The 55,477-nt window shown below is 74.6% G+C and carries 53 protein-coding genes, 1 tRNA gene and 1 riboswitch (2 of these 55 running past the window's edge); of the genes, 26 read left to right on the top strand and 28 right to left on the bottom strand.

Features of this window, described 5'->3' with window-relative positions; translation table 11 throughout:
• The 3 genes from ACFWU6_RS05135 to ligD all read right to left on the bottom strand — a co-directional run.
• A protein-coding gene (locus tag ACFWU6_RS05135) for a WhiB family transcriptional regulator (RefSeq protein ID WP_383978716.1) crosses the window boundary here: on the bottom strand, positions 1-220 show its 5' portion. Its footprint begins 47 nt before the window's first position; only the first 220 of its 267 coding nucleotides appear in the window; the start codon lies at positions 218-220; its stop codon lies off the left edge, out of view.
• Positions 221-404: 184 nt separating this feature from the next.
• Complete coding sequence (locus tag ACFWU6_RS05140) at positions 405-1,289, bottom strand: aminoglycoside phosphotransferase family protein (RefSeq protein WP_383978719.1); 885 nt, start codon at positions 1,287-1,289, stop codon at positions 405-407.
• 86 nt (positions 1,290-1,375) lie between these two features.
• Positions 1,376-2,395, bottom strand: a complete 1,020-nt coding sequence (gene ligD, locus ACFWU6_RS05145; RefSeq protein WP_383798830.1) for a non-homologous end-joining DNA ligase — start codon at positions 2,393-2,395, stop codon at positions 1,376-1,378.
• A 75-nt stretch (positions 2,396-2,470) separates the two neighbouring features.
• Between ligD and ACFWU6_RS05150 the strand changes: the two genes are divergently transcribed.
• Positions 2,471-3,562 carry an ATP-dependent DNA ligase gene (locus ACFWU6_RS05150; RefSeq protein WP_383978592.1) on the top strand — a complete coding sequence of 364 codons (1,092 nt, stop codon included), beginning with the start codon at positions 2,471-2,473 and terminating at the stop codon, positions 3,560-3,562.
• Between the two features lie 105 nt (positions 3,563-3,667).
• Here the strand turns inward: ACFWU6_RS05150 and ACFWU6_RS05155 are convergent, their stop codons facing one another.
• The 4 genes from ACFWU6_RS05155 to ACFWU6_RS05170 all read right to left on the bottom strand — a co-directional run bounded on the left by ACFWU6_RS05155 (position 3,668) and on the right by ACFWU6_RS05170 (position 7,993).
• Positions 3,668-5,122, bottom strand: coding sequence for an NAD(P)/FAD-dependent oxidoreductase (locus ACFWU6_RS05155; RefSeq protein ID WP_383798836.1), 1,455 nt, complete (start codon positions 5,120-5,122; stop codon positions 3,668-3,670).
• A 168-nt stretch (positions 5,123-5,290) separates the two neighbouring features.
• Complete coding sequence (locus ACFWU6_RS05160; protein ID WP_383798838.1) at positions 5,291-5,476, bottom strand: hypothetical protein; 186 nt, start codon at positions 5,474-5,476, stop codon at positions 5,291-5,293.
• A gap of 50 nt (positions 5,477-5,526) precedes the next feature.
• Positions 5,527-6,882 (bottom strand): 6-phospho-beta-glucosidase, encoded by a 1,356-nt coding sequence (locus ACFWU6_RS05165; RefSeq protein ID WP_383978595.1) that lies wholly within the window; start codon positions 6,880-6,882, stop codon positions 5,527-5,529.
• Positions 6,883-7,006: 124 nt separating this feature from the next.
• A complete protein-coding gene (locus ACFWU6_RS05170; RefSeq protein WP_383798844.1) occupies positions 7,007-7,993 on the bottom strand; it encodes a helix-turn-helix domain-containing protein in 987 nt (328 codons plus the stop codon).
• 218 nt (positions 7,994-8,211) lie between these two features.
• Here ACFWU6_RS05170 and ACFWU6_RS05175 point away from each other — a divergent pair, with 218 nt between their 5' ends.
• The 3 genes from ACFWU6_RS05175 to ACFWU6_RS05185 all read left to right on the top strand — a co-directional run bounded on the left by ACFWU6_RS05175 (position 8,212) and on the right by ACFWU6_RS05185 (position 10,683).
• Positions 8,212-8,877 carry a helix-turn-helix domain-containing protein gene (locus ACFWU6_RS05175; RefSeq protein ID WP_383798847.1) on the top strand — a complete coding sequence of 222 codons (666 nt, stop codon included), beginning with the start codon at positions 8,212-8,214 and terminating at the stop codon, positions 8,875-8,877.
• Between the two features lie 64 nt (positions 8,878-8,941).
• Positions 8,942-9,499: a toxin-antitoxin system, toxin component gene (locus tag ACFWU6_RS05180; RefSeq protein ID WP_383798850.1), complete on the top strand. Its 558-nt coding sequence runs from the start codon at positions 8,942-8,944 to the stop codon at positions 9,497-9,499.
• Positions 9,496-10,683 (top strand): MAB_1171c family putative transporter, encoded by a 1,188-nt coding sequence (locus tag ACFWU6_RS05185; RefSeq protein ID WP_383798853.1) that lies wholly within the window; start codon positions 9,496-9,498, stop codon positions 10,681-10,683. The genes ACFWU6_RS05180 and ACFWU6_RS05185 overlap by 4 nt, the downstream gene beginning before the upstream one ends.
• Positions 10,684-10,747: 64 nt before the next feature.
• Here ACFWU6_RS05185 and ACFWU6_RS05190 read toward each other — a convergent pair whose 3' ends face one another.
• Complete coding sequence (locus ACFWU6_RS05190) at positions 10,748-11,524, bottom strand: hypothetical protein (protein WP_383798856.1); 777 nt, start codon at positions 11,522-11,524, stop codon at positions 10,748-10,750.
• 166 nt (positions 11,525-11,690) lie between these two features.
• The gene (locus tag ACFWU6_RS05195; RefSeq protein WP_383978598.1) at positions 11,691-12,284 is read right to left on the bottom strand and encodes a hypothetical protein; all 594 of its coding nucleotides are present in this window, start codon (positions 12,282-12,284) and stop codon (positions 11,691-11,693) included.
• A 139-nt stretch (positions 12,285-12,423) separates the two neighbouring features.
• Between ACFWU6_RS05195 and ACFWU6_RS05200 the strand changes: the two genes are divergently transcribed.
• A complete protein-coding gene (locus ACFWU6_RS05200; RefSeq protein WP_383978601.1) occupies positions 12,424-13,728 on the top strand; it encodes a hypothetical protein in 1,305 nt (434 codons plus the stop codon).
• Here the strand turns inward: ACFWU6_RS05200 and ACFWU6_RS05205 are convergent.
• The 5 genes from ACFWU6_RS05205 to ACFWU6_RS05225 form a co-directional block, all read right to left on the bottom strand.
• The gene (locus tag ACFWU6_RS05205; protein ID WP_383978604.1) at positions 13,695-14,645 is read right to left on the bottom strand and encodes a helix-turn-helix transcriptional regulator; all 951 of its coding nucleotides are present in this window, start codon (positions 14,643-14,645) and stop codon (positions 13,695-13,697) included. The two genes, ACFWU6_RS05200 and ACFWU6_RS05205, sit on opposite strands and share 34 nt — an antisense overlap.
• A gap of 210 nt (positions 14,646-14,855) precedes the next feature.
• Positions 14,856-16,571: a methionine--tRNA ligase gene (gene metG / locus ACFWU6_RS05210; RefSeq protein WP_383978607.1), complete on the bottom strand. Its 1,716-nt coding sequence runs from the start codon at positions 16,569-16,571 to the stop codon at positions 14,856-14,858.
• 309 nt (positions 16,572-16,880) lie between these two features.
• Positions 16,881-17,507 (bottom strand): hypothetical protein, encoded by a 627-nt coding sequence (locus tag ACFWU6_RS05215; protein WP_383978610.1) that lies wholly within the window; start codon positions 17,505-17,507, stop codon positions 16,881-16,883.
• 179 nt (positions 17,508-17,686) lie between these two features.
• A tRNA-Leu gene (locus ACFWU6_RS05220) sits at positions 17,687-17,774 on the bottom strand.
• Positions 17,775-18,015: 241 nt separating this feature from the next.
• On the bottom strand, positions 18,016-18,957 hold the full coding sequence (locus tag ACFWU6_RS05225) for a beta-ketoacyl-ACP synthase III (protein ID WP_383812684.1): 942 nt from the start codon (positions 18,955-18,957) through the stop codon (positions 18,016-18,018).
• 224 nt (positions 18,958-19,181) lie between these two features.
• Between ACFWU6_RS05225 and fdhD the strand changes: the two genes are divergently transcribed.
• A complete protein-coding gene (gene fdhD, locus ACFWU6_RS05230) occupies positions 19,182-20,012 on the top strand; it encodes a formate dehydrogenase accessory sulfurtransferase FdhD (RefSeq protein WP_383812682.1) in 831 nt (276 codons plus the stop codon).
• 30 nt (positions 20,013-20,042) lie between these two features.
• Here the strand turns inward: fdhD and ACFWU6_RS05235 are convergent, their stop codons facing one another.
• A complete protein-coding gene (locus ACFWU6_RS05235; RefSeq protein ID WP_383978613.1) occupies positions 20,043-20,474 on the bottom strand; it encodes a (2Fe-2S) ferredoxin domain-containing protein in 432 nt (143 codons plus the stop codon).
• Positions 20,475-20,782: 308 nt separating this feature from the next.
• On the opposite strand from ACFWU6_RS05235, the gene ACFWU6_RS05240 reads away from it, so the two are divergent.
• The 4 genes from ACFWU6_RS05240 (at position 20,783) to ACFWU6_RS05255 (ending at position 24,326) form a co-directional block, all read left to right on the top strand.
• Complete coding sequence (locus ACFWU6_RS05240; RefSeq protein WP_383978616.1) at positions 20,783-22,606, top strand: AMP-dependent synthetase/ligase; 1,824 nt, start codon at positions 20,783-20,785, stop codon at positions 22,604-22,606.
• A gap of 165 nt (positions 22,607-22,771) precedes the next feature.
• Positions 22,772-22,846: a hypothetical protein gene (locus ACFWU6_RS05245; RefSeq protein WP_383978722.1), complete on the top strand. Its 75-nt coding sequence runs from the start codon at positions 22,772-22,774 to the stop codon at positions 22,844-22,846.
• A 185-nt stretch (positions 22,847-23,031) separates the two neighbouring features.
• Entirely contained in the window at positions 23,032-23,880 is an 849-nt protein-coding gene (locus ACFWU6_RS05250) for an aldo/keto reductase (protein WP_383812674.1), read from the top strand.
• 20 nt (positions 23,881-23,900) lie between these two features.
• On the top strand, positions 23,901-24,326 hold the full coding sequence (locus tag ACFWU6_RS05255) for an RICIN domain-containing protein (RefSeq protein ID WP_383978619.1): 426 nt from the start codon (positions 23,901-23,903) through the stop codon (positions 24,324-24,326).
• An 86-nt stretch (positions 24,327-24,412) separates the two neighbouring features.
• On the opposite strand, the gene ACFWU6_RS05260 is transcribed toward ACFWU6_RS05255, so the two are convergent.
• Positions 24,413-25,150: a class I SAM-dependent methyltransferase gene (locus ACFWU6_RS05260; protein ID WP_383812686.1), complete on the bottom strand. Its 738-nt coding sequence runs from the start codon at positions 25,148-25,150 to the stop codon at positions 24,413-24,415.
• Positions 25,151-25,179: 29 nt separating this feature from the next.
• Complete coding sequence (locus tag ACFWU6_RS05265; RefSeq protein WP_383978622.1) at positions 25,180-25,485, bottom strand: 4a-hydroxytetrahydrobiopterin dehydratase; 306 nt, start codon at positions 25,483-25,485, stop codon at positions 25,180-25,182.
• 123 nt (positions 25,486-25,608) lie between these two features.
• On the opposite strand from ACFWU6_RS05265, the gene ACFWU6_RS05270 reads away from it, so the two are divergent.
• The 5 genes from ACFWU6_RS05270 to ACFWU6_RS05290 all read left to right on the top strand — a co-directional run bounded on the left by ACFWU6_RS05270 (position 25,609) and on the right by ACFWU6_RS05290 (position 30,573).
• Entirely contained in the window at positions 25,609-26,394 is a 786-nt protein-coding gene (locus tag ACFWU6_RS05270; protein WP_383978625.1) for a helix-turn-helix domain-containing protein, read from the top strand.
• A 176-nt stretch (positions 26,395-26,570) separates the two neighbouring features.
• The gene (locus tag ACFWU6_RS05275; protein ID WP_383978628.1) at positions 26,571-27,446 is read left to right on the top strand and encodes a hypothetical protein; all 876 of its coding nucleotides are present in this window, start codon (positions 26,571-26,573) and stop codon (positions 27,444-27,446) included.
• 306 nt (positions 27,447-27,752) lie between these two features.
• A complete protein-coding gene (locus tag ACFWU6_RS05280) occupies positions 27,753-28,283 on the top strand; it encodes a hypothetical protein (protein ID WP_383978631.1) in 531 nt (176 codons plus the stop codon).
• On the top strand, positions 28,280-28,900 hold the full coding sequence (locus ACFWU6_RS05285; RefSeq protein WP_383978633.1) for a hypothetical protein: 621 nt from the start codon (positions 28,280-28,282) through the stop codon (positions 28,898-28,900). The genes ACFWU6_RS05280 and ACFWU6_RS05285 overlap by 4 nt, the downstream gene beginning before the upstream one ends.
• A 239-nt stretch (positions 28,901-29,139) precedes the next feature.
• Positions 29,140-30,573 (top strand): NAD(P)/FAD-dependent oxidoreductase, encoded by a 1,434-nt coding sequence (locus ACFWU6_RS05290; RefSeq protein ID WP_383812523.1) that lies wholly within the window; start codon positions 29,140-29,142, stop codon positions 30,571-30,573.
• A gap of 111 nt (positions 30,574-30,684) precedes the next feature.
• Here ACFWU6_RS05290 and ACFWU6_RS05295 read toward each other — a convergent pair whose 3' ends face one another.
• On the bottom strand, positions 30,685-31,530 hold the full coding sequence (locus ACFWU6_RS05295) for a bifunctional 5,10-methylenetetrahydrofolate dehydrogenase/5,10-methenyltetrahydrofolate cyclohydrolase (RefSeq protein ID WP_383978725.1): 846 nt from the start codon (positions 31,528-31,530) through the stop codon (positions 30,685-30,687).
• A gap of 73 nt (positions 31,531-31,603) precedes the next feature.
• Positions 31,604-31,697, bottom strand: a riboswitch (ZMP/ZTP riboswitch).
• Positions 31,698-31,753: 56 nt separating this feature from the next.
• Between ACFWU6_RS05295 and ACFWU6_RS05300 the strand changes: the two genes are divergently transcribed.
• The gene (locus tag ACFWU6_RS05300; protein WP_383812525.1) at positions 31,754-32,515 is read left to right on the top strand and encodes a methyltransferase domain-containing protein; all 762 of its coding nucleotides are present in this window, start codon (positions 31,754-31,756) and stop codon (positions 32,513-32,515) included.
• Positions 32,516-32,730: 215 nt separating this feature from the next.
• Positions 32,731-34,314, top strand: a complete 1,584-nt coding sequence (locus ACFWU6_RS05305; protein ID WP_383812527.1) for an RNA polymerase sigma factor — start codon at positions 32,731-32,733, stop codon at positions 34,312-34,314.
• 179 nt (positions 34,315-34,493) lie between these two features.
• Here ACFWU6_RS05305 and ACFWU6_RS05310 read toward each other — a convergent pair whose 3' ends face one another.
• Complete coding sequence (locus ACFWU6_RS05310; RefSeq protein WP_383812529.1) at positions 34,494-36,563, bottom strand: phage holin family protein; 2,070 nt, start codon at positions 36,561-36,563, stop codon at positions 34,494-34,496.
• 116 nt (positions 36,564-36,679) lie between these two features.
• Positions 36,680-37,084, bottom strand: coding sequence for a hypothetical protein (locus ACFWU6_RS05315; RefSeq protein WP_383812531.1), 405 nt, complete (start codon positions 37,082-37,084; stop codon positions 36,680-36,682).
• Positions 37,085-37,265: 181 nt separating this feature from the next.
• On the opposite strand from ACFWU6_RS05315, the gene ACFWU6_RS05320 reads away from it, so the two are divergent.
• The 3 genes from ACFWU6_RS05320 to ACFWU6_RS05330 all read left to right on the top strand — a co-directional run bounded on the left by ACFWU6_RS05320 (position 37,266) and on the right by ACFWU6_RS05330 (position 39,302).
• Complete coding sequence (locus ACFWU6_RS05320; protein WP_383812533.1) at positions 37,266-38,042, top strand: MBL fold metallo-hydrolase; 777 nt, start codon at positions 37,266-37,268, stop codon at positions 38,040-38,042.
• Entirely contained in the window at positions 38,039-38,680 is a 642-nt protein-coding gene (locus tag ACFWU6_RS05325; protein WP_383812535.1) for a DedA family protein, read from the top strand. Before ACFWU6_RS05320 ends, ACFWU6_RS05325 begins: the two co-directional genes overlap by 4 nt.
• Before the next feature lie 163 nt (positions 38,681-38,843).
• Positions 38,844-39,302 (top strand): MarR family winged helix-turn-helix transcriptional regulator, encoded by a 459-nt coding sequence (locus ACFWU6_RS05330; RefSeq protein ID WP_383812541.1) that lies wholly within the window; start codon positions 38,844-38,846, stop codon positions 39,300-39,302.
• A 107-nt stretch (positions 39,303-39,409) separates the two neighbouring features.
• Here ACFWU6_RS05330 and ACFWU6_RS05335 read toward each other — a convergent pair whose 3' ends face one another.
• The 3 genes from ACFWU6_RS05335 to ACFWU6_RS05345 all read right to left on the bottom strand — a co-directional run bounded on the left by ACFWU6_RS05335 (position 39,410) and on the right by ACFWU6_RS05345 (position 42,539).
• The gene (locus tag ACFWU6_RS05335; RefSeq protein ID WP_383978636.1) at positions 39,410-40,519 is read right to left on the bottom strand and encodes an MBL fold metallo-hydrolase; all 1,110 of its coding nucleotides are present in this window, start codon (positions 40,517-40,519) and stop codon (positions 39,410-39,412) included.
• Positions 40,520-40,621: 102 nt separating this feature from the next.
• On the bottom strand, positions 40,622-41,839 hold the full coding sequence (locus ACFWU6_RS05340) for an aminotransferase class I/II-fold pyridoxal phosphate-dependent enzyme (protein ID WP_383811954.1): 1,218 nt from the start codon (positions 41,837-41,839) through the stop codon (positions 40,622-40,624).
• Between the two features lie 130 nt (positions 41,840-41,969).
• The gene (locus tag ACFWU6_RS05345; RefSeq protein ID WP_383811951.1) at positions 41,970-42,539 is read right to left on the bottom strand and encodes a TIGR03086 family metal-binding protein; all 570 of its coding nucleotides are present in this window, start codon (positions 42,537-42,539) and stop codon (positions 41,970-41,972) included.
• A 188-nt stretch (positions 42,540-42,727) separates the two neighbouring features.
• Between ACFWU6_RS05345 and ACFWU6_RS05350 the strand changes: the two genes are divergently transcribed.
• Positions 42,728-43,558 (top strand): methyltransferase domain-containing protein, encoded by an 831-nt coding sequence (locus tag ACFWU6_RS05350; RefSeq protein ID WP_383811948.1) that lies wholly within the window; start codon positions 42,728-42,730, stop codon positions 43,556-43,558.
• A 188-nt stretch (positions 43,559-43,746) separates the two neighbouring features.
• Positions 43,747-44,493, top strand: a complete 747-nt coding sequence (locus ACFWU6_RS05355; protein ID WP_383978639.1) for a hypothetical protein — start codon at positions 43,747-43,749, stop codon at positions 44,491-44,493.
• Between the two features lie 40 nt (positions 44,494-44,533).
• On the opposite strand, the gene ACFWU6_RS05360 is transcribed toward ACFWU6_RS05355, so the two are convergent.
• The 4 genes from ACFWU6_RS05360 to ACFWU6_RS05375 form a co-directional block, all read right to left on the bottom strand.
• Positions 44,534-46,522, bottom strand: a complete 1,989-nt coding sequence (locus ACFWU6_RS05360; RefSeq protein ID WP_383978642.1) for a prolyl oligopeptidase family serine peptidase — start codon at positions 46,520-46,522, stop codon at positions 44,534-44,536.
• A gap of 13 nt (positions 46,523-46,535) precedes the next feature.
• Positions 46,536-47,921, bottom strand: a complete 1,386-nt coding sequence (locus ACFWU6_RS05365) for a M20/M25/M40 family metallo-hydrolase (RefSeq protein ID WP_383978645.1) — start codon at positions 47,919-47,921, stop codon at positions 46,536-46,538.
• Between the two features lies 1 nt (position 47,922).
• A complete protein-coding gene (locus ACFWU6_RS05370) occupies positions 47,923-48,756 on the bottom strand; it encodes a M55 family metallopeptidase (protein WP_383811937.1) in 834 nt (277 codons plus the stop codon).
• A 268-nt stretch (positions 48,757-49,024) separates the two neighbouring features.
• Complete coding sequence (locus ACFWU6_RS05375) at positions 49,025-49,468, bottom strand: SRPBCC family protein (RefSeq protein ID WP_383811934.1); 444 nt, start codon at positions 49,466-49,468, stop codon at positions 49,025-49,027.
• 161 nt (positions 49,469-49,629) lie between these two features.
• On the opposite strand from ACFWU6_RS05375, the gene ACFWU6_RS05380 reads away from it, so the two are divergent.
• Both ACFWU6_RS05380 and ACFWU6_RS05385 read left to right on the top strand, forming a co-directional pair.
• On the top strand, positions 49,630-50,691 hold the full coding sequence (locus tag ACFWU6_RS05380) for an Rv2578c family radical SAM protein (RefSeq protein WP_383978647.1): 1,062 nt from the start codon (positions 49,630-49,632) through the stop codon (positions 50,689-50,691).
• 112 nt (positions 50,692-50,803) lie between these two features.
• Entirely contained in the window at positions 50,804-52,384 is a 1,581-nt protein-coding gene (locus ACFWU6_RS05385) for an alpha/beta hydrolase (RefSeq protein WP_383811929.1), read from the top strand.
• A 172-nt stretch (positions 52,385-52,556) separates the two neighbouring features.
• Here ACFWU6_RS05385 and ACFWU6_RS05390 read toward each other — a convergent pair whose 3' ends face one another.
• Positions 52,557-53,108, bottom strand: a complete 552-nt coding sequence (locus tag ACFWU6_RS05390; RefSeq protein WP_383811926.1) for an adenylosuccinate lyase — start codon at positions 53,106-53,108, stop codon at positions 52,557-52,559.
• A 392-nt stretch (positions 53,109-53,500) separates the two neighbouring features.
• Here ACFWU6_RS05390 and ACFWU6_RS05395 point away from each other — a divergent pair, with 392 nt between their 5' ends.
• Together ACFWU6_RS05395 and ACFWU6_RS05400 are read left to right on the top strand one after the other, a co-directional pair.
• Positions 53,501-55,297, top strand: coding sequence for a 3-hydroxyacyl-CoA dehydrogenase family protein (locus ACFWU6_RS05395; RefSeq protein ID WP_383811923.1), 1,797 nt, complete (start codon positions 53,501-53,503; stop codon positions 55,295-55,297).
• Positions 55,298-55,463: 166 nt separating this feature from the next.
• Positions 55,464-55,477, top strand: the start of a protein-coding gene (locus ACFWU6_RS05400; protein WP_383811921.1) for a TetR family transcriptional regulator. The gene runs 796 nt beyond the window's last position; 14 of the gene's 810 nt are visible here — the first part of the coding sequence; it begins with the start codon at positions 55,464-55,466; its stop codon lies beyond the right edge, outside the window.

A 55,477-nucleotide genomic window follows, 5' to 3' on the forward strand; every position in this document is an offset into this window, starting at 1 on the left:
CGCCCCAGACGCCGAAGCGCTCGTCGTTGGCCAGCGCGTACTCCAGGCACGCCACCCGCCCCTCGCACGCCCCGCACAGCCGCTTCGCGTCGCGCAGCGACGAGCCGGGCTCGGGGAAGAAGAACCCCGGGCCCGTCTGCGCGCACAGGGCGAGCTCGTACCAGGCGGGAGCGGAGGTGGCGGGCGCGGAGGCGGTGGTGGACTGGGCAGTGGTGTTCATCGACATGCCGGAGATACTCACCGGTTCGGATGGACGTCCGATCAACGCCTGATCAACACCGCGCCCCGCCCCCACCGCGCGGGACCCCGCACAGGTCCGCTCCGAGCATGGCACGCCCCACCGACAGGCGGCCGGTCGGGCGTGCTTCGGACGCCTGGCCTCAGGGCTGGCCTCAGGGCTGGCCTCAGGACTCTGCGAGTACCGCCCGGATCACGTGCCGGGCGTTGCGGGCCATCGCCGGATTCGTCACGCGGTAGTACGGCAGGGCGATCAGGGCCTGCGAGAGGGTGCGCCCCCGGCCGCGGGTCCAGGTCGCGTCGTCCGCGCCGAGCGCCTCCCGGAAGACCTCCCTCGCGCCGGACGGCAGAAGGTTCCACGCCGGGAACAGGTCGCAGGCCGGATCGCCCACCCCCGCGCAGCCGAAGTCGATCACCGCGGCCAGTCTGCCGCCGGACACCAGCAGATTGCCCGGCGTCAGATCGGCGTGCAGCCACACCGGCGGCCCGGACCAGGCCGGGGCCCGCAACGCGTCCTCCCACACGGCGGTCGCGGCGTCGCAGTCGACGCCCTCCTGCGGGATCGCGCGCAGCTGCTCGATGGCCGACCGGGTCTCCGCGTCGAGCGAGGCGAGCGGCCCGCCGCGGTAGGCCCGCGGCGCCGCCGGCAAGGTGACGCCCCGCATCGCCGTGACGAACGCGGCCAGGTCCCCGGCCAGCAACACGGGCTCGGTCAGCGCGCCTTCCTCCGGGTTCTCCCCCGACAGCCATCCGTACACCGACCACGGCCACGGATACCCCTCGGCGGGCTCTCCGGCTCCGAGCACCGCGGGGACGGCCGCGGGCAGCAGGGGGGCGAGGCGCGGGAGCCAGTCCCGCTCCATCGCCACGTCTCCGGCGCCTCCCTCCAGCAGCGGCAGGCGTACGACCATCGCATCGCCCAGCCGGTACATGGCGTTGACCGTTCCGCCGGACGGGAACCGCTCCACCGCCAGCCCCGCCCACTGGGGGAACTGCCCCGCGATCAGGCGCAGTACGAGCGCGTCGTCGACCGGGTGCTGGTTGCGGTGCATCAGTACGGTGCTCATGGGCTGCCATCCGACCGCCGGACGCCGGCCGGCGTCAAACCGTTTTCACGTCCCTCAACAGGTGCCGGGAGTCAGGAGTCGTGCTTCGCGCGGCTCGGCTGGACGCGCTTCGGCTCGCCCGGCATCTTCGGGTAGTCCGGCGGATAGGGCATGTCCCCCAGGCCCTGGTCGTGTTCGTAGCGGTCCGCCAGTTCCAGGACGGCGTCCAGGGCGAAGGCGTGGTCGTCCATGTCGGCGTGCAGGTCGCCCAGTTCGGCGAAGCGGGCCGGCATGGTCACGATGTCGAAGTCACGGGGCTCCGCGTCATCCACCTCGTCCCAGCGCAGGGGCGCCGACACCGGTGCGTGCGGGCGGGGGCGGACGGAGTAGGCGGAGGCGATCGTGCGGTCGCGCGCCGTCTGGTTGTAGTCGACGAAGATCCGCTCGCCCCGCTCCTCCTTCCACCAGGCCGTCGTGACCTTGCCGGGCATCCGGCGCTCCAGCTCCCGGCCGAGGGCGATCGCGCACCGCCGGACATCGGTGAAGGTCCAGCGCGGCGCGATCGGTACGAAGACGTGCAGACCGCGGCCGCCCGAGGTCTTGGGCCAGCCGCGCAGACCCAGCTCCTCCAGCAGGGCGCGCAGCTCGTGTGCGGCGGCCACCGCGTGGTGGTAGTCGGTGCCCGGCTGCGGGTCCAGGTCGATGCGCAGTTCGTCGGGCCGGTCGGTGTCCCCGCGCCGCACCGGCCACGGGTGGAAGGTGAGGCAGCCCAGGTTCGCGGCCCACAGCACGGCGGCCGGCTCGGTCGGGCAGATCTCGTCCGCCGTGCGACCACTGGGGAAGGCGATGTGGGCGGTCGGAATCCAGTCGGGGAGGTTCTTCGGTGCCCGTTTCTGGAAGAAGGACTCCCCCTCCACCCCGTCCGGGAACCGCTCCAGTGTCGTCGGCCGGTCGCGCAGGGCGCGCGTGATGCCGCTCGCGACCGCCAGGTAGTACTCGGCCACGTCCCGCTTCGTGAGGCCGCGCTCCGGGAAGTACACCTTGTCCGGACTGGACAGGCGTACCGTCCGTCCTCCCGCATCCAGCTCGATCGCGTTTCCGGCAGCACCCATGTGCGCCACGGTAGGCGGGCCCGGGCGGCGGCGCATACCGGGCGGGTCCGGACGTACCACCGCACAATCGGAGGCATGGATCTGCCGGTGATGCCGCCCGTGAAGCCGATGCTCGCCAAGTCCGTGGCCGCCATCCCGCCCGGCATGCAGTACGAGGCCAAGTGGGACGGCTTCCGCGCGATCGTCCACCGCGACGGCGACGAGGTCGAGATCGGCAGCCGTACGGGCAAGAGCCTGACCCGGTACTTCCCCGAGCTCGTGACGGCCCTGAAGGAGAACCTGCCGGCCCGGTGCGTCGTGGACGGGGAGATCGTGGTCGTTCAGGGCGGGCGGCTCGACTTCGACCGGCTGTCCGAGCGCATCCATCCCGCCGCCTCCCGCGTGAAGCTGCTCGCGGGGACGACGCCCGCCTCCTTCGTCGCCTTCGATCTGCTCGCGCTCGACGACGAGGCGCTCCTCGACACCCCGCTCGCCGAGCGCCGTACCACCCTCGTCCGGTCCCTCTCCACCGCGCGGCCCCCCGTTCATCTCGCGCCTGCGACCACCGATCCCACGCTCGCGCGGGAGTGGTTCGAGCGATTCGAAGGCGCCGGGCTCGACGGGGTGATCGCCAAGCCCCTCGATCTCCCCTACCGGCCCGACGCCAGACTCATGTTCAAGATCAAGCACGAGCGTACGGCCGATGTCGTCGTCGCGGGTTTCCGTTTCCACAAGAGCGGTCCGATTGTCGGATCGCTGCTTCTGGGCCTCCACGACGACCGCGGGGCGCTCCAGCACGTTGGGGTCTGCGCCGCCTTCCCGATGAAGCGGCGCGCCGAACTGGTCGATGAGCTCGAACCGCTGCGGATGCCCTCCCCGCAGGACCACCCGTGGGCCGCCTGGGCCGAGGAGTCCGCCCACGAGAGTGCGCGGCTGCCCGGTGCACCGAGCCGTTGGACGGGCAAGAAGGACCTGTCCTGGGTACCGCTGCGCCCGGAGCGGGTGGTCGAGGTGAGGTACGACCACATGGAGGGGGACCGCTTCCGGCACACCGCCCAGTTCCGGCGCTGGCGCCCCGACCGGTCGGCGGAGAGCTGCACTTACGCCCAGCTGGAGGAGGTCGTCGGCTACGACCTCGCCGAGGTGCTCGGTCCGGTCCCGCCCGCGCCCCCGGACCGGAGCGGATAGCGGTCGGCGGCGGGCCGCCGACCGGTCCGCCCTCCCCGCCTCCTACCGGGCCGGCCCGACATCGGCCCGCGGCGGGCCCGGAGCAAGCCCGGATCAGCCCCGGGGTCAAGCCGAGGTCAGCTTCTCCCACTGCTCGCGGTCCGGCCCCACCGCGCCCGGCTCGTAGCCCGGCCGCGCCGCCAGCCAGCGCGTCACCCTGGCCCGCACCTCCGGATTCGCGTACGCCGTTTCGGGCGGGTCGGCCAGGTGGCGGACCCGGGCCCGCGCCCGCATCACCTCCGGGTCCTCCAGCGCGCAGTCGAACAGCGCGGCGACCTCCCGCGCCGTCCCGGTGCGCCCCGCCCGGGTCGCGAACCGCTCCCCGATCGCCGCGTCGGCGACCACCTGGAAGTCGAACCACGGCTTCAGGGTGCGCACGGCCCAGGCGTGGTGCTCGGCGGCATAGCGCCGTGACCCGGGATCCCGGTGCGCCGTACGGGCCACCCTCCGCGCGGCCCACAGGGCGAGCGAAGTGCCCTGCCCGAGGGTCGGGTTCGTATGCGTGATGGCGTCCCCGACCGGCACCAGCCCCGTGACCACGGGGCCCCGCTCGTCGACGAGCGCGCTCCACCGGTTGTCCAGGCTCGCCGTGGCCAGCACCTCGGAGAGCGGCTCGGCGCCCAGTTCCAGCCAGGCGGCGCCCGGTGGGAAGCAGCGGGCGGCGGCCTCGAAGACCGCGGGGTCGCGCAGCGCCGAGCGGGTGGTGTCCGTGGTGTGCACGAACAGCGTCACGGCGAACACCCGGTTGTCCGCGGGGAAGACCGCGCACCCGGCGAAGGCGCCGCCGGTCACCGCCCAGGGCCGGCGCGGCCCCTCGTCCATGCCCTCGGGCAGCCGGTACCAGCGGCAGAAGTACGCGAGTCCCGTGCGGTGCCGTTCCACGACGGGCGGCCGACAGCCCGCCGCGGCGAGCCAGCGCTCGACGCCGCCGCGCCGGCCTCCGGCGTCCACCACGACATCACCCGCGTATCCTCCGGCCTCCGTGGTCACCCCCGTCACCCGGACGCAGGAGCCGTCGGCGGCCCCGGCGCCCGTGTCCGGCCCGACCGCCGTTCTCCGCTCGGCGATCGCGGTGGTCGGCCCGGCGGTGGACAGCCCCGTGACGGGCTCTCCGTACCGCATGACGACCCCCGGCTCGGCCCGCAGGGCCGTTCCGAGCGCGCTCTCCAGGACGATGCGCCGGGCCTGGAGCATGACGATGTCCTCGTCCCCGGGGCTCTCGGGCGGACGGGCCTCGAACCAGTCGAGCTCGTGCCGCTCGCGGGCTCCGAGCCGGAGCATCTCCTCGTACACGTCCGGCAGCTCGCACCGCAGCAGGTTGCGAGCCGCCCCGAGCAGCGCGTGCGGCTGGTTCGCCTGCGGTACGGCCGGCCGCCGCCAGCCGAAGAAGTCGCGGTCCAGCGCGGTGCCCGGCGCCCGGGTGTCGCGCTCGAACAGCTCGGCGGTGTGCCCCCGACGCGCCGCCAGAAGGGCGGTGGCCAATCCCCCGATGCCTCCGCCGATGACCAGCAGGTGTGCCATTGCGCCCCCTTGAGCCGAAGAGCCGTACGACGATCAGACCGCCCAGAGCCTGCACGAACGGGCCCGCACCGAAACTCGCACCCGTGTCTGATCAGCGGACATCAGTACGTCTCCACGACCGCGGACACCCACCGCGGACACCGACCACGGACGCCGACCGTGGACGCCCTAGCGCCGTACCAGTGCCCTCGGCGCGAAGTTCCCGTCGCCCAGGTCCTCCGCCAGCAGCCGCTTCGCGATCGCGTCCGCCGCCGCACGCAGTTCCGCACTCCGCGGGCGCCCCCGGTCCTTCTCCAGCCGGTCGCCGAGCCAGCCGACCCACGCCGCCGAGATGACGTCCGCCTCCCGCCGCATGCGACAAGCCGCCGTACGGGTGATCCTCCGGAGCGGCCCGCGGGCGCGGGTCAGCGCAGGTAGGCCAGGCCCGGGTGAGCCGCCGCGTACCCGTCCAGGAGCCGTCGGGCCACCCCGACCGAGTCCACCAGCGGATGCAGCGCGAAGGCCTTCACCGCTGCGGCCCGCGAGCCGCCCGCGGCGGCGGACAGGACCTCGCGCTCGACGGCCTTGACCGCGGTCACCAGGCCGACCGCGTGCAGCGGCAGCGGGGCGACGCCGACCGGGTGGGCGCCGTTCGCGTCGACCAGGCAGGGCACCTCGATGACGGCCTCGGCGTCCAGGACGGAGAGGGTGGAGCCGTTGCGGACGTTGAGGATGAGCGTGGCGCGCTCGTCGCGGGCGATGGCCCGCATCAGGGCGAGGGCGACCTGCTCGTAGCCGCCGGACTCCAGGTCGCTCGCGTCGCGCTCGCCGACGCCCGCCGCCTCGCGGTTCTCGGCCATGTACGTGGCCTCGCGCTCGGCCCGGGCCCGGTCCCAGGCGGCGAGCGCCGCTCCGGCCGGCTGCCCGGTCCGTCCGGCCTCGGCGTAGAAGGCGCGCTGCTGGTCGCGCAGGAAGGCGCCGCGGGTCTGCTCGGCCTCCTGGTAGGCGCGTACGGTGTCACGGTTGAAGTAGTAGTAGTGCAGGTACTCGTTGGGGATCGCGCCGAGCGAGCGCAGCCACTCGGCCCCGAAGAGCCGGCCTTCCTCGAAGGACTCCAGGGCCGCGGTGTCGGCCAGCAGCCGGGGCAGCTCGTCGCGGCCGGCGACGTGCAGTGCGCGCACCCAGCCCAGGTGGTTGAGGCCCACGTAGTCGATCCAGGCCTCCTGCGGCCGGGCCCCCAGCAGCCGGGCGATGCGCCGCCCCAGGCCCACGGGCGAGTCGCAGATGCCGATCACCCGCCCGCCGAGCTCCTCAGCCATGGCCTCGGTGACCAGGCCGGCCGGGTTGGTGAAGTTGATGACCCACGCCTCGGGGGCGGTACGGGCGATCCGGCGGGCGATCCCGCGGGCCACCGGCACGGTCCGCAGGCCGTAGGCGATCCCGCCCGCGCCCACCGTCTCCTGGCCCAGGACCCCCTCGGCCAGGGCGATCCGCTCGTCCGCGGCGCGTCCCTCCAGGCCGCCGACGCGGATGGCCGAGAAGACGAAGTCGGCGCCGCGCAGGGCCTCGTCGAGGTCGCGGGTGGCCGTGACGGCCGGGGCGTCGGGCTCCCCGGAGACCGCGGCCTGGTCGGCGAGGACCCGGGCCATGGCGCCCAGCCGCCCGGCGTCCTCGTCGTACAGGGTCACCCCGGTCACCCGGCCCTCGGCGTGGTCCGCGAGCAGGGCGCCGTAGACGAGCGGGACCCGGAACCCGCCCCCTCCGAGGATCGTCAGCCGCACGTCCCAACCGCCCTTCGCCCGTCACCGCACCGTAGCCGTAGCCGTAGCCGTAGCCGTAGCCGTGCCACGATCCGCGGCACCTCCCGCCGCACGCGCAGCGGGGGTACCAGTCTGCCCCGGGCGGCTACTCCCCCAGCGGCGGCACGGCGCGCAGCCTGGCGCCCTGCTGCGGGGCGACCCCGGCGCCCCGGGCCGGGCCCACCGGCGCCCCGTGCGGGGCCGACAGGATCAGGGTGATCCGGGTCAGTCCCATCACGTCGAGCATGCGGCTGGATTCGGCCACCATCCGGCAGCGCACCAGGCCCCAGCGCGGGTCGGGATGGCGCACCGTCCGCACCGCACCGTCCTGTTCGGCGGCGCCGGCCCCGTGCGTGCTCAGCCAGTGCGGCACCCCGTACCGGTAGGCGGCTTCCATGAACGGGTCGCGGGCCACCTCCTGGCGGATGCTGCGCAGCCCCTCGTCGTCCGGGGCCGCGGCCAGCGCCGTCGAGAAGCGGGCCAACAGCGGTACGCACCAGGCCGGTTCGTGGTCCTCCAGCACCGCGGCCGCGTCCGGGTGGAACAGCACGAAGCGCAGGAAGTTGTCGTCCGGCAGGGCCGTCGGATGCGGCCGTGCGGACTGGAACAGCCGGTCGAAGGCCGAGTTGGTGAGCGCGACGTCCCAGCGGTGGTCCACCAGGAAGCTCGGGTAGGGCACCGCCTCCATCAGGGCCGCGTAGTCGCAGAGGTAGCCGCGCTGCGCCGGGTCCTGCGGCAGCCGGTTCTCCTCGGCGGCCCGCCACGTGGGCGGCGGGTCGCGGTCCACCATCACGCGGAAGAGCCAGAAGCACTGCCGCTCGCTCATTTCCAACGCCTCTGACAGGGCCAGGAGTTTGCGGTCCGTCCATTCCTTGACGAGCCCGCGCTCCCAGTTTCCGTAGGCGCGGACACTGATGCGCAGTCGCGCGGCGAGGTCTTCCTGGCTCAGTCCCAGTTCCTCGCGGCGCTGGCGCAAAATCTCCTTGCGTCGCTCCGACCGCACGGCGCCGCGTGCGGACTCCTCGCCCGCCAGGCGCTCCTCACCGGCTCGGGCGAGGTCATCGGACGGGCCCACCGCTGCGAGATGTGGCACCGAGAGTTCCCCCTCCTCACGGTCTGGATCTTCATTTCCGTGTGGCGATCCTGCTACCGACCTCATTCGAGTGTCAACTATTGTGGCAATTCCAGCCCCTTGACAGCTCATTCCCGCCACAGCTGTGGCACGTTCTAGCCCTTCGGAGTGAGACCGGATAGATTCCAGAAGCCGACCATGTGCCCGAACCGACTTCGCGCGATCTAGGAGAACCACTGGTGACAGACGGCTTCCCGGCTCCCGTCGCGGTGGCCCATGCACCCCTGGCCGCCACCGTCACGCGCGTCGCCGAACTCGCGGGCAAGATGGGCCGCGACCTCAATCAGGTCTTCGACCTGCGGCGCCTCTCCGAAGCCTCCGGCGTGCCCGCGGACGTGGTCCGCATCCTCCTCGACGGCAGGCCCGCCGGCGAGCCCGATCTGCAGACCCGCTTCCTCCAGCGCCTGGACCTGCTCCGGCGGACCCGGGTCAAGCCCAACGGACGCCGGTACACGCAGCAGGAGATCGCCGACGGCGCCGGCATGTCCCGGCAGCAGGCCGGCGCCCTCATCAACGGGGACCGCCGCCCCACCATGGAGCACTGCGACGCGATCCAGCGCTTCTTCGGAGTGCACGCCGGCTTCCTCACCGCCCACGACGCGGACGCCCTCACCGACGCGCTCCAGCGGACCGAGCAGCAGCTGCTCCAGGACTTCGCGGGACGCGCACGGGAAACCGCACCCGCCCCGGCCGCTTCGACCGGCGATCCGCTGGCAAGACTCCTGCAGAACCACGGCGTACGGGGCATCGCCTGGCGCGCCGCCCAACTACCCAGCGACAAGCACCGGGACAAGGTGACCGAATGGCTGGACATGCTTCTCGAAAGCGTCAAACCCAACGAATGACCCAGTCGAAAGTCTGGGTCTGATCCTTGAGTCCTGATCCGGATCCGCGCCGACGGGGAGAACGGTGAGCATAGGCAGAGAGCAGCGGCGGCTGTGCGGGGAGCTGGTGGCCGGTATCCGGCTGACCGCCCCCGTGGAACCCGCGGACCTCTACGCCGCCCTCTGCGAGGGCATGAGCAGACACCGCGGCCGCCGGGTGGACTTCCGGATGGCGGCGTTCCCGCCGGGAACGGCCAGCGGCCTGTGGCTCGACATGGCGGACCGCGATCTCGTGGTCATCGAGGAACGCACCGCACCCGACCACCAGCTGGTGATCCTGGGTCACGAGCTGTGGCACATGAAGGCCGGCCACTGCAGCCACCACGTCGACGGCGCCGCCGTCGCCGCACGGCTGTTGTCGGACGAGGCGGACATCGGCGAGACCGTCCGCCGCGTCGCCGCGCGCACGCGCGCCGACGTCCGGGAGGAGACGGAGGCGGAGACCTTCGGCTTGCTGCTGGGCAGCAGGTGCCGGAACTGGCTGGCCGGAGCGGCCGGCCACCGGGCCCCGGCACAGCGCGACCAGTTGGCGGGCCGCATCGAGGCCTCGCTCGGATACCGGGGGCACAGGAACGACCGTTGAACGGCCAGGACTACTACATACCGGCAGTCGCGATGGCGGTCTCCCTCGCCTTCAAACTGCCCGCCCTGCGGCACAACTGGCGCGATCCGCTGCTGCGCTCGGTCTGCGCCCTGCTGATGCTGGCCGGAGCCGTCTTCACCTTCGCCGCCCCGCCCACCATCGAGGCGGTCAACCGGTGGACCGGGATTCCCAACGTCTCGGCCCCCCTGGTGTACTGCCTGATCACCGCGTTCAGCGCCTCCTGCCTGGTCCTGGTCGTCAACTGGCGGGGCGGGCCGCCCGAGCGGACCCGCCGCGTCTCCCGCCGGTGGATCACGGGCTACGCCCTGGTCATCGCCGCCCTGGTCACGCTCTTCGCCCTCGGTGACGCCCCCGTCGAGCGGCTGCGGGACCTGGACACCCACTACGCCAACACCCCCTACATCCGGGAGATGATCGCCCTCTACCTGGCGGCGCACTGCGTGGCCGCCGTCGTGATGGTGGCGCTGTGCTGGCGCTGGTCGCTCCAGGTGCGCGGCTGGCTGCGGGTCGGCCTGATGATCATCGTGGCGGGCTACGTTTTCAACCTGGGCTACGACGCCACCAAGATCTCCGCGGTCGTCGCCCGGTGGGCCGGCCACGACCTCGACTACCTGAGCACCTACGTGGCCCCGCCGCTCGCCTCGCTCGGCGCGCTGGTCAGCGCGATCGGCTTCGTGGTGCCGCTCGTCTTCCAGCGGCTCTCGGACAACTGGCATTCCTGGTCGACGTACCGCAGGCTCGGGGCGCTCTGGCAGGAGGTGCAGATCTGCGCGCCCGGCGGCACCCCGTCCGTCCGGATGTCCTGGTGGTCCGCCGCCGAACTGCGCGTGATCCAGCGCGAGTCGGACATCCACGACGGCTTCCTGCACCTGGGCCCGTACTTCGACCCGGGCCTGCGCGACGACGCGTACGAGTGCGCCGCCGGGGCGGGGGCGGACGAGGAGACCTGCCGGGCGATCGCCGACGCCGCCATGGTCGCGGCGGCCGTACGGGCCCGTTCCGCGGACCCCGAGGGCGCGGTCATCGGGGCCGGGGAGGAGACCGTGCTGGACACCGCCGACGGGCCGCGCGACCTGCTGCGGATCTCCCACGCGCTGCGGCACTCGCCGGTGGTGCAGGCGGTCCGGCAGCGGACGGCGCTGCCGGCCGGCGGCCCCGGCTGACACACCAGTGCGCCTCGGCGCGCCTGGCACGCCGTGCGCGCCGCACGCCCCGTCCGCACGGGTGTCAGCGCGGGGCGGCCACCGCCGATGTCGGGAACAGCTCCTGGAAGGGGCCGGCGGAGTCGATCCCGTCCCGCCCGTACGGAGCGTCGAAGCTCCACACCATGAACAGCAGGAACACGATCAGCGCGCTGAACAGCCCTGCCAGCAGCAGCTCCCGGCCCGAGCGGCGGATCTGCAGTGTGAAGATGAGGCCCACCGTCACCAGGCCGCCCACGAGCAGCCCGAACCACACCACGCCGGGCAGCGTGGACTCGTCGCTCTGGGTCCGCGAGTGCCGGGCCTCGTCGGCGGCGGCCACGTGGTCCAGCAGCGGCTGGTAGGCCTGCGCCTGGAGCTCGGTGACCGGGCTCTGGTGCGTGACGTCGCTGCGCAGCTTGCCGAGCAGGTGCGCGCCCTCGGCCGAGGCGCCCTCGCCCGAGGTCAGCAGCGGCCAGTCCACCGCGACGGTGTGGGAGACGTACGCGTCCACCTCGCCGCGGATTCGGTCGCGCACGGCCGCCGGGTAGACGTCGGCGCGCTGGGTCACCTCGTACAGCGCCTGGGCCTCGCGGCGCACGCTGTCCTCGGCGGCGCCCCGCGCCTCCCAGACGCCCGCGATGGCGAGGCCGAGCACGATCGCGTAGACCACGCCCACCATCATCACCATGTACTCGATGACGTCGGGGGTCTCGCTGGTGTCCTCGTCCTCGGCGGCTCGGCGGTGCCGGATCGTGGTGATGGCGAAGACGAGGGCGCAGACGAGCACCATGGCGATGGCCAGGACCAGCCATTCGGACACGTGGATTCTCCCGTGGTGGATCGGTGGACGGAACGGTGGATGGATCGGTGGGCGGATCGGTCGAGGGCGGATCGGTCGGGGCGGATCGGTCGGGGCGGATCGGTCGGGGGCGGATCGGTCGGGGCGGGTCGGTGAGAGGCGGCCGGTCACGCCCAGCGGTCAGTGGTCAGCCGCGGCTCTTGGAGCGTGGGCGCAGGGCTGCGGCCGCCAGTACGGCCGGGGTGGTGACGACCACCATGAGCATCACGGTGGACATGCCGTCCGGGCCGCGCCGCTCCAGGGCCACGGCACGGTACGGACGCACGCGGAAGGCGCTCGCGTGCGCGGCGGCGGCCACGGCCCGGGGCGGAGCCGGGGCGTCCGCCGGAGCCGCCGCGGCAGCGGGCTCGGCATCCCGCGCGGGCGTCGGCGGCTTCGCGTCCCCGGCCCCGGCCTTCGCGGGAGGCCCCGGCGGGCTCTGCGCGGCCGGACGCCCCGGTGGCGCCGGGGGCCCGCCGGGCGCCGCGGGTACGGCGGACCGCCCCGGATGGCGCACGGTGGGCCCGCCGGCGCCGGGCGCGGACGGCCGTACCGAGGGCGCCACGGAGGGAGCCGGAGGCTGCAGGACCGGGGGGCCGGGCCGCGCGGGCTGCCCGGCGGGCACGCACAGGTCGACCCGGGCGCCGCGGCCGTGGCCGTCGCCCGCGACCGCCACGTGGCAGTGCAGCGGGCACAGCGCGGCCACCAGGCCGGCTCCGGCGAGGTACTGCCAAGCGGTCACCGCGCGGCCTCCCGATTCCGTAGGGGATGGAGGGTTACGGCTGAAGAAACGATCACGGAGCAGCTTCGACACGCGGCAGGCAGGTCGGACCCTTGACCGGGGGGTCACTTCAGGCCATCGGCGGCAGTAGCCTGCCCGGATGGACGAGTGGGAGCGCTGGGAGCGGCGGGTCCAGACCGCCGCTCACCCCGTGGCGTACCGGCTGCTGGGCGCGGTCGCGGCCCGCGGCCCGGTGGTGCGGGTGCCCGGGGTCGGGGTCGTCGTCAGCGACGCCCGGACGGCCCGGGAGGTGCTCCTGGACACCGACGGCTACACGAAGACCGGGCCCGGCGCGGCGGGTGGGCTCTGGACCCCGGTGCTCGGGCCCCGGGCACTGATCAACATGGAGGGTCCCGAACACGCGGAGCTGCGCCGGCGCCTGGGCGGCCTGTTCACTCCGGGCCACGTGGCGGCCGTCTGCGAGGGGGTGCTGCGCGCCCCGCTGGGCGGGCTGGAGCGGCGGCTCGCGGCGGGCGGGGAGGTGGACCTCGTCCGGGTCGTGCGCGACGGCGCCACCGAGGTGGTCCGGGAGCTGGTCGGACTCCGGGACGCGGAGGCGGACTTCGCCGGCGCCGCTGCGGTCGTGGCGGGCCTACGGCTGTGGCGGCCCTCTTTGACCGGTCGTCAGGTGCGTTCGGCACGGTCGGCGCTGGCGCGGATCGGCGAGGCGGCGGTGGCGGCCTGGCGGGCCGGTGACGAGTCCACGGTGGCGGGGCGGCTGCGGGCGCTGGGCCTGGACGAGGCGGAGGTGCGGGGCGCGGTCGGGGTGTTCCTGCTGACCGGCACCGAGACACTGGTCTCCTTCGTGCCCCGGCTCGTCGCACTGGCCCACGACACCGGCCGGGGCCCGGACCGGATCACCGACGCGCTGGTGGAGGAGGCGCTGCGCGTCACCTCGCCGACGCCCGTGATGCTGCGCAGCGCGGCCCGTGCCGGGCGGATCGGGGGCGTGCGGGTGGCGGCCGGGGAGCGGGTGGTCATCGCCACGCTGCTGTGCACGCGGGCGTACGGGCCCTTCGCGCCGGACCGCGCCACCGCCTCGGCGGGGCGGCCCGATGCGGCCTGCCCGGGGCGGCCCGGGGGCCCGCCGGACCCGGCGCATCCGGCGGACACCGCGTCCGTCACGGATGCCCGCACAACCGCCCAGGGGGCGGAAGCGGGCTGCCCCGCGCGTCCGGCGGGCCCGCCGGACGCGGCGGACCGGGCCGACCCCGCCGCGCTGCGGCGGCTGTGGTTCGGCGCCGGGCCGCACTTCTGTCTCGGGATGCCGCTGGCGATGGCGGAGGTCCGTGCGGTGGTCGCGGCCCTGCGTGGATTCCCCGGGCTGCGCGTCACCGGTCGCCGGCCGGCCCGGGGAGTCCTGATACCGGCCTATGCCCGGCTGTCGCTGCGCGCGGGCGGCTGACCGGGGGACCCGGCGGCCGGAGGGGTGGAGGGCGCAGGAGTGGCGGAGGGTGTGCAGAGCGCGTTCTCGGCGAGGATGCGCAGCGCCGCCTCGGAGGGCGAGCCCGCCTCCGCCGTGTAGGTGATCAGGGTCTGGTCCGGGTCGTCCGGGAGGTTCAGGCTCTCGTACGCCAGGGTGAACTCGCCGACGAGCGGGTGCCGCATGTGGTAGCCGCCGTGCGCGATCTCCCGTACCTCCTGCTCCTCCCAGAGCCGGGTGAACTCCGGGCTGCGCTCGGCCAGTTCCCCGATCAGAGCGGCGAACCGCGGGTCGTGCGGGTGCCGGCCCAGGTCGAAGCGGAGGTAGCCGACGAGATCGCGCGCCTTGCGCTCCCAGTTCACGAAGCGGCCGCGCACCTCGTCGTCCAGGAAGACCAGCCACGCCTTGTTGCGGCGCTCGGGCGGCAGCGTGCCGAAGTCCTTGACGAGGGTGGCGAAGAGCGGGTTCCAGGCGAGGATGTCGGTGCGCCGGCCTACGACGAACGCGGGGGTCTCCGGCATCGACTCCAGCAGCCTGCGCAGCCCCGGCCGGACCTCCTGCGGCTCCTGCGGACCGCTCCCGCCCTCCGGGTCCGGGCCGCCGCCGCGGCGTGCGCTGCGGACCAGGCGGGTCAGGTGCGCGGTCTCGGCGGCGTCGAGGCGCAGCGCGACGGCTACGGCGCCCACCACGGTGTCCGAGACGTTCTCCGCGCGGCCCTGCTCGAAGCGCGTGTAGTAGTCGGCGCTCACACCGGCGAGCTGCGCGAGCTCCTCGCGACGCAGCCCGGGCACCCGACGGCGGCCTCCGAAGGAGCGCAGGCCGGCGTCCTCGGGGCGGATCCGCGCACGGCGGGACCGCAGGAAGTCTCCGAGCTCTGCCTTGGGGCCGGTCTGGTTCATGCCGTCAATCCTAGGGCGGGTCCGCAGGACCTGTCCCCGCCGCACGCACGGCGCCGCGCCCGGCTCCCACCACGCCCGCTCCCCCGGGCGCCCGGCCCCGTGGCGCCGGGTACGCCGGAGGGGCGCGGCCTCCCCGGTGGTGGCCGGGAAGGCCGCGCCCCTCACGGACGCACAGCGACGCACAGGGGAGGCGCGGGGCGCCTCGGGGCCTCAGGCCTCCGGGGTGCCGCCGAAGCGCTCCCGGTAGGACTCCAGGTCCTCCTCGGTGATCTTCGCGAAGAGGACCGGCGGCACCGTGAACGGCGTCCCGGCCGGCACCCCGTCCAGGGACTTCGCCTGCTCGGGGGTGACCCACGCCGCCGTGTCGTCGGCGAGCGTGAAGGCGGAGCGCATGGCGCGCGCCGAGGCCGGGATGAACGGCTCGGAGACCACCGAGTACAGGTGGATGAGGTTCATCGCGGTGCGCAGGGTGAGCGCCGCGCCCTCCGGGTCGGTCTTGATCTCCAGCCAGGGGGCCTTCTCCTCCAGGTAGGAGTTGCCCGCCGACCACAGGGCGCGCAGCGCTGCCGCGGCCTTGCGGTACTGCATCGCCTCCATGTGGCCCTCGTACTCGGCGAGGAGCTCGGCGATCTGGAGGCCCAGCTTCGCCTCGGCCTCGCCGGCGGCGTTGCCCGCCGGGACGTCGTCGCCGAACCGCTTGCGGGAGAAGGACAGCACGCGGTTGACGAAGTTGCCCAGGGTGTCGGCGAGGTCCTTGTTGACCGTGGCGGTGAAGTGCTCCCACGTGAAGGACGAGTCGTCGGACTCGGGCGCGTTGGCGATGAGGAAGTAGCGCCAGTAGTCGGCCGGAAGGATCTCCAGCGCCTGGTCGGTGAAGACGCCGCGCTTCTGCGAGGTGGAGAACTTGCCGCCGTAGTACGTCAGCCAGTTGAAGGCCTTGACGTAGTCGACCTTCTTCCACGGCTCACGGGTGCCCAGCTCGGTGGCCGGGAACATCACGGTGTGGAAGGGGACGTTGTCCTTGGCCATGAACTGGGTGTACCGGACGTCCTCGGCCTCGTACCACCAGGACTTCCAGTCGCGGTTCGCCGGGTCGGCGTCCGCCCATTCCTTGGTGGAGGCGATGTACTCGATCGGGGCGTCGAACCAGACGTAGAAGACCTTGCCCTCGGCGGCCAGTGCGGGCCACGTGTCGGCCGGGACCGGGACGCCCCAGTCGAGGTCGCGGGTGATGGCGCGGTCGTGCAGGCCCTCGGTCAGCCACTTGCGGGCGATGGAGGACGCCAGCTGCGGCCACTCCTCCTCGTGCTCCGCCACCCAGGCCTCGACCTCGACCTGGAGCTTGGACTGGAGGAGGAAGAGGTGCGTGGTCTCGCGGACTTCCAGCTCGGTGGAGCCGGAGATGGCCGAGCGCGGCTCGATCAGGTCCGTGGGGTCCAGGACGCGGGTGCAGTTCTCGCACTGGTCGCCGCGGGCCTTGTCGTAGCCGCAGTGCGGGCAGGTGCCCTCGACGTAGCGGTCCGGCAGGAAGCGGCCGTCGGCGGGCGAGTACACCTGCCGGATCGCGCGCTCCTCGATGAAGCCGTTCTCCTGGAGCTGCCGCGCGAAGTGCTGGGTGATCTCGGCGTTCTGCCGGGAGGAGCTGCGGCCGAAGTAGTCGAAGGACAGCTCGAAGCCGTCGTAGACCGCCTTCTGGGCGTCGTGGGCCTGCGCGCAGAACTCGGCGACGGAGACGCCGGCTTCCTTCGCGGCGAGCTCGGCGGGCGTGCCGTGCTCGTCGGTGGCGCAGATGTACAGGACGTCGTGGCCGCGCTGGCGGAGGTACCGGGAGTACACATCCGCCGGAAGCATCGACCCGACCATGTTGCCCAGGTGCTTGATCCCGTTGATGTAGGGAAGCGCGCTGGTGATCAGGTGTCGAGCCATCCTCGGATGCTCCATTTCCTCTGTGCGGTACGACGTGACGTCACGGATGGTGAACGCGGTTCATCGTATCGAACCGCCGAAAGGCCACGCGCCGCATTCTTCGTGGGTGGACTAACGCAAAAGCGAGGGCAGTGACCTCTCCGTCACGGCCCTCGCGATGGCGCCCATGCTACAGCGGGTGGCGGGGCACCCCGACCTCCTTGGTGGAGGGACGGCGGAGCCGCGGAGGCGGACCCGCTCGGGGCTCCCGTGACGACCCGGGCCGCCTCCCCGGATCGTGCCGGGCCCGCGGGAGCCGGAGGAGACTGCCTAGTCCCGTCCCCCGGACGCGCCGTCGAGGGCAGTGATCCGGGCCCCGCTGGCGAGCCGGCCGGTCAGGGAGACGACCGCGCCCTCCGGGCCGGCGGGCGCCGCCAGGCTCCGGCCGTTCGCCTCCGCCCGGACCGCACCGGTCGCGGTGATCCCGGCGACCTCCCGGCTCCCGGCGGCCACGAGGTACCAGCGGCCCGCGGGCGAACGCCACCGGGTGCCCGCGAGGAGGTGCTGCCCGAAGCGCCCGCAGGCCGCCGTCGACCGGGCCCGGACCACGTCCTGCGGCGGTCCGGCGGGCGGCCGCAGCTGGACCAGCACGTCGCCGGGGCCCGCCCAGCCGGAGGCGCGGGTGCAGGACCACACGGCCCGGCCGCCGCCCTCGGGGAGGTCCGTACCGGCGAAGTCCCATATGTTGACGGCACGGACGGCCGCGCCGCCCAGCTCCCGCAGCCGGCACGCGGTCGCCGCCCAGGCGGCCCGCGCAGCGGCACCGGCGGCCTCCCGCGGCTGCCGCGCGGGCAGGGCGAGGGCCTCGCGCACCGCGTCGGCCGGGTCGTCGGCACCGGCCGCGCCGAGCAGCGGACGACGGCCTCCTCGGGCAGCCCGTCCATGCGGTGGATGCACGAAGGCGGCCCGGACGGCCCCCTGCGTGACACCGGGGGCCTTCCTGTGTCCGTGTGCGCACCTGTCCCAGGCACGCTCTCCCCAGGTGGCCGTGAAGGATGTCGCCCCTGGTCTGACCCGGGGAACCCCGCTACGGCCCGGAAAAGCAGAAAACCCCACACGAAGTGTGGGGTATCAGCTGGTGTCCGAGGGGGGACTTGAACCCCCACGCCCGATAAAGGGCACTAGCACCTCAAGCTAGCGCGTCTGCCATTCCGCCACCCGGACCAGGTGGTCGGCCCCGGTTTCCCGCGGCGACATGGACAACCATAGCAAAGGATCGTCGGGGTTCCGACCACTTATCCGAGCCGTGATCGTCCGCCACGCCGTGCTGACCTGCGGGCATGCGTCGAGACGATGCCGAGACGGCCCGTCTCGGCATCGTCTCGTACATGCGCCCCGGCCCCGCCGCTCCCGGGCGGGAGGGCGGGGCCGGGTCAGCTCCGGGGCAGGTCCGGGGCGGGAGCCGTCAGGGGCAGCGGATGACCTGGCCGGCGTAGGAGAGGTTGCCGCCGAAGCCGAAGAGCAGGACGGGGGCGCCCGAGGGGATCTCCCCCCGCTGGACCAGCTTGGACAGGGCCATCGGGATGCTGGCGGCGGAGGTGTTCCCGGAATCGACGACGTCGCGGGCGACGACGGCGTTCACGGCGCCGATCTTGGCGGCGAGGGGCTCGATGATCCGCAGGTTGGCCTGGTGGAGGACGACCGCGGCCAGTTCCTCCGGGGCGACCCCGGCCTTCTCGCACACCTTGCGGGCCAGCGGCGGGAGCTGGCTGGTGGTCCAGCGGTAGACGGACTGGCCCTCCTGGGCGAAGACCGGCGGCGAGCCCTCGATGCGGACCGCGTTGCCCATCTCCGGGACGGAGCCCCACAGCACCGGGCCGATCCCGGGGTCCTCGCAGGCCTCGACGACGGCCGCGCCCGCGCCGTCGCCGGTGAGCACGCAGGTGCTGCGGTCGGTCCAGTCGGTGATCTCGGTCATCTTGTCGGCGCCGATGACCAGGGCGCGGGTGGCCGAGCCGGCGCGGATGGCGTGGTCGGCGGTGGCCAGGGCGTGCGTGAAGCCCGAGCAGACGACGTTGATGTCCATCACGGCGGGATGGCCGCCCATGCCGAGCTTGGCGGCCACCCGGGCGGCCATGTTGGGCGAGCGGTCGATCGCGGTGGAGGTGGCGACCAGGACGAGGTCGATGTCGTCCGGGGTCAGGCCGGCGCCGGCCAGGGCCTTGCCCGCCGCGTGGAAGGCCAGCTCGTCCACCGGTTCGTCCGGCCCCGCGATGTGCCGGGTCTTGATCCCGACCCGGGACCGGATCCACTCGTCGGTGGTGTCGACCATGGCCGAGAGGTCCTCGTTGGTGAGCACTCTCGCGGGCTGGTAGTGCCCTAGCGCCACCACGCGTGAACCGGTCATGGGCGGGGTCCCCCCTCGTCGACAGTCAGGATCACCCAGCTTCGCCTGCTACCGACGGGTACGAAGGCGCGTGATCCGACAGGATTACGGCACCTGAATTTGGAGATTCCCGAGGATCTCGCTGCCGGGAGCGTCGCGGGAAGCGGAACCGCGACAATGTGGTGGTCGGCCGTGACAGGAACGAAGACCACGAAGAGAAGACCACAACGAGGTGGGGGATCACCATGGGACGCGTCACCGAACGTCGTCGCGTCGTCCGGATCCGGAACGGCGTGGCGGGGGTCCGCCCCGACACGCTGGTGGCCGAGGAGCCGCTGGAGATCCGGCTGAACGGCAGGCCGCTGGCCATCACGATGCGCACCCCGGGGGACGACTTCGCGCTGGCGGTCGGCTTCCTGGTCAGCGAGGGCGTACTCGGCGCGGCCGGCGACGTGCGGGCCGTCACCTACTGCGAGGGGGCGGCGGAGGACGGTTCGAACACGTACAACGTCGTCAACGTGCAGTTGGCGGCCGGGGTGCCGGTGCCGGACATCACCCTGGAACGGAACGTCTACACCACCTCCTCCTGCGGGCTGTGCGGCAAGGCCAGCCTGGACGCGGTCCGTACGGCGACCCGTTTCCCGGGGGCGACCGCCGGCGACCCGGTACGCGTGGGCGCGGAGCTCCTGGGCCGGCTGCCGGACCGGCTGCGCGCGGCCCAGAAGGTCTTCGACCGCACGGGCGGGCTGCACGCGGCGGGACTGTTCACGGCGGAGGGCGAGCTGCTGGACGTACGGGAGGACGTGGGCCGGCACAACGCGGTGGACAAGATCGTCGGCCGGGCGCTGCAGGCCGGGCGGCTGCCGCTGGCCGGGGCGGTGCTGCTGGTCTCGGGCCGCGCCTCCTTCGAGCTCGCCCAGAAGGCCGTGATGGCCGGCATCCCGGTACTGGCCGCGGTCTCGGCGCCGTCCTCGCTGGCGGTGGACCTGGCGCTCGAGTCCGGGATGACGCTCGTCGGCTTCCTGCGCGGCCCGGACATGAACGTCTACGCGGGCGAGGAGCGCATCACGGTGTAGCGGTGCGCACGCGGTGACCCGCGCGCCTCGTCAGCGGCCCCGCCGGGAGCGGCGGCCGGGGTTCGCGGCGGGTTTCGGCTCCGGCGGGTCGATGCGGTGGAGGTCCAGGGTGTCCGGGACGGGCGTGGAGCCGGGGCCGCCGGATGCGGCCCAGGCGATGATCCCGTCGGTCGCGGTGTCGTCCAGCGCCCAGCCGAACCAGGCGGCGCGGGCCCCCCGGCCGCGGGCCTCGCCGGTGGGCTGGACCACGATGACGTTCGCCTGCGCGCAGGGGCCGAGGCAGTCGCTCGTACGGACGGCCAGGCGGCCCCCGGAGGCGGCGGCGGCCTCGCGCAGCCGGGCGAGCTGGCCCGCGTGGTCGGAGCCGGGGTTCTTGCGGGGGTCGCCGCAACAGCAGCCCCGGCAGACCACCAGGGTGCAGGGCCGTGCGGCGCGGGCGGCGATCGGGCGTATCCAGGTCACCGCCGCACGCTACCGGGCCCGGGTGGCGGGGTGTTGGACCGCCCGGGAGACGTCCGCCACACGGTGGCCGGCCGGTTCGGGGTCCCGGGCGCGGCGCGGGCAGGACCGCGCGGACCGCGGGCGGCGTCCGGCGGGAGGGCGTCACAGGCAACACGGCGGAGTCGCCCGCACTCCGAACTGCGCGTCGCGACCCCGTCCGCGTCGGCGACGCCGCCCCTGCGGAGGTCTTGTGGAGGTCCCCGCAGGCTGATCAACTGCGGCAAGGCGTGGGGTAGCGTCGCCGCGCCGCGGGGAGAGGAGGCGGGACCTTGCGCGAGACCACCGTCCCACCGGTCGTCACGGGCTCACCCGTCGGCGGACTGGCCGACGTCGTGTTCGAGTACGCCCGCCAGGACCCCCACCGGGTCGTACTCGGCCGCAAGGCGGCCGGTGTCTGGCAGGACGTGACCTCCGCGGAACTGGCGGCCGAGGTGCTGGCCCTCGCCAAGGGGCTGCTGGCCCAGGGGGTGCGGTTCGGCGACCGGGTCGCCCTCATGTCCCGTACCCGGTACGAGTGGACCCTCTTCGACTTCGCCCTGTGGGCGGTCGGCGCCCAGCCCGTGCCCGTGTACCCGAGCTCCTCCGCCGAGCAGGTCCACTGGATCCTGGAGGACTCGGCCTGCGTGGGCTGCGTCGTCGAGGACGAGGACCAGGCGATGACCGTCGGTTCGGTCATCGACCGGCTCCCCGGCCTGCGCCGGCTGTGGCAGCTCGACACCGGGGCGGTGGACGGGCTCGTCGCCGACGGGCGGGGCGTCTCGGAGGGCGTGGTGCACCGGCACCGGAGCGCGGTGACGCCCGACGCCGTCGCCACCGTCATCTACACCTCCGGGACCACGGGCCGGCCCAAGGGGTGCGTGCTCACCCACGCCAACTTCATGTTCGAGGCCGACACGATGGTCAGCCGCTGGGAGTCCGTCTTCCGGGCCGGGCCGGGCGAGCAGCCGTCCACGCTGCTGTTCCTGCCGCTGGCCCACGTCTTCGGGCGGATGGTGGAGGTCGCCGCCGTACGGTCGCGGGTCAAGCTCGGTCACCAGCCGGTGCTGGCGGCAGCCGAACTGCTCCCGGATCTGGCCGCGTTCCGGCCGACCTTCGTGCTCGGGGTGCCGTACGTCTTCGAGAAGGTCTTCGCGGCGGCCCGCCGCACGGCGGAGGCGCAGGGGCGTACGGGCCCCTTCGACCGGGCCGTGGAGACGGCCGTTCGGTACGCGCAGGCCCGCGAGGCGAAGGCGTTCGGCACCGGGCCGGGGCCTTCGGCGGGGCTGCGGATGGAGCACCGGCTCTTCGAGCGGCTGGTGTACGGCAAGGTCCGCGAGGCGATGGGCGGCCGGGTGCGGCACGCGATGTCGGGCGGGTCGGCCATGTCGCGCCGGCTCGGGCTGTTCTATGACGGCGCCGGGATCACGGTGTTCGAGGGGTACGGCCTGACCGAGTCCTGCGCGGCGGCCACCGCGAACCCGCCGGGTGCGACGAAGTACGGGACGGTGGGGCCGCCGATCCCCGGCACCTCGGTGCACATCGCGGCGGACGGGGAGGTATGGCTGCACGGCGGCCACGTCTTCGCCGGATACCTCAACGACCCCCGGGCCACGGATGAGGTCCTGCGCGGCGGATGGCTGGCGACCGGGGACCTCGGGCGCCTGGACGAGGACGGCTACCTCACCATCACCGGGCGCAAGAAGGAGATCCTGGTGACCTCGAACGGCAAGAGCGTCCAGCCGACCGCGCTGGAGGAGCGGGTGCGCTCGCATCCGCTGGTGTCGCAGTGCGTGCTGGTGGGCAACGACCGGCCCTACATCGCGGCCCTGCTGACCCTGGACGCCGAGGGCATCGCGCACTGGCTGTCGATGCGCGGCCTGGCGCAGCGGCCGTCGGCGGAGCTGGTGCAGGACCCGGAGCTGACCGCCGAGGTCCGCCGGGCGGTGGTGGCGGCCAACACCCTGGTCTCGCAGGCGGAGGCGATCCGCGCCTTCCGGGTGCTGCCGGGCCAGTTCTCGGAGGAGCGCGGCCTGCTGACCCCGTCCCTGAAGCTGAAGCGGCGGGCGATCGAGGAGGCGTACGCGAGCGAGGTCGCCGCCCTCTACCAGCAGTGACCGCGGTCCGGGGCGACACCCCGCACATCTGACGAAGCACCACTTGGCCGCGTCCAGCAATTTTGACGATGCGTCAGACGCGCTACACCATGCGGAGATTCCGACCGGAGGCTGCGCGGTGCTGCTGGTCTGTGCACGCGGGTGGTGGTACTGGACCTCGGGAGGGTGCTGGCCGAGGGCACGGCGGCCGAAGTGCGGGCGGACCCGGCGGTGCGGCACGCGTACCTCGGGACTCCGTGACCCCGTGACCCCGCGACCCCCGACCCCGTGACCCCGTGGCTCCGTGACCGCATGACCTCGTGGCCCCGTGGGGCTGAGGCCCCGCCGGGTGGGGAGCAGAGCCCCCCGGGGGCGGGAATAGCTCGTCCGGGGGGCCGGTTGTCGCCCCTCATACGACGTACACCGACGCGAGGGAACGACGAGACGTGAACCAGGTCCCCACCATCAAGCTCAACAACGGCACGCTCATGCCCCAGCTCGGCTACGGCGTCTGGCAGGTGCCGGACGCCGAGGCGGAGCAGGCCGTCTCGACGGCGCTGGAGGCGGGCTACCGCAGCATCGACACGGCGTCCGTCTACGGCAACGAGGCCGGCACCGGCAAGGCCGTCACCGGCTCCGGTGTGGCGCGCGGGGACCTGTTCGTCACCACCAAGCTGTGGAACGCCCCCTCGCAGACGTGGGACCGGGACGCGGTGCTCCGCGCGTTCGACGACTCGCTCGGCAGGCTGGGCCTGGACTACGTGGACCTGTACCTCATCCACTGGCCGCGCCCGATGCGCGAGGACTTCCTGTCCATCTGGAAGACCTTCGAGGAGATCGCGGAGAGCGGCCGCGCCAAGGCGGTCGGCGTGTCCAACTTCCGCCCCGTGGACCTGGAGCGCCTCGCCGAGTCGAGCGGGCTGGTCCCGGCCGTCAACCAGATCGAGCTGCACCCGCTCTTCCCGCAGACCGAGCTGCGCGCCCTGCACGCCGAGCGCGGGATCGTCACCGAGGCCTGGTCCCCGCTGGGCCAGGGCAAGGAGCTGCTGACGCTCGCGGCCGTGGCCGACATCGCCGCGAAGCACGACCGCTCGCCCGCACAGGTGGTGCTGCGCTGGCACCTCCAGCACGGGAACGTCGTGATCCCGAAGTCCATCACCCCCGCGCGCATCCGGGAGAACCTGGACGTCTTCGGCTTCGAGCTGGACGCCGCCGACGTCGCGGCGCTGGACGCCCTGGGCGCGGGCGCGGCGGGCCGCCGGATCGGGCCGGACCCGGCCGTCTTCGACGTCTGAGGGGCGGGGGGTCAGCGCGCGTGAACGCCGTCGAGGGGACCTACCGGGTGCGCAACGCCGGCAGCGGGCTCCTGCTCCAGGTGGAGAGCGGCAACCGGGTGGTGGTGGCGGCCGAGGGGCCGGTCCCGGACGCCGTGCGGTGGGAGATCTCGCCCGTCCACTCCGGGGGCGGGCTCTACCACCTGGTCAGCGTGCACAACGGCAGGCGGCTGGACGTGGCCAACGCCTCGACGGAGAGCGGTGCCCGCGTCCAGGTGTGGCGGGCGAACGCCTTCGGGGCGCAGGAGTGGATCGTCGAGGAGCACCTCGACGATCCGGGGGTGGTCTCCCTCATCGCCGCGATCAGCGGTCTGCCGCTGGAGGCGGACGCCGAGGGCCGGGCCCGCCAGTGCGAGGACACCGACGCGCCGGCGCAGTGGTGGCGTCTGGAACCGGTCCGGACGTAGCGCCCGGGACGTCCGTCCCGGGACGGCCCGGGGTGTCCGGCCCGGGGTGTCCCGCGCGATGCGCGGGCCCCGGCCGGGCCGGGCCGTCAGGCGTCGCGTACGAAGCTCCGTACGCGGTACTGCGGCTCCCCGCGGGGTGTCTCGGGGGCCGGCAGCCGCTCCAGCTGGGCGGCCAGCTCGTGCGCGGTGGTGCCGCGGGGAGCGACCCGGGAGGCGTACCGCCCCGCCAGCAGCGCGGCCGCCGTCGCGCGCGGGCTGCGGCCCTGGCCGTGCCCCGTGAAGCGGGCCGTGCCCGCGGGGCGCAGGCCCGCCCGCGCGGCGTACCGCGCCACCCGGCCGGTGGAGTCCGCCGGCGCGGACGTCAGGTGCGGCGCGAGGACGGTGTCGATGTCGCTGCCGACGTCGTGCGCGGCGTCCTTGTCCACGGTCGTGACGAAGACCCCGCCGGGGCGCAGCACCCGGGCGGCCTCGGCGACCACGGCCCCCACCGCGCCCGGATCGCGCAGCAGGTGCAGCAGCCACACCGCGCTCACCGCGTCGAGCGATCCGGACGGGACGGGCAGCCGGGTCGCGGAGGCGAGGACCACCGGGACACCGCGGCGCGCCGCCGCGGCGGCCATGCCGTACGAGGCGTCCGCGCCCAGGACGCGCAGCCCGGGCCGGGCCAGCCGGGCGGTGACGATGCCCGTGCCGCATCCGAGGTCGAGGAGGGTGCGGGCGTGGGCCGGGAGGAGGCCCAGGACCGCCGCGGCGGCCGCCTCCGCCCGCGGGGCGCCGCCACGGGTGGCGTCGTAGGCCTCGGCCTCGGCGTCGTAGTCGAGCAGCGGTCGTGCCGCGGGGGGCTGTGGGGCCATCAGGCCGCGCCGTGGGCCGGGGCGAGGGACTCGACGCGTTCCGCGAGCGCGAAATCTGTTTCGGTGACGGCGCCGCCGGCGTCGTGGCTGTTGACCGACAGGCGGACGCTGTCGTAGCCGAGCGTCACGTCCGCGTGGTGGTTCAACTCGTCCTGGACGGCGGCGATGTGCGCGACCAGGGCGCTCGCCGCGACGTGCGTGCCCAGCCGGTAGGTGCGGGAGATGCGGTCGTCCGCGAAGGACCACCCCGGGAGTTCCCGCAAGCGGTCCTCGATCTCCTTCTGCGACAGCGGCTCACTCGGCATCGGTCTGCTCCTTGTCCCCGTGGCGTGGGGTCAAGGTTCCCACAGGGTGGGCCGCGGCGAGCCGTAGTGCACGCGGGTTCCGGCGTGCCGGGGCCGCCGCGGCCGCTCGGCTACCGTCGGAGCATGACGACGAGTGTGGGTGCGCTGCTGCGCACGTGGCGGAAGCGGCGGGGGATCAGCCAGCTGGAGCTGGCGGGCCGCGCCGACTCCTCGTCCCGGCACATCAGCTTCGTGGAGAACGGACGGTCGCGGCCGAGCGAGGAGATGGTGCTGCGGCTCGCGGACCACCTCGACGTCCCGGTGCGCGACCGCAACGCCCTTCTGGTGGCGGCCGGTTACGCACCGCGGTACGCGCACACCCCGCTCGACGCCCCCGCGATGGATGCGCTGCGGGAGGGACTGGAGCGGCTGCTGACCGGCTACGAGCCGTATCCGGCGCTGGTGGTCGACGGCACCTACACGGTGGTGGCGGCCAACCGGGGCATCGCGATGCTGCTGGAGGGCCTGCCGGAGCACCTGCTGACGCCGCCGCTGAACGCCGTGCGGATCACCTTGCACCCGGAGGGTCTCGCCCCGCGGATCCACAACTTCGCGCAGTGGCGCGGCCATGTGCTGGCCCAGATGGAGCGGCAGCTCGCCCTGAGCCGGTCGGAGCCGTTGCGCGCGCTGTACGAGGAGGTCTCGGCGTATCCGGTGCGGGAGCGTCCGGGCGGCGCGGAGCCGCGCCGGTCCGTCCCGTACGTCGCCCTGCCCCTGGTGATCGAACACGAGGGCCGGCTGCTGTCCTTCGTGTCGTCCGTCTCGACCTTCAACACCCCGATGGACGTGACCGTCGCCGAGCTCGCCATCGAAACCATGCTCCCGGCGGACCCGGCGACGGCGAAGTACCTGCGCTCACTCGCGGACTGACGCGGCGCAACAGTGCCTGCGGTCCGGAGGTGCGGGCGATGCTGCCTGCGACCTGCGACCTGCGGCGGGCTGCGTTCGGGGCGGGTGACCACGGCGTCGGGCCGCGGTGTAGAAAGAGATCTCCTACGACCGGTCCGGTCTGGAAAGCACGCACCATCCCCGGGGGGAAACCGACCATGCGCACCCGTGTGCTCCGCAGAGCACTCGCCACCCTGCTCACCGCCTCCGCCATGACCGTCCTGGTCCCGGGGGCGGCGTCCGCCGCCGATCCCGGCCAGTGCATGACCAGCGCGGGAGGCCGCACCTCGGACCTGCGGCCCGGCGACCGCCTCGCCTCGGGCGCGAGCCTGGTTCCGACGCCCGGCAAGCCCGAGCTGGTCATGCAGCCCGACGGGAACCTCGTCGTGTACGCCGTCGGCAACCCCGGCGGCCCCAAGCTCCCGCTGTGGCAGAGCGGCACGTACGGCAATCCGGGCGCCTACGCCCTCATGCAGGAGGACGGCAACTTCGTCATCTACAAGAAGGACGGCGGACCGCAGACCGGCGGCGGCATCTGGCACACGGCGACCTACGGCGACCGGGACAACGGCTACGTCAGCGCCTCGCTCAGGGACGACGGCACCTTCATGGTGAGCGGCCGCAGTGCGGTGGACCGCTACTGGAGCACCGACACCAACGAGCGGCACGTCAGGGTGTGCTCGACCGACATGGCCTGGATGCGGGGCTACTGGGCCCAGTCCGCCACCGTGTGGCTGGTGTTCCAGAAGGACAACAACCTCGTCATGTACCGCAAGAGCGACGGCAAGGCGATCTGGGGCAGCGGCACCTACGGCAGCCGGAACGTCCTGGAACTGGAGCTCGGGGACGGCGGCGACCTGGCCCTGCGCGAGCTCTGGCAGAACCGCACGGTCCGCTGGCACACCGGCACGGCCGGCAACAGCGGCGCCTACGCCCTGCTCCAGGACGACGGCAACTTCGTCGTCTACAAGAAGACCGGCGGCCCCGGCAAGGGCGGCGCCCTCTGGGCCAGCGGCACCTACAACAAGGTCTGATACCGGTCCGCGGAGCGGATGCCGCTGGGGCGGGGTGCGACGCGCACCCCGCCCCAGCGGCGTAGGTCGCGCACCGGTCCCCGCTTCCCGGGCCGCCGACCGTACGAGATCCCACTGTGCCGCGGTGGGGCCCGCGAAGCCTGCGGTTTCCGGCAGTCCGGGCCCGGCGCAGAGGTGCGCGGGCACCCGGTCCGCACCCGCCCCTCCCGAGCCGGGGGGCAGACAACGTGATGGTTTCCCTGGTTCGGCAGGGGGCGGGAAGCTAGGCTTCACGCAGCTCAGAATGCTCGAACGCCCAGTCGACACATGGAGAATCAGCCGGTGCGAGCCGCCGCCCGACCCGAGGACCTCGCCGCCCTCCGGGCTCGCGTCGAGCGGTTGTCGCGGCAGCTCGGGCCGGATCCGGCCGGGCTGCCGGGCCCGGCAGCCCAGCCGTGCGTGGAACGGCCCCACCGCCTCGACGCGCCCGGTGCGCCGCTCGGCCGGCCCGACACGGCTCCCGGACTGTCCCACGCGGCGGGCGTACAGCGCCCCTTCGGGGGGTGCGCCGTCTTCCCGCCGGCGGACGGGGCCGAGGCGGCGGCCGGCGGCCTCACGCTGACCGCACGCGAACTGCGCGCCGCCGAAGGGCCGGAGGCCGATCCGATGGCGGCCGTGTCGCGGGCGCACGGCTTACGGCGTGTTGCCACCGGCGCCGGACGGCTCTCCGCCCGGAGCGGCACGTCGCTCGCCGACCGCGTGGACGACCTGCCGGTGCGTGAGGGGCGGCCGGGCCGTACGGTCACGGGAGGGCGGTCGGCGGCCGCGAGCCGGACCGCCGAGGGGGAGGCCGCATGAGGACCACACGGGCGATGCGCGGGCTCGGCTCCGGCCCGCTCGCGGGCCCGCGGCCGACACCGTCCACCGACACCGCGGGCGCTGCCGTCACCGTCGCCCTCGCCCACGCCGTTCCTGTCGCCGTCACCGTCGCCCTCGCCGTCGGGGCCCGGTGCGTGGCCTACGGACGTCGCCGCGGCAGCGGCCGGACCGTTGCCCTCCGCTGCGGCGCCCTGCCGCCCGGGACCGTCGGCGGACCGTGGCCGGACAGGGACCGGTGCGGCCTCGCCGCCAGCGGGGAGCACACCCGTTCCGACGGCCCGTCGGCCATCGGCGGCCACGAGCCGCGGCACGTGGACGAGGGGACCCGCGGTGGGCCCGGTACGGGCCCGGGGACCGCCGGGCGGCCGGCCGGGCGCCGCGCCCCGGGCGAGCCGCCGCCCTCGCGGTCCGGACGGGGCCCGGCCGTCCGGCCGGCCGCCGCCCGGACCGGCAGGGGGGACCCGGCGGAGCTCCGGACCGATGCCCTCGGGCGGTACGTCGGCAAGGTCCTCGAGCCGTATCGGCCTCCACCGCCGGGGGAGCGGTTTCCCGAGGCGATCGAGCACGTCAGCACCTCGCCGGGCCGGGGGCTCTGAGGGCCACCCCGGAGCTCCCCGCAACGCGAGCCCCGGGTCCCGGGTCCGCAGCCGCGACCCTCCCGCCCCCGAACCCGGGCTGCGGAGCCTCCGGGCCCGGGAGCCCCGGGCTCCGGGCCCCGGCACACTCCGGAACCAGATCGCCGGCTCCTCCGCCCCCGCCGCACGCACCCGCCCCCGCCCCCGCCGCACCCTTCGCGCCGATGCCTCCGCACGGCCCTGACAGAGAGCACCACACGATGACCCAGTCTTCTCCGCCTCGCCACGCCGTCGTCATCGGCGGCAGCCTGTCCGGGCTCCTCGCGGCCGCCGTGCTCGCCGAGCACGCCACGGTCACCGTCATCGACGCCGACCCTCTCCCGGACGGCCCGGCCCCGCGCCGCGGCCTCCCGCAGGCCAAGCACACCCACCTGCTCTGGTCGGGCGGGGCGCGGGCCATCGAGCAGATACTGCCGGGCATCACCGACGACTGGACGGCTGCGGGCGCGCTCCGCCGCCGCCTGCCCACCGACCTGGTCACCAAGACCGCCCAGGGGTGGATCCCGCGCTGCGGGGAGAAGCAGTTCAACATCTCCTGCAGCCGCGACCTCCTCGACGCGGTGGTCCGCAGCCGGGTGACCGCCCTGGAGGGCGTCACCACCCTCGAACGCAGCCGGGTCCGGGCCCTGGAGGGCACGGCGCAGCGGGTGGTCGGCGTCCGGGTCGACACCCCCGGCCAAGCCGGTCTGCTGATCACCGCCGACCTCGTGGTCGACGCCAGCGGGCGCGGTTCACGGGCCCGCCACTGGCTCCGGGAGCTGGGCGTGAGCGGAATCCGGCAGGCCGAGGTCGACTCGGGCCTCGTGTACGCCACCCGGATCTTCGAGGCGCCCGCCGGGGCCCACGCGATGGGCTTCCCCATCGTCAACGTGCAGTCCGACCCGCGCGTGCCCGTACCGGGCCGGACCGCCACCATCGTGCCCATCGAGAACGGCCGGTGGCAGGCCACCCTGTCCGGCACCCGCGGCGGCGAGCCGACCGGCGACCCCGAGGCGTTCATCCCGTTCGCCAAGAGCGTCCGCGACCCGATCGTCGGCGAGCTCCTGGAGGGCAAGGAGCCCCTCACCGACGTCGCCGTCACCCAGGGCACCGCGAACCGCCGGGTGTACTTCGAGAAGGCCGACCTGCCGGACGGGTTCTTCGCCGTCGGAGACTCGGTGGCCACCTTCAACCCGCTGTACGGGCAGGGCATGACGGTCGCCGCACAGGGCGCGCTGGCCGTGCGCACCCTGCTGCGCGCCAAGGGCCCGGCCCACCCCGGCTTCGGCCGGGAGGCGCAGCGGGCCATCGCCCCGCAGGTGGGCATCGCCTGGGAGCTCGCCACCTCGCAGGACATCCTCTACCCGGGGGCCACCGGCGTACGGCCCCGCGCCGGGACGGGGCCGCTCAACGCGTACGTCAGCCGGCTGATGACGGGGGCGACCACCGACGAGGCCCTCACCGCCGCCCTCTTCGACGTCCTCACCATGAACGACGCGCCCACCCGCTGGCTCCGTCCGTCCGTGGTCTGGCACGTGCTGCGGGCGTCGGACGGGGGCGCGCTCCAGGCTCCTCCGCTGACCGCCGCCGAGCGCAGCGTCGCGGGGCTCGACCAGGGGACCGGTCCGGTCCGGTCCGCCGACCGGACCCGGTGACGGAGGAGCTCCCGCCGGGATGCGGAACGCCCCGGGATGCGGGGCCCGGGGCGTTCCGGTGAAGGGAGGGAGGACGGGGAGGGGAAGGGCCGGGGAAGGGCGGGGAAGGGGTCAGAGGTCCGCGAGGTCCAGTCCGGCCTGGGCGGCTGCGGCGTGCACCGTCTGCTCCAGCAGCACGGCGATGGTCATCGGGCCGACTCCGCCGGGCACCGGGGTGATCAGGGAGGCGCGGGCGGCGGCCGACTCGAAGTGGACGTCGCCGACGTTGCCCTCGTTGTAGCCGGCGTCCAGCACGACGGCGCCCGGCTTGATGTCCTCGCCCCGGATGAACTCGGCCTTGCCGACCGCGGCGACCAGGACGTCCGCCTGGCGCACGATCGACGGCAGGTCCACGGTGCGGGAGTGGCAGTAGGTGACGGTGGCGTTCTGCTCCAGCAGCAGCATGCCAGCCGGCTTGCCGAGGATCGCGCTGCGGCCGACGACGACGGCGTGCTTGCCGGTCAGGTCCACGTCGTAGGCCTCCAGCAGGCGCATGATGCCGCCGGGGGTGCAGGAGACGAAGCCCGGCAGTCCGAAGCCCATGGCGGCGAAGGAGTGCATGGTGACCCCGTCGACGTCCTTGCCCGGGGCGATGGCCTCGAAGGCGGCCCGCTCGTCGATGTGGTGCGGGACGGGGTGCTGGAGCAGGATGCCGCTGATCTCCGGGTCCTCGGAGAGCTCCGTGAGGGCGGCCACCAGTTCCCCGGTGGTGGTCGCGGCCGGCAGCTCCACGTGGCGGGAGGTGATCCCGGCCTTGGCGCAGCGGTTCTGCTTCATGCGTACGTAGGTCACCGACGCGGGGTCCTCGCCGACCAGCACGGTCGCGAGGCAGGGCGCGGTGCCGGTGCGCTCGGTGATGCGGGCCGCGAGGTCGGCGGTGCGCTCCGAGATGCGGCGGGCGAGGGCGGTGCCGTCCATGAGCCGGGCTCGGGCGGTGTCGGGGGCAGTCTGGGCAGTCGTCACGGGGTCTCCTGAACGTCGCTGCGGGATCGCGGTTCGCCCAGGCGCGCGGCAGTCGGCGTACCGTGGTACACCGGGCCGCTCCCCGGTGGTGATCCACCCGAACGCCAGTCACGGCCCGGCGCCCATTGTAGTCGACTGCCCGGTGGATGGTCCGTGTCCGACCTGCGACGATCGAGACATGACGCGCACTTTCGACCATCTCGTGGCCGAGGCCGAGTCCGTCTCGGTCGACGGCTGGGACTTCTCCTGGCTCGACGGCAGGGCCACCGAGCAGCGGCCCACCTGGGGCTACCAGCGGCTGCTGGGCGAGCGGCTGGCCCGGGTCGGGTCGGTCCTGGACATCCAGACCGGCGGCGGCGAGGTGCTGGCCGGGGCCGGTCCGCTGCCGCCGCTGACGGCCGCCACCGAGTCCTGGCCGCCGAACGTCGACAAGGCGACCCGGCTGCTGCACCCGCTGGGCGCGGTGGTGGTCGCGGACACCGACGAGCCGCCGCTGCCCTTCGGCGACGAGGCCTTCGAGCTGGTCGCCAGCCGGCACCCGGTGACCGTCTGGTGGGAGGAGATCGCCCGGGTCCTGCGGCCCGGCGGCACCTACCTCTCCCAGCAGGTCGGGCCGGCGAGCGTCTTCGAGCTCGTCGAGTACTTCCTCGGGCCCCAGCCGGAGCGGGTCCGGCGCGGCCGGCACCCCGACGACGCGGTCGCCGCGGCGACGGAGGCGGGCCTCGAAATCGTCGATCTGCGCTCCGAACGACTGCGGACGGAGTTCCACGACATCGGAGCCGTGATCTACTTTCTCCGGAAGGTGATCTGGATGGTGCCCGGCTTCACGGTCGGGCAGTACCGGGACCGGCTGCGCGAGCTGCACGAACAGATCGAACGCGAAGGCCCCTTCGTCGCACACACCGCCCGATTCCTCGTGGAAGCCCGCAAAACGGGCTGACGAAGAGGGTGGACGGAACCACGCCGGATCGGTTGCGCGGCCACAGCGTGGCGCAGGTCACTCAATTCAGCGCGTAACGAATCGACTCGGGCATGCGATGAACCGACAGGTGTCCTCGCGCGGCCCCGGAATACAGACCCCCCTCGGGTCTGTTTCCCGAGTTCGCGCGATGATGTCCCGCCCACCCCATATCTGTTCGCAACGAGAGGCTCCTTGTGTCGCTCAGCCCGTCCCGTACGTTCCCTCCGGAGATCGCCGAATCGGAGGCCCTGGTCGCGCTCGTCGAGCGCGGCCGCGAGCAGGGTCACATCAACGGTGACGATGTGCGCCAGGCCTTCGAGGCCGGCCGCATCCCGGTGGACCAGTGGAAGCGGGTCCTGCGCAGCCTGAACCAGGTCCTGGACGAGGAGGGTGTCGCCCTCCACGTCAGCGCCGCCCCCGCCACCAAGGCCGCCGCGAAGAAGCCCCGCAAGGCGGCGGCCGCCCCGGCCCGCGCCGTCGCCAAGAAGGCGGCGGCAGCGCCGCGTCCCATCGGCGCGCGCAAGGCCTCGGTCGGCGCGGCCACGGCAGCCGCTGCGGCGATATCCGCCGCGTCGGCCGCCGCCCCCGAGGACGAGGTGACGGCGGAGGCCGGTGCCGAGCCGAAGAAGCGCACGGTCAAGAAGACCGCCGCCAAGAAGACGGCCGTGAAGAAGACGGCCGCCGCGAAGAAGGCCGGCGCCAAGGATGCCGACGAGGGCGAGACCCCCGCGGTCGGCGAGGACTGGGCGGCCGAGGACCTCGTCGACGACGCCGAGGAGGAGACCCCCAAGCCCGGCGGCACCCAGGGCTTCGTCCTGTCCGACGACGACGAGGACGACGCCCCGGCGCAGACGGTCATGGTGGCCGGCGCCACCGCCGACCCGGTCAAGGACTACCTCAAGCTCATCGGCAAGGTGCCGCTCCTCAACGCCGAGCAGGAGGTCGAGCTCGCCAAGCGCATCGAGGCGGGCCTGTTCTCCGAGTACAAGCTCGAAGAGGAGGAGGACCACAAGCCCGCCTTCAAGCGCGAGCTGGAGATCCTGGTCGAGGACGGCCGCCGGGCGAAGAACCACCTGCTGGAGGCCAACCTCCGCCTCGTGGTCTCCCTCGCCAAGCGCTACACCGGCCGCGGCATGCTCTTCCTGGACCTGATCCAGGAGGGCAACGTCGGCCTGATCCGCGCGGTCGAGAAGTTCGACTACACCAAGGGCTTCAAGTTCTCCACGTACGCGACCTGGTGGATCCGGCAGGCGATCACGCGTGCCATGGCCGACCAGTCGCGCACGATCCGCATCCCCGTGCACATGGTCGAGATCATCAACAAGCTCGCCCGCGTGCAGCGCCAGATGCTCCAGGACCTGGGCCGCGAGCCCACCCCGGAGGAGCTGGGCAAGGAGCTCGACATGACCCCGGAGAAGGTCATCGAGGTCCAGAAGTACGGCCGCGAGCCCATCTCCCTGCACACCCCCCTGGGCGAGGAGGGCGACAGCGAGTTCGGCGACCTCATCGAGGACTCCGAGGCGGTCGTCCCCGCGGACGCGGTCTCCTTCACCTTCCTCCAGGAGCAGCTCCAGTCGATCCTGGGCACGCTCTCCGAGCGCGAGGCGGGCGTGGTGTCCATGCGCTACGGCCTCAACGACGGCCAGCCGAAGACCCTGGACGAGATCGGCCGCGTGTACGGGGTCACCCGTGAGCGCATCCGCCAGATCGAGTCGAAGACCATGTCGAAGCTGCGCCACCCGTCCCGTTCGCAGGTGCTGCGCGACTACCTCGACTGAGCCGCCGGGCCGGTCGCAGGACGGGTCCCGGGCGTGAACGGCAGGAAGGCACCCTGCGGAACCGGCACGGCGTACCCGCCCCGGATCCGCAGGGTGTCGCACATCACCGGCGCCGGGGCCGCGGCCCCGCGCCCCGGCGGACGGTCCGCGGCGTACGGAGCCGCGTCGGGCCGGGGGGCTCAGGCCGCCCCGGCGCCCCGCACGTCCGGCAGCGGGCCCACCGGGACCTGGGGCCCGTCGGCCTCCCGCACCCAGCGGCGCAGCACCTCGTGGACCGCCTCCGCCCCCGCCGGCTCCGGGCCCGGATCGGACAGCTCCGTCGGCCACATGAGGAACGGGCGCCCCTGCTCCCCGCCGAGGCCGCCGTGCGAGCCGATCTGCTCCTCGAAGGCGTGTACGGTCCCGGTCGCCGGGTCGTAGGCCGAGTTCACCATCACGTCGGCCACGTGCGGGAAGCCGTCGGTGCGCCGGACGGCCTCGGCCGCGCCGGGGCCGAAGGCCGCCAGGAGCCCTTCCGCCTCGCCGGGCACGTCGAGGCGGGCCACCGCCCCGCCGGGGCCCAGTACCTCCCCGTCCACCAGCAGGAAGCCGACGCCCGGGTGGTTCGCGAGCGTCGCCAGCAGGGCCGGGTGCGTCCGCTCGATCCGCTCCCGGTCGGCGCGGCCGGGAAGGTCCGGGAAGGAGACCAGCCCGAGGTTCCCGGAGGCCAGCACCACCGGGTCGGGGCCCCTCCCCGGGTGGGCCTCCCCGCCCTCCTCCACCGGCCGGCGGAGGGCGGCGAGGACCGCGGCCCGCGCCTCCGCTCCGCTGCGGGTGCGGCCGGCCCGGCGGGAGACCGGCAGCCCGCAGCCCGCCCGGACCAGGTCCTCGAGGGTGAGCCCGTACCGGCTGAGGAAGGTCTCCCCCGGGCTCTGGCCGTGGTCGGAGAGCAGCACGGTCCGGTACGGGCGGGGCGCGTGCTCGGCGACCCGGCCGAGCAGCGCGATGCTGCGGTCCAGCCGGGACAGCACCCGGTCGGTGTCCCGGCCGCGGGGGCCCGAGTGGTGGGCCACCTCGTCGTAGGCGACCAGGTCCGCGTAGACCGAGGCGCGGCCGGCGAGCATGTCGCCGATCACGGCGGCCACCACGACGTCCCGCTCGACCACCGTCGCGAACGCCCGGATCAGCGGGTAGAGGCCGCCCCGTCCGACCCGGGGCTCCTCCTTGCGCAGCCGCGCCCGCACCGACTGGCCGATCTCGCGGCCCACCTCGGCGACGAAGGACAGCGCGGTGCGGACCGCGTTGGCCGGGTCGGAGAAGTACGCGAAGTAGCCCGCGCGGGAGCGGTTGGCGCGGCCGCGCCGGGCGGAGACGGACAGGACGAGCGCCAGCTGGTCGGCGCCGCCGCTGAACAGGTTGCCGCGGCTGGCCCCGTCCAGGGTGAGCAGACCGCCGTCGCCGGTGCGCTCGACGGCCCGCCGCTGGAGCTCGGCGGCGCTGGTGGGCCGGTTGCAGACCATCACCTCACCGGTCTCCTTCTCGTACCAGCGGAAGGCGGGCACGTCGAAGGTGGAGCCGTGCAGGATGCCGAGCTGGCTGGCGCCGGTCTGGCTGGACCAGTCGGTGCGCCAGGGCGCGGCCCGGTGGCTGCCGTCCAGCAGCCCGGCCACCGTCGGCATCAGCCCGTCGGCCACCGCCCGGCGCAGCGCCTCGTAGCCGACTCCGTCGAGCTGGAGGAAGAGCAGCCCGGGGGCGGCCCCGCCCGCTCCGGGCCCGCCGGAGCGGCGCTGTCCGCGGCGGCGCCGGTCGGCGAGCCGGTAGAGCCGCCGCCGGTACGCCTCGTCGTCGCGGACCGCGAGCGCGGTGGAGGTGGCGGAGGCCACGGCGGACATCACGGCGGCCACCACCACGGCGGTGTCGGGGGCCGCTTCGCCCCGTCCGGCCGGGATGAGGCTGAGCGCGATCAGCAGCAGCGAGCCGTTGAGGAAGAAGACCAGCAGCCCGAGCACGAGCGCGGGCACCAGCAGCAGGGCGCGTACGAGCACGGGCCAGACCAGCGCGCTCAGCAGGCCGAAGGCGCCGGCGCCCCACGCGGCGGTCAGGCCGATCCGCGTGATGCTGTCGCCGCCGCCCGCTCCGCCGCCGCCGGACTGGAGGCGGAAGTCCGGGAGGATTCCCGCCAGGGCCAGCATCGTCAGCGCGGACACCGCCCACACGAGGACCACCCGTACCAGGGCGGCGCCCGCGGCCCGCCACCGTCCTCGCAACACGCCGTACCCGCCTCACCGTCCCGGCCGCCCGCTTCGGAGCCGCACGGCCAGGCTCGCACAGGCGGGCCCGTCCGGCCGGTCGGCGCGGACGGCGCCCGCGGGCGGGAAAGCCCCGCTCAGGTGCCGTCGTACCCCGCCGTCGGCATCGACAACCGGCGGTGCACCTCGGCCTTCATCGCGGAGGTGTAGGCGGGCTCCTCGAGGTCCGCGGTCTCCAGCCGCACCCCGCGCCGCTCGCACTCGGCGGTGAACTCCTCGACCGAGCGCAACGCGCGCCCGAGCACACGGCGGTTGGCGGCGACGAACAGGTCGACCTGCCCGGAGTCGATGCCCGACCAGAGCCCGCAGTGGTCCGAGCGCTGCCCGTAGACGAGCAGGTGCCTCGTGACGACGTAGCCCCGGTCCGCGGCCCAGCGGGCGCACATGGCCTGCTGGCTGCGGGTGTCCACGGCGAAGGGATCGGCGTCCAGGTCCTCGAGCGGGGTCAGGCTGGCGACAGCGGCCACGCGCAGCTCTTCCATGGCGCCCGACCCTACTCGGATCCGGCTCCGGGGAGGAGGGGAGGCGGTCATCCGGTTCCCGACGGATCGGCGGGGCACCCTCCCGTGGGGGGCCCGGCGGCCCCGCCCCGGCCCGCCGCGGGCCCGGGCGGATCGGCGGGCAGGCGCTTAGGCTCGGCGGACGCGAGGGAGGGAGGACCGGGTGCCGGTGGAGATCACCTGGTGGGGGCATGCCACGTGCACGGTGGAGGACTCCGGGGTCAGGCTGCTGACGGACCCGCTGTTCGCCCGGCGCCTCGCGCACCTGAGGCGGCGGCGCGGGGCGCTTCCGCCTCCCGAGGCGGCGCTCGCGGATGTCGTGCTGGTGTCGCACCTGCACGCCGACCACCTCCACCTGCCGTCGCTGGGGCTGCTCGCGCCCGGGACGCGGCTGCTGGTGCCGCGGGGCACGGGCCGGGCGGTGCCGGGGCTGGCGCGGCTCGCCGGGCTGCGGGGGCTGACGGTGGCGGAGGTGGCGCCGGGCGACGAGGTCCGCGTACGGGCGGATGTGCGGGTGCGGGTGGTCAGCGCCCGGCACGACGGGCGCCGGCTGCCGTTCGGGCCGCAGTCGTCGCCCGCGCTCGGCTACGTGGTGGAGGGCGGGGCGCGAACGTACTTCGCCGGTGACACCGGGCTGTTCGACACGATGGCCGAGGAGGTCGGGCCGGTGGACGTGGCCCTGCTGCCGGTCGGCGGCTGGGGCCCCTGCCTGGGTCCGGGACACCTGGACGCGGGACGGGCCGCGCGGGCGCTGGCCGACCTGGCCCCGGCCGCGGCGATCCCGGTGCACTACGGGACGTATTGGCCGATCGGGATGGACGCGGTGCGGCCCCACGAGTTCCACGCGCCCGGTGAGGAGTTCGTACGGGCCGCCGCGCGGGTCGCGCCTGAGGTGGCCGTCCGGGCCCCCGCGCACGGTGAGCCGGTGCGGCTGCCGTGACCTGGTGCGATCTCGCGGCGGCGGCGGGGCAGGTGCCGCCGGGGGGCGCAGGGCGGGCGCTGGGATATCCGGCGCTGTTCGTCCTGGTGGCACTGGGCGCGCTGGTACCGGTGATCCCGACGGGGGCGCTGGTGAGCACGGCGGCCGTGGTGGCCTTCCACCAGGACTCGCCTGCCGTCGGGGTGTCGGCGGTGTTCGGGGTCGCCGCGGTCGCGGCCTTCACCGGGGACATCGCGCTGTACTGGCTCGGTCGGCGCGGGGTGCACTCCAGGAACGGATCGCGCGGGCTGGAACGGCTGCGCCGGCGGGCCGCGCCCGAACGGCTGGAGCAGGCGCAGACGAAGCTGGACGAGCACGGGGTACTGGTGCTGGTGGTGTCGCGGCTGCTCCCGGCGGGCCGCATCCCGGTGATGCTGGCCTGTTTGCTGGCGGAGCTTCCGCTGCGCCGCTTCGCCCGCGGTGACGGGCCGGCCTGCCTCGCCTGGGCGGCGACGTACGGCTTGATCGGCATCCTGGGCGGCTCGCTCTTCGCGGAGCCGTGGAAGGGCGTGGCGGTGGCGGTCGCACTGACCCTGCTGATCAGCCTGGGGCCGGTGCTCCTGCGGCGGATCAGGCCCGGCCGGGCCGCAACCGGCTGACCCCGGCGCGCCCTCCGGCGACCCCCGGGAACAGGACCCCCGGGAACAGCGGCTCGGTGTCGTCCGCGTACGCCTGCGTAAGTGGGCTGGACCTCAAGTGCGGTTCGGTTCCTACAGTGTTGTCCAGCAGGTGATCTTGAGCAGCGAACGGAGCGCATCCACCATGGACTACTCGCACAACGACGCCGAACTGATCCGCCAGCCCATCGGCTACTGGAGCTGGGCCGCCTACGACGCGGTCGTGAGCCGCACCCGGGGGGCGCTGGCCGGCATCGGCACCACCCAGCCGCAGTGGTGGATCCTCCACCAGGTCTCCGGGGGCGGGGCGGCCAAGACCCGAGAAGAGGTGACCGGGACCCTCCGGGGCTACCTCGCGGTGGGCGGCGAGGCGCTGGAGGAGGAGTTCGACACGGCGATAGCCCGCGGGTGGATCACCCAGGACGCCGGCCACCGCCTGGAACTGACCGCGGAGGGGCGGGAGTTCTACGACCGGGCGGCCGCCCTGCAGAGGGAGCTGTGGCAGGAGCGGCACGCGGGCGTCTCGGACGAGGAGTACCTGACCACGCTGAAGGTGCTCCAGCGGTTCATCCACAACACCGGCGGCCGGGCCTGGCACCACTGATCCGTCCCTGCCGGCTCCTGTCGGCTCCTGCCGGGAGGCGTGTCCCGCCGATCGGGCCGCGCGCGCGGAGCCCGGCCGGCGCGGCGGGCGGTAGCGAGCGGTGCCCGTCAGGGGCCGAGCACCCGGGAGCCCCCGATCGGCAGGTCCCATAGGTCCTCGCGGGGCAGCCCGGCCAGGTCCCAGGCGGCACGGGCCCGGTGCAGGGGCTCCATGACCGGTTCGGCGGACAGCACGAAGGTGGCCCAGTGCATCGGGGCCATCCGCCGGGCACCGAGGTCCAGGCAGGCCCGTACGGCCTCCTCCGGGTCGGCGTGGACGTCGCCGAGCCACCAGCGCGGGGCGTAGGCGCCGATCGGCAGGAGCGCGAGGTCGATGCCCGGGTGGCGGCGGCCGATCTCGCCGAACCAGTGGCCGTACCCGGTGTCGCCCGCGAAGTAGAGCGTGCGCGGGGCCGGACTGAGGGTGTCGGTGAGGATCCAGCCGCCCCACAGGGAGCGGCAGGTGTCGATGAGGGACCGCTTCGACCAGTGGTGGGCCGGGACGAACTCGAAGCGCACGCCGTCCAGTTCGGCCGACTCCCACCAGTCCAGGTCGGTGACCGCCGTGAAGCCGCGGCGGCGGAACCAGCCGGCGAGTCCGGCCGGGACGAACAGCGGCGTGTCGCGCGGAAGCCGCCGGAGGGTGGGCGCGTCGAGGTGGTCGTAGTGGTTGTGGCTGATCACCACGGCGTCCACGCGCGGCAGGTCCTCCCAGCGCACGCCGACGGGCGTCATCCGGGCCGGGGTGCCCAGGATGCGCCGGGACCAGACGGGGTCGGTCAGCACCGTCAGCCCGCCGGTGCGCAGCACCCAGCTGGCGTGCCCCGCCCAGGTGACGGACACCGCGCCGGGGACCACCGCGGGCAGGGGCCCCGGCTCGTACGGCAGGTCGGGGATCGCGCGCAGGCCCTCGGGGCCCGGCCGGAAGGCCCCCTCGCGGGCGAGCCGCGCGAACGCCCGCACGCCGGGCAGCGGGGTGGTGAGCCGGTCCGCGAAGGAGCGGGGCCAGCGCCGGTGCGCCCCCAGCGGGCGCGCGGCGGCGGGACCGGGCGGGGCCGCCGGGGGCGCGGCGGCGGGACCCCGCGGGGCGGCCCCCCGGCCGCCGGGGGGACGCGCGGGCACCGCGGAGGCGGAGGCGGGGGGCGGGGCGGCGCCCGGGGTGTCCGTCGCGTCCCTCATCGATCCGTCCGATCCCTCATCGAGAAGTCTCCGTATCCGTTCGCCGGGTCAGGTCGGCCGGGAGTCGCGGGGGGCCCGGCGGCGCGGCGGCGGCCCGCGGCGTCAGGCGAGCCCGCCGAGGACCGATCCGAGGTGGTCCAGGGAGCGCCGTACGTGGGGCAGCCCGAGGGGGTCGGGGGCGGTGAGCGCGGCCAGCCGCTCCTGCGGGGTGGCGCCCAGCAGCGGGCCGGTCGAGAGCCGCACCCGCAGCGGGTCCGGTTCGTCCGCGAACCGCTGACCGCCCGGCGTGGGCGCGCCGAGCCGGCCGCCGAGCCAGTCCTCCAGCTCCATGGCGTCGCCGACGCCCTGCCGGGCCAGTCCGGAGCGCAGCGGGGTCAGGTCGGCGTAGAGGTGCCGTCCCGCCTGCGGGGGCCGGGCCAGCGCTCCGACGGCGAGCAGTTCCCGGTGCGCGGCGGCGGCGACGGCGCCGTGCAGGGCGGCGGCCGCGCGGGCGCGCCCGGCGACCGCGTCCGGCTCGTCGAGGGCGTGCGCCGCGGCTGCGGCGACGGGGCCGGCGACCAAGGCGCCGGTGGCGGTGAGGACGTCGAGGGTACGGGCGCGCAGCCACGTCCCGCGCGGGGTGCCGGGGAAGCGGATCACGGCGGCCGGCCACCCCGCGGGCAGCAGCGCCCCGGCCAGGTCGACGAGGACGGCCGCCCCGTCGGGGAGCATCTCCGCGGGGCTCAGCACCAGGGTCTCCTGCGGCCGGTGGACGGTGTCGCGCCAGCTCTCGTCGCTGACGACGAACAGGCCCGCGGACTCGGCCGCCTCGCAGGCCTCGCGCAGCGTCTCCGGCGGCGGCACCGTCGCCGTGGGGTCGTCGGCGACCGACAGCAGCAGCACGCGCGGGTCCCCGCCCTCGGCGCGCACCCGCCGTACGGTCTCCAGCAGCGCGTACGGGTCCGGCACGCCGCCGCACTCGGCGGGAGTGGGCACGTGGTACGCCCGCCGTCCCAGCAGCCGGACCTGGGGCGTCCACCAGGCGGGACAGGGCCGGGGCAGCATCACGTCGCCCCCGAAGGCGCCGAGCAGGGCGAGCAGCAGCGCGGGGGCCCCGGGTCCGGCGGCCACGTTCCGCGGGTCGGCCGCGAGGCCCCGCCGCGCCCAGTACCGGCAGGCGGCCTCCCGTACGGCCGCGCCGCCGCCGGGGGGTTCGGGCGCCGACCGCCCGGCTGCCGCGGCGAGGACGGAGACCAGCTCGGGCAGCACCGGCAGGCCCGGCTGGGGGGCGGGCGGGCCGTACCGGACCGGACCGCGCCCCTCCGCCACCGTGCGCTGCATCCCCGCCACCGCGTCCCGCCTTCCGCGTCCGTCCCGCGCCGCTCACCGACCCTGCCTTTATACGATTATTTGGAGCGGTATGCCCGTTGTCGCGGAACGCCCCGCCCGCCCGACGGCAGGGCCCGGCGGGTCAGCCCTTGCGGCCCAGCAGCCCGAGCAGCCTGGTCTGCGCGTCGGATCCGGCCGGGACCTCCAGCGGCGGGGCGTACATGCCGCCGGCCGCGAGGCCGTCCGCGTACGGCATGACCTCCTTGACGGAGAACTCCACGAGGCCGTCCGGCAGCCGGTCGTCCGCGCCGATGCCCCGCGCGAGGTCCCAGGCGTGGACGACGCAGTCGGCGGTCAGCTCCGAGCAGTACGCCGACCCGAGCGCGGGACCGTAGGAGAGCCGCACCGTCCGGTCCAGCGCCCCGGGGGCGGCGAAGGCCGCCCGCGCGGCGGCCGAGGCCCGGTCCCAGGCCGCGACCGGGTCGTCGCCGAGCAGGTCCCCGGAGAGTTCGTCGCCGACCTCCTCGACGGTACGGCCGGAGACCAGGCGCTCCGCCCAGAGCTGCTCGCCGGTCACGTGGTTGACCAGGTCCCGCACGGTCCACTCCGCACACGGGGTCGGCGCGTCCCACTGGTCGTCCGTGACCGCACGCACCCGCTCGCCGAAGAGCCGCAGCGCCTCGGCGTGCCGTTCGAGCAGTGTCTCCGGCATCGCCCTCACCGTCCTGTGCCGTGGATACGCCCCCGGCCTCACTCTCCTCGCGCCGGAGGGACCCTGCCACCGCCCTCCGGGACCTCCTTGGCACACAAGGGGCCTGTCCACATGCCAATACATCCGTCTCAGATGACGAACCGGTGCCTTACGGTGGGCGCAACGCTTCGACGACGAGGAGTCGGCCCATGAACGCCGCCAGGGAAACCGCCGTCTACACCCACGGCCACCACGAGTCGGTGCTGCGCTCACACCGCTGGCGCACCGCCCGGAACTCGGCCGGATACCTGATCGGCGAGCTCCGCCCGGGGATGGCCGTGCTGGACGTGGGCTGCGGGCCCGGCACGATCACGGCCGACCTGGCGGAGCTGGTCGCGCCGGGCGGCCGGGTCACCGCCGTGGACGCCTCCGCGGACGTCGTGGAGCAGGCCCGGAGGTACGCGGCGGAGCGCGGCCTGACCGGGATCGGCTTCGCCACGGCCGACGTCCACGCCCTGGACTTCCCCGACGGCTCCTTCGACGTGGTCCACGCCCACCAGGTGCTGCAGCACGTCGGCGACCCGGTCCAGGCCCTTCGCGAGATGCGGCGGGTGTGCCGGCCGGGGGGCGTCGTGGCCGTCCGGGACGCCGACTACGCGGCGATGACCTGGTACCCGGCCACACCGGGCCTGGACGAGTGGCTGGCCCTGTACCGGCGGGTCGCGCGCGCGAACGGCGGCGAACCGGACGCGGGCCGCCGACTGCACGCCTGGGCCCGTGCGGCGGGCTTCACCGAGGTGGCCTGCTCCGCGACGTCCTGGTGCTTCGCCACCGCGGAGGAGGCCGCCTGGTGGTCGGCCCTGTGGGCGGACCGCACCACGGCCTCCGCGTACGCCGACCTCGCCGTCCGGGGCGGCCACGCGACCCCCGGGGAGCTGGCCTCCGCCGCCGCGGCCTGGCACACGTGGGGCGCCGACCCGGACGCCTGGTTCTCGGTGCTGCACGGCGAGGTCCTCTGCCGGGTCCCCGCCGGGGGCTGACCGGGGGCGCGACAGCGGGGCCTGCGCCGGGCCACCGCAGGCGCCCCGGGGCCGCCCGGGCCGGCGCCGGGCCGCCGTTCGGCGCAGGACCAACCCCGAACGCCCCGGGGCGGACCGCCCCGGCGGCCTCCCGGAGGTACGGGAAAAGATCATCGCTCGAGGTGAGGAGCTGTGACAGGATCACCGGCGTGATCATCACCCACGACATACCGTCGCTCCTGCTCGCCGCCGCGCGCAACAACGCCGAGTGGTGCGACGCCGTCTGCCGCGCCCACGGGCTGACGGGCACGTTCACGGCGGACGCCTGGAGCAGTGCGCGCCGGACCCCGCCCCTCTACCCCGACGCCGTGACCCTGACCCGGGGCGGCACGCCGGAGGCCGCGCTGGCGGCCGGGATCGACACCCGCTCCCCCGGCTGCACGGTCAAGGACAGCTTCGCCGCGCTCGACCTGGGCCCCGAGGGCTTCGAGGTCCTCTTCGAGGCCCAGTGGATCCACCGTCCCGCGGGCGCCGCACCCGTGACCGCCGGCCCGTCCCCGCAGTGGTCGCAGGTGGCCGGCGCCGGCGAACTGGCGGAGTGGGAGGCCGCCTGGGGCGGCGGGGAGGAGGCCGCGGGCCTGTTCCGCCCCTCCCTGCTGACCGCGGAGACCCTCTTCCTGACGGGGCGCGTGGAAGGCCGGATCGCGGCCGGAGCGGTCGCGCACCGGAGCGGCTCCGTGGTGGGCGTCTCCAACCTGTTCGCCCACGACGACGCGCCCGTCGGCGCCGTCTGGGCCGGCGTCCTCACCGCGGTCGCCGCGCGCTGGCCGGGGCTCCCCGTCGTCGGCTACGAGTCGGGGGGTGACCTCGACGCGGCCCTGCGCGCGGGCTTCACCACGCTGGGACCGCTGCGCATCTGGATCCGGACCGGCGGGGACGCGTCCGCGGGCCGGTAGTGCTGTCGCCGGAAGGGGCGACAGCACCGGACGCCTCGCCCTACGGTCGCAGTACGAGCAGCGGGACGTCGTCCCGTTCGATGCCGAAGACCTGCGCGTACAGGGACAGTTCGGCCTCCAGCGCCCGGACCATGGTGTCCGCGCGCCGGAAGCCGTGGCCCTCGCCCTCGAAGGCCACGTACGCGTGCGGCACGGGCCGTCCCCGCAGCACGGCCAGGAAGCGTTCCGCCTGGGCCGGCGGGCAGACCGCGTCGTCCAGGCCCTGGAGCAGGACGAACGGGGCGGTGATCCGGTCGGCGCGGGCCACCGGCGAGCGCTCGCGGCTGCGTACGGCCAGGGTCTGCGGCGGGCCGGCGAGGCCCTCCGCGTAGCGGGACTCCAGGTCGTGGGTCTCCGCGGCGAAGCCGAGGAGGTCCAGCACCGGGTAGATGATCGCGGCGCAGGCGTACAGACCGGTCGAGGCCAGCGAGGCCGCCGCCGTCCAGCCGCCGGCGCTGCCGCCGCGGATGGCGAGGCGGTCCGGGTCGGCGGTGCCCTCGGCGGCCAGCGCCCGGGCCACCGCGGCGCAGTCCTCCACGTCCACCACGCCCCACTGCCCGCGCAGCCGTTCGCGGTAGGCGCGGCCGTAGCCGGTGGATCCGCCGTAGTTCACCTCGACCACCCCGATGCCCCGCGAGGTGAAGTAGGCGATGTGCAGATCGAGCACGGGCGGCACGTGGTCGGCGGGGCCGCCGTGCGCCCACACCACGTACGGGGGCAGCTCGTCGGCGGCCGCCCGCACGGCGGGGTGGTGCGGCGGGTAGACGTGGGCGTGGATCTCCCGGTCGTCGGGGCCGAGGAAGGTCCGGCTCTGGGGCTCGGGGTAGTGGGCCGGGTCCACCGGGTCGACGCCCTCCGCGCCCACCACGCGCGCGTGGCCGGTGGCGGTGTCCAGCTCCACGACCTCGTACGCGCTGCGCGGGCTGGCGGCGACCCCGTAGACCCGGGTGCCGCTCACCGCGAGCGTCGGCTGCCAGGCCGTCCACGGCCCCGCCGCGTCCACGAGGTCCCCGCTCTCGGGGTCCAGGACGCCCAGGACGCAGGAGCCCCGGCCGTGCAGCACGGCGACCGGTCCGTCGGGCAGCGGGGCGATCCAGCGCATCCCCGGCTTCCACAGCGGGCCGCCGAACTCCTCGTCCCGGGGGCACAGGTTGACGGCCCCGCCGCTGTCGGGGTCCACCCGGTACGGGTTCCACCAGCCGCCGCGGTCGCTCACCGCGAGGAGGCTCCCGCCGGGCGTCCACTCCACCTGGGCGACGGCCTCCCCGGGACCGCCGAGCACCGTGCGGGCCCCGGTGAGCGCCCCGTCCGCGGTGATCTCGGCCAGCCTGAGCTCCGAGCCGTCCCAGGGCATCCGGGGGTGGTCCCACACGATCCAGGCGGCGCGCCGCCCGTCCGGGGAGAGCCGGGGCCCGGTGCTGAAGCGGTACCGGCCGTCGGTGAGCTCCCGAATCCGGGAGCGGTCCTGCGCGGCCGACCCGTCCAGCGGCACGGCGGCCAGCACCCGGCGCACGTCGGTGGGCGCCGGGCCGGTGAACTCCTCCAGGACGCACCACACTTCGCCGCCCCGCAGCACCGGGTCGGCCCAGCGCAGCCCGCCGCCGAGACGGGACAGGGGAGTGAGCGGCCGGGGCCCGGGGCCACCGGGGGCGTCCGGCTCGAAGGCGTACAGCCGCTGGTCGGCGAAGTGGGCGAAGACCAGCAGGGGCCCGCCGGACGGCCGTTCGGCGCCCGCCCAGGGCAGGCCGCCGTACTCGGTGAGGCGGCTGCGGACGTTCCACGGCGCCGGCAGCGCGGTGACCTCGGGTCCCGGGTCCGCGGGGCGCCGGCGCACCAGGGTGCGGCGCCCGGCCTCCTCCGGCCGGGGCTCGGTCCACCACACCTCGGAGCCGACCGTGCCGAGGTACTCGGGGCGTCCGTCGAGCGAGGCGGCGAGCGCCGCGTCGATCGGCGAGGGCCAGCTTCCGTAGGGCCGGGTCACCGCCGCCATGACAGGGCCTCCCTCACAGGGTCCGCAGTGCGTGGTCGAGGACGCGGACGCCGAAGTGCAGGGCCTCGACGGGCACCCGCTCGTCCACGCCGTGGAAGAGGGACCAGTAGTCGAAGCCGGGCGGCAGCTTGAGCGGGGAGAAGCCGTAGCCGGTGACCCCGAGCCGGGAGAACTGCTTGGCGTCGGTGCCGCCCGCCATGCAGAAGGGGACCACGTGCCCGTCCGGGTCGAAGCGCTCGACGGACTCGCGCAGAATCCCGTACGTCCGCCCGTCGACGGGTGCTTCGAGGGCCACTTCGCGGTGGTGGAACTCCCAGTGCACATCCGGTCCGGTGAGGGCGTCCAGGGTGGCGATGAACTCGGCTTCGCCGCCGGGCAGCATCCGCCCGTCCACGTAGCCGGTGGCCTGGCCGGGAATCACGTTCAGCTTGTAACCGGCGCTGAGCATCGTCGGGTTGGCGCTGTTGCGGAGCGTGGCCTCCACCAGGGCGGCGGCGGGGCCCAGCGCGGCGAGCACCGGCTCGAGGGCGAAGTCGGGGGCCCCGGGATCTACCGACAGGCCCTGGAGGGCGGCGAGTTCGGTGATGCAGGCGGTGACGGTGCGGGTGAGCCGGACCGGCCACTGGTACGCGCCGATCCGGGCGACGGCGGCGGCGAGCCGGCTGACGGCATTGGCCCGGTTGGGCTTGGAGCCGTGCCCGGCGGTGCCGTGGGCGGTCAACTTCAGCCAGGCGGTGCCGCGTTCGCCCGCCGCGATCGGGTAGAGGGTCCGTCCCGGACCGGTGTGCACGGTGAAGGCCCCGGATTCGCTGATCCCCTCCGTACAGCCCTCGAAGAGGTGCGGGTGGTGGTCGGCGAGGAAGCCGGCGCCGTCGACGGCGCTGTCCTCCTCGTCGGCGGTGTAGGCGATCACGATGTCCCGGCGCGGTTTCACCCCGGCCCGCGCCCAGGCGCGCACGACGGCCAGGACCATCGCGTCCATGTTCTTCATGTCGACGGCGCCGCGGCCCCAGACCACGCCGTCGCGGACCTCGCCGGAGAAGGGGTCCACGCTCCAGTCGGCGGCCTCGGCGGGAACCACGTCGAGGTGGCCGTGGACGAGGAGTGCGTCGGCGCACGGATCGGTGCCCGCGATGCGGGCGACCACGTTGGTGCGGCCCGGGGTGCGCTCCAGGAGGATCGGCTCCAGGCCGGCGGCGGCGAGCCGCTCGGCGGCGTACTCGGCGGCGGGGCGCTCGCGGCAGTCGCCGCCGCCGCGGTTGGTGGTGTCGATCCGGATGAGGCCGGAGGTGAACTCGACGACCTCGTCGAGCGCCACCCGGTCCACGGCGGTAGCCGGGGCGTCGGCGGCGGCCGCGGCACCGGCGGTGACTGCGGCCTCGGCGGTGACTGCGGACATGTCAGCCATACTGCTCCTCCACGGCCGCCGAGACGACCGTCGTGACCGCCTTGAAGGTGCGGATCCCCTCGTACATCGTCTCGCTGGTGTACGCGATCCTGCGCTCTCCGCACCGCTCCGCCCCGGGGACGACCGTGGCGGCCATCGCCAGGTGCTCGGCGTCGAACTCCAGCTCCACGGTGAAGGGGCCGCCGCGCACCGGTTCGCGGCGCACCGCGAGGGCTGAGGCCTCCTTGGCCGCGGCGCGGATGTCGGCGGCGGTGCGCGCGGGGGTGCGGCAGACGGCGGCGTAGCGCGAGACGTGGTCCTTGACGGCGACGGTCACCGCGCCGGGCGCGTAGCCGGCGGCGTCGACGCAGGTCAGGTCGTCACCGGTGACCAGGACGACCGGGACTCCGTACTCGGCGACGACGTGCGCGTTGAGCAGCCCCTCGCTGGCGCGGACCCCGTTGACCCAGACCCCCGTGATGGAGTTGGCGAGGTAGGTGTGGGCGAGGACCCCTTCGGAGCCGGCGCCCGTGTGGTAGCCGACGAAGGCGATGCCGTCGACGTCGCCGTACTGGACCCCCTCGACCATGGAGAGGGACTTGTGGCGGCCGGTGAGCATCTCGGCGCGGGCGTCGAGCTTCTCCAGCAGCAGGTTGCGCATGGTCCAGTGGGCCTCGTTGACGACGACCCGGTCCGCGCCGCCGTCGTAGAAGCCGAGGACGGCCGCGTTCACGTCGGAGGTGAAGAGGGAGCGGCAGCGCTCCCACTGCGGCGTGCCGGGCAGTACGTCGGCCGGCCAGGTGACGCCCGTGGCGCCCTCCATGTCGGCGGAGATGAGGATCTTCATCGGGCCCCCGGGCGGTCGGTTGCACGCGGTCGCACGCAACGCGGGCGCCGCGCGTCAGGGGGCCACCCTAGCCGTACCGGTCTCCGGCGGCCCGGGGCCACGCCCGCGGCGCGGCGGCCCGGGGCGGGCCGGGGATTCCACCCGAACCGGTGAGCCGCCGCGGCGCGCGACCCCGCCCCGCCCGGAGGGGGCGGCGGCGGGGCCGGAAGGGGCGTCGGGGGCCGAAAGGGGCTCCGGAAGGGACGTCAGGACCCGGAAGGGGCGCCGCTCAGCTCTCGACCGCGGCGGCCAGATTGGCGAGCAGCGTGTCGTAGATCCGGCCGAGGCCCTTGGGCGCGAAGGTCCGCTCGAAGAAGCCGCCGATGCCGCCGGCGCCGTTCCACACGGTGGTGGCGACGACCCTGGACCTGCCCTCGCCGGCCGGGGTGACCACCCAGGTGGTGACCATGGAGGAGTTGCGGTCCGTCTCGACCAGCTGACCGTCGGTGGGCTCGGTGACCTCCAGCAGGCAGTCGCGCACGCGCTTGCTGGTGGCCTGGAGCTTCCAGTGGACGAGGGTGCCCTCGCCGTCGCCGCCCTCGCGCACCTCGTACTCGCTGAAGTGCTCGGGCAGCACCTTGCCCCGGGTCCCGCTGTAGTCCGCCAGCGCGTCGAACACGGTTTCCGCGTCGGCCGCGATGATCCGCTCCGTGGTGGCCTCGACCTGCGCCATGGCTGTTCCTCCAGCAGTTGTGATCGCTCGTCACGGCGAAGCCAACCACCTCGGGGGGCGGCTGCCCAAATCCGGGGTCGCACGGGACGGCCGACACGGCTCCGCACGATCATGGGAACGTTTGTTCTATTCTCGGCTCAGAGCTACCGAGGGAGGCGCTCATGCGCTGGGACCATCTGACCGAGGAGCCCGGGGACGGACGGCGGACCACCGGGCCGGCCGCCCTGTTCGGGGCGGACGCCGTCGTCACCCGGACCTTCGACACCCCCGAGTTCCGCGGGATCACCTTCCACGAGGTGCGGGCGCGCTCGATCGTCAACCGGGTGCCCGGCGCCTCCCGCATGCCGTTCGAGTGGACCGTCAACCCCTACCGGGGCTGCAGCCACGCCTGCGTGTACTGCTTCGCCCGCAAGACCCACTCCTATCTCGACCTGGATACGGGGCTCGGATTCGACTCGCAGATCGTCGTCAAGGTCAACGCCCCCGAGCTGCTGCGCCGCGAGCTGGGTGCCCGCCGCTGGACGGGCGCGCACATCGCCATGGGCACCAACGTCGACTGCTACCAGCGGGCCGAGGGCCGCTACCGGCTGATGCCCGGGATCATCGAGGCGCTGCGCGACCGGGCCAACCCGTTCTCCATCCTCACCAAGGGCACGCTGATCCTGCGCGACCTCCCCCTGCTGCGGCAGGCCGCCGAGGTCACCGACGTCGGCGTCAGCGTGTCCGCGGGCTTCACCGACGCCGCGCTGTGGCGGACCGTGGAGCCGGGCACGCCCTCGCCCTCCGCCCGGCTGGGCGCCGTACGGGCCCTGACCGACGCCGGGATCGAGTGCGGGGTGCTGATGGCTCCGGTGGTCCCCTTCCTCGGGGACGCCCCGGAGCAGCTGCGGGACACCGTCCGGGCCGTCGCCGCCTCCGGCGCCACCTCCGTGACACCCCTGGTACTCCATCTGCGGCCCGGGGCGCGCGAGTGGTTCCTGTCCTGGCTGGCCGGACACCACCCGCACCTGGTCGGGCGGTACGAGCGGATGTACGCGGGCGGCTCGTACGCGCCCACCTGGTACCAGCGGCAGATCACCCGCCAAGTCCACGAACTGGCGGCCGAATTCGGCATCGGCCCGAACGGCCCGGGAGCGGCACGCCGGATCGTCACCCCCGAGCGGCCCGGCGAGCCGCCCGCGGGGCACGTGCGCGGGGAGGCGACCCAGCTCACGCTCCTGTGAGCCCCGGCGCCCGGTGAAAGGTCATCACATCGGGCCAATGGGCAGCCCAATCCCGTCTTCCGGACGCGGTTTCCTGGACGATTCCGCCCAGAACCCTCGGCTGGGAGGCCCCATGCTGCACCCCCTGAAGAAGGGCGCCGCGAAGAAGCGCGCCGCCGTCCTGCTGTCGATCTCCACCGTGGCCGCGGCCCTCGCGGGCCCGGCCGGCGCCGCCCCGGCCCCGGCGCCCGCCCCGGCGAAGGCGGCCCTGCACTGGAGCGGCTGCGCGACCCCCCGCTATCCCACCCTCCAGTGCGCCTCCCTCAAGGTCCCGCTCGACCACGCCCGGCCCGGCGGGCGGCAGATCTCGCTGGCCCTGACCCGGGTCCCGCACACCGCCGCCGCGTCCCAGGGCCCCCTGCTGGTCAATCCGGGCGGGCCGGGCGGCAGCGGCCGCGCCCTGGCCGGGTTCGTCGCCTCCGCCCTCCCCGAGGACGTGGCCTCCCGGTTCGACGTGATCGGCTTCGACCCCCGGGGCGTCGGCAGGAGCGAGCCCGCCCTGGACTGCGGGGCCGGGCACTTCGACCCCGTCCGCCCGGACTCCGTACCGCGCGACGCCGCCACCGAGCGCGCCAACCTGGAGCGGGTGCGCTCCTTCGCCGAGTCCTGCGGCACCCGGTACGCGGACGTACTGCCGTACATCGACACCGTCTCGGCCGCCCGCGACATCGAGGCGGTGCGCACCGCCCTCGGCGCCGCGCGGATCAGCTACTTCGGCTACTCGTACGGGACCTACCTGGGGGCGGTGTACGCCAAGCTCCACCCGGGCCGGGTGCACCGCCTCGTCCTGGACTCCGTGGTGGACCCGGGCGGGGTCTGGTACGAGGACAACCTCGCGCAGGACCGGGCCTTCGACTCCCGCCACAAGGCCTTCCTCGCCTGGGTGGCGAAGTACGACGCCACCTACCGGCTGGGCAGCGTCCCGAAGGCCGTCGAGGAGCGCTGGTACGCGATGCGGGAGGCGCTGCGCGGGACGCCCGCGGGCGGCAAGGTCGGTCCGGCCGAGCTGGAGGACACGTACATGCCGGGCGCCTACTACAACGGCTACTGGCCGGGCCTCGCCGAGGCCTTCGCCGCGTACGCGCGGGAGGGGGACCCGAAGCCGCTGGTGGCGGCGTACGAGCGGTTCGGCGCGGTGGCGCCCTCGGCGGGCAACGGCTACAGCGTGTACACGGCGGTGCAGTGCCGGGACTCGGCCTGGCCGAAGGACTGGAACCGGTGGCGCGCGGACATGTGGCGCACGCACGCCGCGGCGCCGTTCATGACCTGGAACAACGCCTGGTACAACGCCCCGTGCGCGTTCTGGCCGACGGAGCAGCTGCGGGCCCCGGACGTGACCAACGCCGAACTCCCGCCGGCCCTGCTGCTCCAGGCGACCGAGGACGCGGCGACCCCCTTCCGGGGCGCGCTCGCCATGCGGGACCGGCTGAAGGGCTCGGCGCTGGTGGTCGAGGAGGGCGGCGGCAATCACGGGGTCGCCCTCAGCGGCAACAAGTGCCTGGACGAGAAGGTGGCGGCGTACCTGAGCACGGGCCGGGCCGCGGACGCCACCTGCGCCGCCCAGGCGGAGCCCAAGCCGACCCCGGCGACCCGCGCGGTCCCGCCCTCGGCGGGCGGCGCGGCCCTGCACGGCCTGCTCGGCTTCCGCGGCTAGCCCCGGGGTCCGGCCGCGGCGCCGCCACCCGCCCCCTCGGGCCGGCGGCGCCGCGAGGACCCCGGGACCGCGGCGGCTCGAAGACCTCGGGTCGGCGGCTGCGCCGCGAAGGCCTCCGGGATTCCGGCGCCGCCAAGGCCCTTGCCTCCGGCGGCCGTTCGGGCCGGGCCCGTCAGTCGAGCGCGCGCAGGGCGGCGGTCGCCGCCACCGCGAGGCGGGGGTGGGACTGGGCGCGCACCAGCAGGTCGCGGGCGCGCGGATCGCCGAGCGTCCCGAGTCCCTCGACGCAGGCCAGGGCCACCCGCCAGTACGGGTCGTGCGGGGAGAGCAGCCGGGACAGCGTGGCCATCAGCGCCGGAGCGGACTCCGGGGCGCGCAGCGCGGTGAGCAGCCGGACGGGGTGGAGGGCATAGGCGGTGCGCAGGTCGTTCGTGGCGAGGGCGGCCGCGGCGCGGGCGGTGCGCGGGTCGGCGAGGACGGCGAGGGCCGTGGCGGCGGCCGCGCAGCGGGGCGGGTCCCGGTGGTTGAGCAGCAGCACGAGGGATTCGAAGGCCCGCCGGTCCCCCGCCATGCCCAGCCGGTACGCGGCCAGCTCGCGGGCCCACAGGGGCAGGCCGGCCGAGGTCAGGGAGGCGGCCAGGGCCTCCGGCTGCGCCGTCAGGAGCACCTCGTACTCCGGTGACGGTCCCGCCTCCGCCCGCAGGCGTTCCAGCACGTCGTTCACCCGGCCACCCTAGGGGGGTGCGGCGGCAGGTACCCCGGGTTTCGGACAATGCCGATGATCGATGATCGATGATCGGTACATTTCGGCGGTACAGGTCACATCTCCGCACTCTGGCAGACCAGTTACCGACGGGTTATGGTCGTGACAACACGTACGAGGGCGGCCTGGTGACGCAGCCGCCCCGTGCCAGTCGGTTCTGCACGACCTCACGGCGCGGGCCCCGGGACAGGGTTCCGCCGCCGCCTCACCCCGGGCTTTCGCGCCTGCGGGCCCCCGGGCCCCGGGCACGCTCCCGCGGGGTCCTCGCCGCACGGCTTCCCGTACGGCATCCGCGCGCACTGTGCGCCGCGCGCGTCCCCTCAGTCGTCACCCTCTTCCACTGGAGTCCCTCGATGGACCGTCCGTCCAGTCAGTCCTCCCTCCAGACCATCGCCGTCGTCGGCCTCGGCACGATGGGCTCCGGCATCGCCGAGGTCCTCGCCCGCGCCGGCCACGAGGTCATCGGCATCGACGTCAGCGAGGCCGCCGCCGGCCGGGCGTCCGCCTCCCTCGAAGCGGCGACCGCCCGCTCCGTGGCCCGCGAGCAGCTCACCGAGCAGGACCGCGCGGACGTCCTCGCCCGCTTCCGCACCTTCACGGACCTGGGCGCGGCCGCCGAGGCCGACCTCGTGATCGAGGTCGTGCCCGAGTCGTACGAGGCCAAGCAGCAGGTCATCCGCGAGCTCGACGCGGTGGTCCGGCCCGACACGATCCTGGCCACCGGGACCAACGCCCTGTCGGTGACCCGGCTCGCCGCCGAGTCGCGGCACCCCGAGCGGGTGCTCGGCCTGCACTTCTTCAACCCGGCCCCGGCCATGAAGCTGGTCGAGGTGGTCTCCTCGGTCCTCACCGCCCCGCCGGCCGTCGAGGCGGTCACCGAGCTGGCCCGCGCCCTGGGCAAGGAGCCCGTCTCGGTCGGCGACCGCCCCGGCTTCGTCGCCGACGGCCTGCTCTTCGGCTACCTCAACCAGGCCGCCGCCATGTACGAGTCGAAGTACGCCTCCCGGGAGGACATCGACGCGGCGATGCGGCTCGGCTGCGGTCTGCCGATGGGGCCGCTGGCGCTGCTCGACCTGATCGGCGTGGACACCGCCCGCACCGTCCTGGAGGCCATGTACACCTCCTCCGGCGACCGGCTGCACGCCCCGGCCCCGATCCTCGGGCACCTCGCCGAGGCCGGTCTGACCGGTCAGAAGTCCGGACGCGGCTTCTACACGTACGAGGCCCCGGGCAGCTCCGCGGTGGTCCGCGACGCCCAGACCCCGGCGGAGGGGGACGGGGCGGGCCGGGGCCGTCCCGTCAGCTCGGTCGGCGTGGCCGGCTCGGGCACGATGGCGAGCGGGATCGCGCAGGTCTTCGCGCAGTCCGGCTTCGCCGTGGTGCTGGCGGCCCGCAGCCAGGAGAAGGCCGAGGCGGCGAAGGCCGCGATCGGGAAGTCCCTCGGCCGTGCGGTGGCCAAGGGCCGGCTGACCGAGGAGGCGGCCGCGCAGACCCTGGCGCGGGTCACCCCGGCCGGTTCGCTGGACGCCTTCGCGGAGGTGGACCTGGCCGTGGAGGCGGTCGCCGAGGACCTGGCGGTCAAGCAGGAGCTGTTCGCGGCGCTGGACAAGGTCTGCAAGCCGGGCGCGGTGCTGGCCACGACCACCTCCTCGCTGCCGGTGATCGCGGTCGCCCGGGTGACCTCGCGTCCGCAGGACGTGATCGGCATGCACTTCTTCAACCCCGCACCGGCGATGAAGCTGGTCGAGGTGGTCCGCACGGTGCTGACCGCCGACGACGTGCACGCCACCGTCCGCGAGATCTGCGTCAAGGTGCGCAAGCACCCGGTGGACTGCGGGGACCGGGCGGGCTTCATCGTGAACGCGCTGCTGTTCCCGTACCTCAACAACGCGGTCAAGATGCTGGAGCAGCACTACGCGAGCCTCGACCAGATCGATGCCGCGATGAAGCTGGGCGGCGGCTACCCGATGGGGCCCTTCGAGCTCCTCGACGTGGTCGGCCTGGACGTCTCGCTGGCGATCGAGAAGGTCCTCCACAAGGAGTTCCGCGACCCGGGCCTGGCCCCCTCCCCGCTGCTGGAGCACCTGGTGGCGGCGGGCTGCCTCGGCCGGAAGACCGGCCGCGGATTCCGTGAGTACGCCCGCCGGTAACCCCAGGCCGGGCCACGAGCCGGATACGTGGGGAGGGCTGCTCGGGTCCGCCGGACCCTCACGGCGGACATACCCTCCCGAGCCCAGTGCGGGCCCTCCCCCGCATCCATCCCCGTCCCACCCCCCGCAGGCGCGCTCCCCGGCGCGGATGAAGTACTTTCGCTCTATGTCCCAGCCCGC

The sequence above is a fragment of the Streptomyces sp. NPDC058674 genome, from assembly GCF_042716505.1.
In the GTDB taxonomy this organism is placed as follows: Bacteria; Actinomycetota; Actinomycetes; order Streptomycetales; family Streptomycetaceae; genus Streptomyces.

Bases quoted from the DNA above. Each gene is read 5' to 3' on its own strand.
- ACFWU6_RS05140 (WP_383978719.1), bottom strand. From the start codon at position 1,289: ATGCACCGCAACCAGCACCCGGTCGACGACGCGCTCGTACTGCGCCTG.
- ligD (WP_383798830.1), bottom strand. From the start codon at position 2,395: ATGGGTGCTGCCGGAAACGCGATCGAGCTGGATGCGGGAGGACGGACG.
- ACFWU6_RS05150 (WP_383978592.1), top strand. From the start codon at position 2,471: ATGGATCTGCCGGTGATGCCGCCCGTGAAGCCGATGCTCGCCAAGTCC.
- ACFWU6_RS05155 (WP_383798836.1), bottom strand. From the start codon at position 5,122: ATGGCACACCTGCTGGTCATCGGCGGAGGCATCGGGGGATTGGCCACC.
- ACFWU6_RS05160 (WP_383798838.1), bottom strand. From the start codon at position 5,476: ATGCGGCGGGAGGCGGACGTCATCTCGGCGGCGTGGGTCGGCTGGCTC.
- ACFWU6_RS05200 (WP_383978601.1), top strand. From the start codon at position 12,424: ATGGACGAGTGGGAGCGCTGGGAGCGGCGGGTCCAGACCGCCGCTCAC.
- ACFWU6_RS05205 (WP_383978604.1), bottom strand. From the start codon at position 14,645: ATGAACCAGACCGGCCCCAAGGCAGAGCTCGGAGACTTCCTGCGGTCC.
- metG (WP_383978607.1), bottom strand. From the start codon at position 16,571: ATGGCTCGACACCTGATCACCAGCGCGCTTCCCTACATCAACGGGATC.
- ACFWU6_RS05225 (WP_383812684.1), bottom strand. From the start codon at position 18,957: ATGACCGGTTCACGCGTGGTGGCGCTAGGGCACTACCAGCCCGCGAGA.
- fdhD (WP_383812682.1), top strand. From the start codon at position 19,182: ATGGGACGCGTCACCGAACGTCGTCGCGTCGTCCGGATCCGGAACGGC.
- ACFWU6_RS05265 (WP_383978622.1), bottom strand. From the start codon at position 25,485: ATGCCGAGTGAGCCGCTGTCGCAGAAGGAGATCGAGGACCGCTTGCGG.
- ACFWU6_RS05270 (WP_383978625.1), top strand. From the start codon at position 25,609: ATGACGACGAGTGTGGGTGCGCTGCTGCGCACGTGGCGGAAGCGGCGG.
- ACFWU6_RS05275 (WP_383978628.1), top strand. From the start codon at position 26,571: ATGCGCACCCGTGTGCTCCGCAGAGCACTCGCCACCCTGCTCACCGCC.
- ACFWU6_RS05280 (WP_383978631.1), top strand. From the start codon at position 27,753: ATGGAGAATCAGCCGGTGCGAGCCGCCGCCCGACCCGAGGACCTCGCC.
- ACFWU6_RS05285 (WP_383978633.1), top strand. From the start codon at position 28,280: ATGAGGACCACACGGGCGATGCGCGGGCTCGGCTCCGGCCCGCTCGCG.
- ACFWU6_RS05290 (WP_383812523.1), top strand. From the start codon at position 29,140: ATGACCCAGTCTTCTCCGCCTCGCCACGCCGTCGTCATCGGCGGCAGC.
- ACFWU6_RS05295 (WP_383978725.1), bottom strand. From the start codon at position 31,530: ATGGACGGCACCGCCCTCGCCCGCCGCATCTCGGAGCGCACCGCCGAC.
- ACFWU6_RS05300 (WP_383812525.1), top strand. From the start codon at position 31,754: ATGACGCGCACTTTCGACCATCTCGTGGCCGAGGCCGAGTCCGTCTCG.
- ACFWU6_RS05315 (WP_383812531.1), bottom strand. From the start codon at position 37,084: ATGGAAGAGCTGCGCGTGGCCGCTGTCGCCAGCCTGACCCCGCTCGAG.
- ACFWU6_RS05330 (WP_383812541.1), top strand. From the start codon at position 38,844: ATGGACTACTCGCACAACGACGCCGAACTGATCCGCCAGCCCATCGGC.
- ACFWU6_RS05335 (WP_383978636.1), bottom strand. From the start codon at position 40,519: ATGAGGGACGCGACGGACACCCCGGGCGCCGCCCCGCCCCCCGCCTCC.
- ACFWU6_RS05340 (WP_383811954.1), bottom strand. From the start codon at position 41,839: ATGCAGCGCACGGTGGCGGAGGGGCGCGGTCCGGTCCGGTACGGCCCG.
- ACFWU6_RS05345 (WP_383811951.1), bottom strand. From the start codon at position 42,539: ATGCCGGAGACACTGCTCGAACGGCACGCCGAGGCGCTGCGGCTCTTC.
- ACFWU6_RS05350 (WP_383811948.1), top strand. From the start codon at position 42,728: ATGAACGCCGCCAGGGAAACCGCCGTCTACACCCACGGCCACCACGAG.
- ACFWU6_RS05360 (WP_383978642.1), bottom strand. From the start codon at position 46,522: ATGGCGGCGGTGACCCGGCCCTACGGAAGCTGGCCCTCGCCGATCGAC.
- ACFWU6_RS05365 (WP_383978645.1), bottom strand. From the start codon at position 47,921: ATGTCCGCAGTCACCGCCGAGGCCGCAGTCACCGCCGGTGCCGCGGCC.
- ACFWU6_RS05370 (WP_383811937.1), bottom strand. From the start codon at position 48,756: ATGAAGATCCTCATCTCCGCCGACATGGAGGGCGCCACGGGCGTCACC.
- ACFWU6_RS05375 (WP_383811934.1), bottom strand. From the start codon at position 49,468: ATGGCGCAGGTCGAGGCCACCACGGAGCGGATCATCGCGGCCGACGCG.
- ACFWU6_RS05380 (WP_383978647.1), top strand. From the start codon at position 49,630: ATGCGCTGGGACCATCTGACCGAGGAGCCCGGGGACGGACGGCGGACC.
- ACFWU6_RS05385 (WP_383811929.1), top strand. From the start codon at position 50,804: ATGCTGCACCCCCTGAAGAAGGGCGCCGCGAAGAAGCGCGCCGCCGTC.
- ACFWU6_RS05395 (WP_383811923.1), top strand. From the start codon at position 53,501: ATGGACCGTCCGTCCAGTCAGTCCTCCCTCCAGACCATCGCCGTCGTC.